Below are 57,671 nucleotides of genomic sequence, written 5' to 3'. Positions count from 1 at the left end.
AAAATCAAAAAGGAAGTCCCACTTCTGTGTATAAAACGGGAGGAAGTCGTCGGCATAATACTCAAAGAAAGGGCTGTTGCGGTAAGCCGTCTCCAAAGCATTCCAATGCAAATGCCGCCAATTGCCATGGTCGGAAATACGGATGTCTTTCATAAGGCACTTATCCGTGCCTGGCTTCACCACCGGAACGGTCAACGCTTGCACACCGGAAGGAGAAGCGATGAGGCAACGGTTACGGTAGGTCTGCTTCACATAATGTTCATGGGCCTCCATCCACACTTCGGGATAGGCATACAGCTTGGCATAGTATTGCACTGGGCCGAAATAAGTCGTAGAAAGTAAACAAACAGTATTCATCATCATGGATTTGGATTCTCCTGAGACACCTTCATCATCGTGCGGTGAGCACGAAACCGGGCATACCAAGGCACTTTGGTATCCCAAGAATAAAGAATACGGCTCAACCTACCGATAATGTATGTATCGGGCACAAAACCGAAAGTTCGTGAATCGGCATGGTTACGCTCATTGGCCGACGACATCCAATAATAGTCGTGGGTAAAACGGAAACTTGACACGAAATGCCCTGACACACAAAGCGAATCATGGATAATGGCTGCATGCACTCCTTCGTGTAGATTAATCATACGGCAATACCATTGCATATTATCGGGCGTGAGCGTGACATAAGCATTCTTCCGGGGAAGCTCAACCACCCTGCATGAGCGACCGACACGCGGACAGGCACGATAGACCTTTCCCAACGAATCAATCCACAAGCTATCGCCAGGAACGGCATAACAGAACCCTATAAAAACATCGCGCTCATCTATAAACCGTTCATCATCCTCACCTGCAGAAGGATCGTTGAAAGCCACCCAATCGCCCCTTGGCACGGGTTCAGCCCACCAACGCACATCCCCCCACCAACGCATAGGCGACAGACGCAACCCGTATGCCATACGGTTCACCGCCACACGGTCACCTGCCATGAAGACGGGACGCTCGCCATCCTCAGGTATCTCGATGAGAGACACCCAACACCCTCTGACCAAGACCACCCCGATGGCAGCGGCCAGCAGCACGGCACACAATCGTCCAACCGTCTTCAACCTATGTCGTCTATTTGATATTGTCTACCCAACGGAACAGGCGATTCCACCGCACATGGCCGTCGAACCATCCACGGTCTTTATCCAACGAAAGCCAAATAAGTATCGGCTTGCCCACAATGTGGTCTTCGGGAACAAAACCCCAATAACGCGAATCGGCCGAATTATGGCGGTTATCACCCTGCATCCAATAGTAATCCATCTTGAACGTATAGCTGTCCGCCTGTTTTCCGTTAATGAAAATCTTCCCGTCCTTCACTTCAAGGTCGTTATGTTCGTATACTCGGATAGGACGTTCATACACGGCGATATTGTCCATGGTCAGTTTGACGGACTCACCTTTGGCAGGAATCCACACGGGACCGTAATTGTCACGCGTCCAACCCGTCCAGGCATTGAGCGGATACAAACCATCAGGCACGGAATTCGTACTGTCGTAAGCAATACTGTCCACAATGTCCGTACAAGTTTTCAGACGTTCGTAAGCACGCTGTGTCAGAGGCATCGTCCCCGTTTCGGACAGCGAGGCCAAATCTTCCTGGCTGATGCCCAATTCACGCACCAACTCGTCCGGAATATCTTGTTTCAGACGTACGAAGTAATCGTACTGCACATTGTCCGGCTCCTTGTTGGGTTTCCCATCCAGATAGACCACATGATTCTTGATTTGAAGTGTCTGTCCGGGCAGTCCCACGCAGCGTTTCACATAATTTTCCCGGCGATCTACCGGCCGCGACATCACTCCTCCGAACATTTGGGAATTCTGGTCGATATACTGACGACCCATAGCATAAAGTTCGGCAAAGAAGTCACGCTGCTGCTGTCGGGTGAGCGAATCCAAAAGCGGATAACCACCATGCAGCTGCATATATTGCTGACCGCCGATACCGTATGCGATGGCATAAAAATCCATGTTCTGGTATTCCGGGTTCACGGTCACCGTATCGCCCGCCGGGTAATTGAACACCACGATATCGTTCAACTGTACCCGTCCGCCCGGAACACGCTCGTAATCCCACTGCGGCCATTCGATATACGACTTGCACCCCACAAGAGGCATTGTGTGCTGCGTAAGCGGCATGGACAAAGGTGTCTGCGGCTTGCGCGGCCCGTAGCTCATCTTGCTCACGAACAGGTAATCGCCCACCAAAAGCGACTTTTCGAGCGAAGACGATGGAATCGTATAATTTTGGAAAAAATAGATATTGACGAAATACACAGCCACTAAAGCAAACACGATGGCATCCACCCAACTCATCACCGTGCGCGTCACGGGACTTTCTGCTTCTTTCCACCATGTCCAAGGAATGCGTTTCGTGATGTAAGCGTCATAGATGAACGGCACAACCAACAATCCCCACCAACTCTTGATCCATACAAGAAAAGCCAAATAGAGGGCCATTACGACGCCCATCTTTATCCATTGTGCCCGTGTGGGCTTCTGCCTGAGTTTCTTCATGTCTTTCTTTCAAATGTCGTTTAAAATTGGAATAAATCATCCATCGTAAGCAACCCCTCATGTGTGGCCGTATATTCGGCAGCCAGTACGGCACCCAACGCAAACCCTTTCCGGTTGTGCGCATCATGGGTAATCGTAATGCAGTCCGCCTCGCTGTCATAAACCACAGAATGTATGCCCGGCACCTCGCCACGGCGTATGCTGTCCACCCGCAATTCGTTGGCTGCACACGCCTCCGTACCGCTCACCGTACCATCCGGTGCCGTAAACGTACCCTTCACCCATTTGTCTTTACGACCGATGGCATGGATCAGGTCTTCGGCCAACGTAATGGCCGTCCCGCTCGGCGCATCCAACTTATGCACATGGTGCACTTCCTCCATCCTCACATCGTAGGCCGGAAAACCGGACATGATGTGCGCCAGATAACGGTTTACAGCCCCGAAGATAGCCACGCCGAGGCTGAAGTTGCTGCTCCAGAAAAGCGTATGTCCCTCTTCGCGACACAAGCGGCGTACTTCTTCGCCATGTTCGGGTATCCATCCCGTACTGCCCGACACCACTTTTACCCCGGCGGCAAAAGCCTGCAGATAATTGTCGTATGCCGTCTGGGGCGTAGTAAACTCGATAGCCACATCTGCACTCCGGAAAGCTTCCGAAGCGAAGTCTTCGCGGTTGTCGATGTCGATGATACTCACTATTTCATGGCCACGTTCCAAAGCGATTTGCTCTATCATGTGACCCATCTTGCCATAGCCAATTAATGCGATTTTCATATTTTTCAAGTAATATGCTGATATTTTCTCTCGCAAAGATAGGGATTTGACTTGAATTTCATTACTTTTGTTAGTAAAAATAAACTTTTCAGCCCTTGCACCATGGAAAAGCTGCTGCACTACATCTGGAAATACAAACTCTTTCCACTCAAACCGTTGCAAACCACAGACGGCCAAACGGTAGAGGTCATCGACCCGGGAACACTCAACAGAAACGCCGGCCCTGACTTTTTCAACGCCAAAATCAAACTGGACGGGACGACATGGGTGGGCAACATCGAGATTCACGGACGATCCACCGACTGGTACGTCCACGGTCATCACGAAGACATACATTATAACAACGTCATCCTGCATGTGACGGAAACAGCCGACCGCCCCGTCACCACACAAGACGGAAAGACACTTCCACAGATGAAACTGGAAGTTCCGGGCTACCTGCGCGAGAACTACGAGGAACTGTGCCGAACAACGGATTATCCGCGATGCCACCGCATCATTCCTCAAATCGACCCGTTCACAGTGCACAGTTGGATGAACGCCCTGCTTTACGAACGGTTGGAACAACGTGCTCAAGCTGTAGCCGCCCGTGTGGAAAAACTGCAAGGCGATTGGGAACGGGCTTATTTCATCACCCTGTCCCGCAATTTCGGTTTCGGCATCAACGGGGACGCTTTCGAAACGTGGGCACAACATATCCCGTTGCAAGCTGTGGCACACCACCGCGACAACCTGTTCCAGATAGAAGCCGTATTCATGGGCCAGGCCGGATTGTTGGACTTCGATACAATTCCGAAAAAATACCGCGACGAAGCCATCGACGATGATTATTATCCCCGGTTGAAACGGGAATATGACTATCTGGCACATAAGTTTGCCCTTACGGCCATGGACGCGGCAGCATGGAAATTCCTGCGCCTGAGACCGCAGAACTTTCCCCATGTGCGCATCGCGCAGCTCACCCAACTGTATTATAACCAAACGGCAGGATTTTCCCGGTTACTGGAAGCCCGGACATTGGAAGAACTGCACGACATGCTCTCCACACACGCCACACCCTATTGGGAGTCGCACTATACTTTCGGATGCCCAAGCCACAAAAACGCCAAAGCCCTGACGGCAGGCTCATTGAACCTTATCACCATCAACACCGTCGTCCCGCTGCTGTATGCCTACGGACAAACCCATGGTAATGACAAATATTGCGAACGGGCTTTGCAATTCTTAGAACCAATCAAGGCGGAAAACAACTATATCACGCGCCAATGGGCCGAATGCGGCATCAAAGTGGACAGCGCGTCGGATTCGCAAGCGCTCATCCAACTGAAAAAAGAGTATTGCGACCGGAAATACTGCCTGCATTGCCGCTTTGGCTATGAATTCCTGAAACGAAAAAATACTTCTGAATAAAATGAAAACGGATTATATCTTTGAACTGGAGATGAAGGTACGCGACTATGAATGCGACCTGCAAGGCATCGTAAACAATGCCAACTACCAACATTATATCGAACACACCCGGCACGAGTTCCTGCTCGCACAAGGCATCAGTTTTGCCGACTTGCACGCACAGGGCATAGACGCAGTGGTGGCACGGCTGAACATGGCCTTCAAAACACCCCTGAAAAGCGGAGACCGTTTCGTCAGCAAACTGCGCGTAGAGAAAGAAGGTATCAAATATGTATTCTATCAGGACATTTTCCGCCTGCCGGACATGAAATGTTGCCTGAAGAGCCAGGTAGACACCGTATGCCTGATAGAAGGCCGTTTGGGAACTTGCCGCGAACTGGACGACATCGTGCCGAAACCGGAAGATTAAGCTTATGACCGAACAGGAAATTATCTACACCATGGCCTTGACGCGGGTGCCACGTGTCAACACTGCCGCCCAACACCGCCTGATGGAAGAATTGGGCAGTGCCTCGGCTGTGTTCGACCACCGCCATCACATCCGTGACTTTTATCCCGAAGCTTCGGACAAACTGGCTGCCGCACTACAAGAAATGGAAGCCCAAGTGCCCCGTGCGGAAGAAGAACTAGAATTTGCCCGCCTGCATCACATCCGCTGCCTGTGTTACCACGATGCAGATTATCCCTCACGCCTTCGGGAATGCGACGACGCTCCTTTGCTTCTCTATTATAAAGGCAATACAGACCTGAACCGGACACATGTCATCAACATGGTGGGTACGCGCCACTGCACGGAATACGGGAAAGACATTTGCCGCCGCTTCGTGGACGAATTGGCCACCCTTTGTCCTGACGTGTTGGTGGTAAGCGGGTTGGCCTACGGGATAGACATCCACAGCCATCGTGCGGCATTGGACAACGGACTGGATACCGTAGGCGTACTGGCACACGGATTGGACCAGATATATCCCCGCCTGCACCGCGACACAGCCATACAAATGATGTCGCAAGGCGGACTGCTCACGGAATTCATGAGCCGTACGAACGCCGACAAGGTAAACTTCGTACGCCGAAACCGCATCGTGGCAGGCATGGCGGATGCCACCATCGTGGTGGAATCGGCCGAAAAGGGCGGCGCACTGATTACGGCAGACATCGCCACGAGCTACCATCGCGATGTGTTCGCCTTTCCGGGCCGCGTGGGCGACCCTTACTCACAAGGCTGCAACCGCCTGATACGGGACAGCAAAGCTGCCCTGCTGCAAAACGCGCAAGATTTCGTGGAAGCCATGGGATGGCAATCTCGTTCATCGGAAAAGCAAAAAGCCGACGGCATACAAGGCGAACTATTCCCCGACTTGTGCGAAGAGGAACAGCGTATTGTGGACTGCCTGCGCCAGTCGGAATGCCTGCAAATCAACGCACTGGCCGTGGCGACGAACCTTCCGGTACATAAGCTCAGTGCTTTTCTCTTCAATCTGGAAATGAAAGGCGTGGTCAGGCTCTTAAGTGGAGGAATGTACCGGTTGGCATGAAGAAGGAATCAAGAATAGACATCTTGTTACATTCTCTTTTTCCCCCGTAACACACTCATCAAAATGATACAAATTCAAACAAACCTGCAACATGGGAGAAAATGCCTTTTAAGAAATTGGTATACTTTTGCAACGGGGTTGGATGTTCCAATCTCATAATCATTAAATACACGAAAAAGATGAAGACATTAACAAAAGGTATTTTGGGAGTTGCTATTACCGCAGCATGCGCGTATTGTGGGTATACCACCTATGATTCTTACATTTACCAACAAGAAAACGCCTTGTTGCTCGCCAACGTGGAAGCGTTGGGACAGAATGAATCAGGACCATTAGGACCATCAGAATGCCCCGGCCCTGAAATTTATTCCATATCTGGTGTAATCGATGCACAACTGAGTTCTAAAACACATAAAAACGACTCAACAGATGTAGTCACAGTATATGCATGTAAGAAATGTGTTGCAACAGGAAGCGGAAGCTTACAAGGCACCAACAATTTGTATTTTGATTTTAGATATGAAAATGAAAGAGAGGAACCGTGTGACGGTAAACATTATAATTTGCCATCATTTTAATAAAGATGAAAATGAATTTAAGCAAAATATTGGCAACCATTATCATGGGACTTATATATGCTTCATGCACACCATCTGAGCATTTAAACAATATAAAAGTCGAACTTTTTGATAGTGGACATTCACTTACATTCTCTTCTTTTTTGGAGGGATATAAAATTATATCGCTATCTTCTGATACCTCTGAAGCCATTGTACACTACCCAGACAGGTTATTGTTCTTCGACAATAGAATTTTCGTCATGGATAGAGGAGGAAATAAAATCATCATGTATGATAGGAATGGGAAATTCCTCAAATCCACAGCAAAAATGGAGGGACGAGGACACAATGAATATATTCGGGTAATTGATGCCTCTATAGATGAAAAAGACAAAAAACTCTACGTACATTGTGACGCACCTTACCAAATGATGATATTCGACCTCGACCTCAATTTGGAAAAAATAATTCCTATGGATTATTATATGGGAGAAATAGCCATAGAAGGGAATCAACTTTATGGAATTTGTTACAATGAACCGAAAGATGGAGGCGGCTATAGATTTGTTACAGTAGACAAAAAGGACTTAAAAAAAGAACCCACAACACTCTTATCGTTTGAAAATGCAATAATAGGAAGATGGACATTGGGAAAATCCCTCATGCCTTGCCATGACGGAGTCTATGTTTGCCTACCATTCGATACTCGAATCTACAAATTCAAAGATGCAACTGTCACGGAAGAATATAACATGGATTTCGGAGAGAAGGGCCTCATTGAACATCCCGTGACCAAAGATATGAACCCAAGATGGTTTGATAAAAACTATCGCGACATCAATTGGTCTATTGTGAACATGACCGAATCTGATTCCATATTATTATTCAATACCAATAAAGCACACGCATTCATCATGAACAAGAACCAATACAAATGTAGTGGGTACTTGAATTTCGACAATGATATATTCCCTATCGCATGTGCAAGAATAATTCCATCACAAGGGCTGTCAAATGGAGTGGTTTACTTCACAATACCTAGTTCCATAGAAAACATGTTGGAACAAGTCAAGAAAGGCAATGAGCCATTGACACCTGCCATAAAAGAAATTAAGCAAAAGTTCGACCCTGACGGCAATCCTATGCTCATTGTTTGGGATATCAAATAATAAATCTCCGGCAGAAGTACTCCCTGCCGGAGATTTTCTCCTTAAAAACATGTCAAACCCAAAGAACAATCAAATGAAACACAATATTTTTTTATACACCGCCTTTCTGGCCTGCCTTTCATGCAGCACGAAACAAAAAGTGACGGTAGAATACAAGGACTACCGCCCCCTCAACATGTCGTCGTTCATCACCCTCCAAAAGAACATCCTGTTGGACACTCCGACAGAAGAAAGCCGCATCCAAGATTTCCATATCGGACGGCTGCTTTTCGCCCAAGACAAACTGTACGTAATGGATGACATGGGAAACAAAATCCTGATGTTCGACGGTGAGGGAAAGTTCCTCAAATCCATAGGCGGTGCAGCAGGAGAAGTTTCCGGAAACCGCCTCAAAATACAGGATGCCGCCCTTGACGCACAATCACAAAAGCTCTATGCCTATTGCAGCACAACTTGCCAAATCATGGTGTTCGATCTCGACCTGAATGTGGAAAAGACCATCCCAATGGTTACTCCCTTGCTCGAAATCGGCTTGGACGGAAACTGCCTGTATGCCATCCGGACATCCCTGAAAAGAGACGGTTGTGAGCTTGTGGTGTTCGACAAGAACCGGTTGGAGGACGCGCCTTCCGTCTTGTGGAAACAAACAGGTATCCCCTCTGGGAAACAAACTCCCGGAGAAACATTCATCCTGCCCGGAAAATCGCTTTCACCGTCTGAAGACGGCACCTATGCAAGCTTGCCGCAAAGTAACCGGATTTGCCAAATACGGAATGGGAAAATCACGGCAACCTACAACTTGGATTTTGACGGGCAAGCCCCTCAATCCGCGTCCTATAACATCTACAACATCTGTGCCTCGGACTCCTTCCTGATTTTCAACACGGACAGCTCTAAGTCATGGTTCATCCTGAACCGAAAGACCGGAAAATGCATCGTAGATGAAAACCTGCGCAACGACGTGTGCCTTGGGCACAATTCCCGGCTTATCCCCGTGCAGGGAACAGACAACGGAATGGCATACGGCATGCCGGCCGCATTCGTGTCACAAACGCTGCAGCACCTCAAAAAGCACAAGGAGGAATTCGAGCAATTCGACCAAATGAAATTATATCGTCCTTACCTGCCTTTCCTCGAAAAGGACATCGCTCCACAGGACAACCCGATGCTATATCTTTGGGAAATCAGGTAAACCGATATAAACTAACTTTCTGACCATTGGCATAAAGATACTCCACTTTTTTCTATTTCACCTTCAAAGGGTGTCAGACTTACAACCACAAAAAGCCATATATTTACTTTCAAAAAGACAACATCACAAAACCAGAATGATAAATACATGAACATTTCGCTATAAAAACATAAAATAAGGCCACAAAACGGTAAATCAGCGACAGGCCAACACTGCGATATTTGCAAACAGACGTACTTCCGCCCGCAAATTCCGCAAGGATTTCAAGGTTCCGTCCGAGTTCCGCAAAGCTGTCAGACAGAAAGTATGTTAAAAACATAAGCCATTTCGCAATACATATCCCAACGTAGTATTAAGCCGTTTTTGGGAACGAACAAAGCAATACCGTACCTTTGGAAAGAAATACAAAAAGGCGATGGAGCAAAGTATCTGGCAAGAGATAGGACAGCTATACCATTTCATGGCATCCCAATTAAAGAAATCGCTTTCTTTGGAGATTGAGAAGTTCAATGCTTCACAGAAGAAAGGTTTTGGCTTTCTATTCTAAAATATATCAGGAGCAGCTTTTGTTTTTTCGGCAGACGCCCCCAAAAACGCCCCCTCCAAGGGATTTCCCAAAAACACATTCCAGACGACCATAGACCAAAATAAAACGCGTCCACCCTGAACGGGGGACGCGCTTCATATTCCATGCAAACGTGCTTAGGAAAAGCCTAAGCGCTCGCCTTTTAGTCGTTCAACTTTGCCTTGATGAACTCACGGTTCAGACGGGCGATATTGGCGATACTTTCACACTTCGGACATACGGCCTCACAAGCGCGGGTGTTCGTACAGTTACCGAATCCAAGTTCGTCCATCTTGGCAATCATGGCCTTGGCACGACGAGCAGCTTCAGGACGGCCCTGCGGCAACAAAGCCAACTGGCTCACCTTGGAAGAGACGAACAACATGGCAGAACCGTTCTTGCAAGCTGCCACGCAGGCACCGCAACCGATACAGCTAGCGCAATCCATAGCTTCGTCGGCATTCTGCTTCGGAATCAAAATGGCATTGGCATCCTGAGGCTGTCCCGTACGCACGGTCACATAACCGCCGGCTTGCATGATTTTATCGAAAGCCGTACGGTCTACCATGCAGTCTTTGATAACCGGGAAACCGGCGGAACGCCACGGCTCCACGGTAATCGTATCACCGTCCTTGAATTTACGCATATAAAGCTGGCATGTAGTGGCACCGCGTTCGGTCTTGCCGTGGGGCGTACCGTTGATATACAAAGAACACATACCGCAGATGCCTTCCCGGCAATCGTGGTCGAATACGAACGGCTCTTTGCCTTCTTCTACCAGTTGTTCATTCAAAATGTCCAACATCTCCAGGAATGAGGTATCGCCCGGTATGTCTTTCATCTCACGCTCGTCAAAATGGCCCTTGTCTTTCGGTCCGTTCTGGCGCCAATATCTAAGCTTAAATGATATATTTTTCTCCATTGTTGTTTTTCTTTATAATCGTTGAACAAACCGTTTATTAGCTCTTGTAGTTACGTGTCTGAACCTTGATGGCTTCGTAAACGAGAGGTTCCTTGTACAATACGGGAGCCACGTCGTCGGAGCCTTGGTACTCCCAGCAAGACACGTAGAAGTAGTTCTCGTCGTCACGCTTGGCTTCGCCTTCTTCCGTCTGGTATTCTTCGCGGAAATGACCGCCGCAAGACTCGTTACGGTTCAGGGCATCGTAAGCGATGAGTTCGCCCATAGTGATGAAATCGTTCAGGCGCAAAGCCTTCTCCAATTCGATGTTCACGCCTTCCGTAGAACCCGGGATGAACAAGTTAGTCTCGAACTCCTGACGAATCTCCTTCAACAGTTTCAACGCTGTCTTCAGACCTTCTTCCGTACGGCCCATGCCGACATATTCCCACATGATATGACCCAGTTTCTTGTGGATGGAATCCACTGATTCCTTACCCTTGATGCCCATCAAATGGTCGATGCGCGCCTGCACGGCCTTCTCTGCCTCCGCGAATTCAGGCAGCTCGGTAGAGAAACGCGGAACGGTAATCTGATCGGCCAGATAGTTCTGGATGGTGTAAGGCAGGACGAAGTAACCGTCGGCCAAGCCTTGCATCAAAGCGGAAGCACCCAAACGGTTGGCACCGTGGTCGGAGAAGTTACATTCACCGATGGCGAACAAGCCCTTGATGGAAGTCTGAAGCTCGTAATCTACCCAGATACCGCCCATCGTGTAGTGGATAGCCGGATAAATCATCATCGGGTTATAGTATTTCACGCCATTGATTTCGTTGGCCAACTTGCCAGGATTCACGTCGGTGATTTCTTCGTACATGTCGAAGAGGTTGCCGTAACGCTGGAGCACCACGTCGATACCCAAACGCTCGATACTCTCTGAGAAGTCGAGGAATACGGCCAAACCGGTATTGTTCACACCAAACCCCTTGTCACAACGCTCCTTGGCTGCACGTGAAGCCACGTCGCGAGGTACCAAGTTTCCGAAAGCAGGATAACGGCGTTCCAGATAATAGTCACGGTCTTCCTCCGGAATATCGCTGCCCTTTTTGGTTCCGGCCTGCAATGCCTTGGCATCTTCCAACTTCTTCGGCACCCAGATACGGCCGTCGTTACGCAGAGACTCTGACATCAAAGTCAGTTTGGACTGCTTGTCGCCGTGGACGGGAATACATGTCGGATGAATTTGTACGTAAGCGGGGTTTGCGAAATAAGCTCCCTTGCGGTAACACTGCATGGCAGCCGAACAGTTGCAGCCCATGGCGTTGGTAGAAAGGAAATACGTATTACCGTAACCTCCGGTAGCGATAACTACGGCATGGGCGGCAAAACGCTCCAATTTACCGGTCACCAGGTTGCGGGCGATAATACCGCGTGCACGGCCGTCCACCATCACCAAATCCATCATCTCGTAACGGGTGAACAATTTCACCGTACCGGCATTCACCTGACAGCTCAAAGCCGAATAAGCACCGAGCAACAACTGCTGTCCGGTCTGTCCTTTGGCGTAGAACGTACGGGATACCTGTGCGCCACCGAACGAACGGTTGGCCAACATGCCTCCGTATTCGCGGGCAAAAGGAACACCTTGTGCCACACACTGGTCGATGATGTTGTTGGAAACCTCGGCCAAGCGGTACACATTGGCTTCACGGGCACGGTAGTCGCCACCCTTCACCGTATCGTAGAACAAACGGTAAACGGAGTCACCGTCGTTCTGGTAATTCTTGGCCGCATTGATACCTCCCTGTGCGGCGATGGAGTGTGCGCGGCGCGGAGAATCCTGAATACAGAAATTAAATACTTTGAATCCCATCTCGCCGAGAGAAGCTGCGGCAGAGGCACCGGCCAGACCGGTACCGACCACGATGATGTCCAAACGGCGCTTGTTGGCCGGATTCACCAATTTCTGATGTGCCTTATAATTGGTCCATTTCTCAGCTACCGGTCCTTCCGGAATCTTGGAATCGATTATCTTTGTCATAGTTCGTTTCAATTTAATGATTCATTAATTAATATTAGTAGCACACGCTTCCGCTGCAACCGCCGCAGAAAGAGAAATACAATGCCACTACCAAGAACATCAGGATGACGATAGTGGTGTAGATGTTGCCGATGCACTTCCAACGGTTGAACCACACCTTACCGTTCCAACCCAGTGTCTGGATGGCACTCCAGAAGCCGTGCGTCAAATGGAACCACAGGGCAGCAAGCCAGATGATGTACAATACGGTATAAACCGGACAACTGAACGTTTTCACGATGTAACCGTAACCATCCGTTGCATGCAGGCCGCCCATGTAGGGATCGCCCATCAACTCGGCGAACATCATGTTATACCAGAAATTGTACAGGTGCAGAACCATGCCCAACACAACGATGATGCCCAACACCAACATGTTCTGTGAAGCCCACTCCACCTTGTCAGGCTTGCTCGTCACGTCGTAACGGTTGTTACCGCGCGCCTTACGGTTTTGCATCGTCAGCCAGAAAGCATAGATGATGTGAATAACCACCAAAGCCGCTAATGCCAACGTTGCCGCTACGGCGTACCAGTTGGAGCCCAGAAATTCACAAATCATGTTATAGCCTTCTGCCGAGAACAGAGCCACAACGTTCATCGACGCATGGAACGTCAAGAACAGGACAAGCGCGATACCGGTAACCGACATCACCACTTTCCTACCAATAGATGAATCACATAACCACATAAATGATTGAATTTAAAATATTTAATAAATAATATAAAGGAATTCCTACATCTTCATCCTCCTGATAAGGTTCTGCAAAATTACTCTAAATCCTGAATAACACAAAGAAATAGCCGAATTATATTCCTAAAAATCACTACTTTTGTAACCGTAAAAACAAGTTAAAAATGAAGTTCGACTACGATGTGATAGTGATAGGCGGCGGCCATGCAGGCTGCGAAGCAGCAGCAGCCTCTGCCAACATGGGAGCGCAAACCTGCCTTGTCACCATGGACATGAACAAGATAGGACAAATGAGCTGCAATCCAGCCGTGGGGGGCATTGCCAAAGGACAAATCGTCCGGGAAATAGACGCTTTGGGCGGCTACATGGGTATAGTGACCGACCGCACTGCCATACAATTCCGTATGCTCAACCGTTCAAAAGGACCGGCCATGTGGAGCCCCCGCGCCCAGTGCGACCGTGGAAAATTCATCTGGGCATGGCGGGAAATCCTGGAAAATACACCCAATTTGCATATCTGGCAAGACCAAGTGAAGGAACTCCTCGTAGAGCACGGAGAAGTGACAGGTGTGAAAACCTATTTCGACGTGACGATTCGGGCACGGTGCGTCATCCTGACGGCCGGCACATTCCTGAACGGCTTGATGCACATCGGACACACGCAGTTGCCCGGAGGCCGTGTGGCCGAACCGGCATCATACCATTTGACCGAATCCATCGCCTGCCATGGTATAAACTACGGGCGGATGAAAACAGGGACACCGGTACGCATCGACGGAAGAAGCGTACATTTCGAGGAAATGGAAATACAGGAGGGAGAACACGACTACCATAAATTTTCATTCATGGGGCGCGACCGCCAACTGAAACAACTTCCGTGTTGGACTTGTTTTACCAATCCGGAAGTCCACGAAGTACTGAGAAGCGGCTTACCGGATTCCCCCCTTTACAACGGACAAATCCAAAGCATAGGACCGCGCTACTGCCCGAGCATCGAGACTAAACTGGTCACCTTTCCCGAACGCGGCCAACACCAACTTTTCTTAGAGCCGGAAGGCGAAAGCACGCAAGAATATTATCTAAACGGATTTTCATCGAGCCTGCCACTCCACATCCAAATCGAAGCCTTGAAAAAAATCCCGGCTTTCCGCGATTTGGCCATATACCGTCCGGGCTATGCCATAGAATACGATTATTTTGACCCCACCCAACTGTACCATACGTTGGAATCGAAAATACTGCCGGGCTTGTTCATGGCCGGACAAGTCAACGGGACCACAGGTTACGAAGAAGCAGGCGGGCAAGGCATCGTAGCCGGCATCAACGCCGCCTTGAAATGTTCCGGAGGAGAACCTTTCATCATGCATCGCGACGAATCCTATATCGGCGTACTCATCGACGATTTAGTCACTAAAGGAGTAGACGAGCCTTATCGCATGTTCACGTCGCGGGCAGAATATCGTATCTTGCTTCGCCAGGATGATGCAGACGCACGCCTCACGGAACGTTCTTACCAGATAGGACTGGCTACACGTGAACGCTATGACCATTGGCTTTCTAAAAAGGAAGCTGTCGAGCATATCGTAAGTTTCTGCAAAGACTTCTCGTTGAAACCGGCCCTGATCAATCCCGGACTGGAAGCTTTAGGCACGACACCGCTCAAATACGGATGCAAACTTTTCGAATTAATCAACCGTCCGCAAATCACGGTGAAAAACATTGCCGAACATATCACACCGTTAAAGGCCCTGCTCGACACATTGACCGACCGACGGGATGAAATCATCGAAGCCGCCGAAGTATTGATAAAGTATGATGGGTATATTGCCCGCGAAAGAATCATCGCCGACAAGATGCAGCGCTTGGAAAGCATTAAGATAAAAGGCCGCTTCGATTACAAAAGCATGATTTCCCTGTCTACTGAGGCCCGCCAGAAATTAGAGAAAATCAACCCGGAAACATTGGCACAAGCCGGACGCATCCCTGGCGTTTCTCCTAGCGACATCAACGTGCTGCTCGTGCTTTTGGGACGGTAGCCAAAAGCTCTACGTTTCACGTGAAACAAAACTTAAATTATCAACAGATAAAATACTGGTTATGAACAATCCAACATTACTGAAGAATCTGCGAAACATTCCGGACTTCCCTATACCCGGAGTTCAGTTCAAGGACGTAACGACACTCTTCAAAAACGCGAAGTGCATGAAGATCATGCTGAATGAATTGTATGAAATCTATAAGGACAAAGGCATCACAAAGGTGGTCGGCATAGAGTCGCGCGGCTTCGTCCTCGGTGCCGCCCTTGCGGTGAAACTGGGTGCTGGTTTCGTCATGTGCCGGAAACCCGGAAAGCTTCCGGCCGAAACCTTACAGGAAAGTTATATGAAAGAATACGGCAAGGATACGATAGAAATACATAAAGATGCCATTGACGAAAAAGACGTGGTGCTCATTCATGACGATTTGCTTGCCACAGGCGGTTCCATGAAAGCGGCCTACAACTTGGTGAAGAAGTTTAATCCGGCACACGTCTACATCAATTTCATTATCGAACTGACGGGCGAAGGATTGAACGGACGCGAGGTTTTCGACGAAGGCATTGAAATCAGCACCCTCCTACGTGTCTAAAAATTGCTTTTTCAACGGGGACATGCAGCACGCTGTATTGTCCCCTTTCCATATCCAATTCCAAACGCCATGACGACCGAAGAAAAAGAAAAGCTAGACGCTTATTTGAAAGGTATCGTCCTAAACCTGCCGGACAGCCCGGGATGCTACCAATATTTGAACGACGATGGGGAAATCATTTATGTGGGCAAAGCCAAAAACCTGAAACGGCGCGTCTATTCCTATTTCAGCAAAGACCACCAAAGCCGGAAAACAGCCATGTTGGTCAGTAAAATCAGGGATATCAAGTATATAGTAGTAAACAGCGAAGAAGACGCGCTTTTATTGGAAAACAACCTTATCAAACGCTATAAACCGCATTACAACGTGTTGCTGAAGGATGACAAGACCTATCCGTCCATTTGTGTGACCAACGAATACTTTCCCCGCATTTTCAAGACACGGCACATCGTACGCAACGGATCCACATACTTCGGCCCTTACAGCCACATCCCCACGCTGAATGCCTTACTCGAACTCATCAAGAACCTCTATCCGTTGCGCACGTGCCACCTCGCGCTCACACCTGAAAACATCCGTTGCGGAAAGTTCAACGTCTGTCTGGAATACCACATCAAGAACTGCAAAGGCCCCTGCATCGGAGCGCAAAGCCGCGAAGAATACCTCCAATCCATCCAAGAAGCCAAGGAAATCCTGAAAGGAAACACAGCCGAAATCAGCCGGAACATGCTCGCCGAAATGCAAGCGTTGGCGGCAGAAATGCGTTTCGAAGAGGCGCAGACCATCAAAAGGAAGTACAACCTTTTGGAAAGTTACCGGAGCAAGAGCGAAGTGGTGAGCAACGTCCTTCACAACATCGACGTTTTCTCCATTGAGGACGATGAAAACGCAGCTTACATCAACTACTTGCACGTGACGAACGGGAGTATCAACCAGGCCTTCACCTTTGAATATAAAAAACGGATGAACGAATCTCCCGAAGAACTGTTGACACTGGGCATCGCAGAAATGCGGGAACGCTACAAGAGCCGTTCCAAGGAAATCATCACCCCCTTTCCCATCGAAGTGGAAATGGAAGGCGTCACCTTCACCGTCCCGCAAAGGGGAGACAAGAAGAAACTGCTGGAACTCTCCGTACTCAACGTAAAACAATACAAACTGGACAGGCTCAAACAGGCCGAAAAGCTCAATCCGGAACAGAAAAGCGTACGGCTGATGAAAGAAATACAGCAAGCCATGCACCTTGAGAAACTCCCCATGCGCATCGAATGTTTCGACAATTCGAATATCTCGGGGATGGATGCCGTGGCAGCCTGCGTAGTCTTCAAAAAGTGCAAACCTAGCAAACAAGACTACCGCAAATACAACATCAAAACCGTGGTCGGGCCGGACGATTATGCCTCGATGAAAGAGGTGGTACGCCGCCGGTATTCACGCGCCATGGCTGAACAAGGCGAATTGCCCGACCTCATCATCACGGACGGCGGACGGGGACAGATGGAGGTGGTACGCGAAGTGGTAGAAGACGAACTCGGACTGCGCATCCCCATCGCCGGACTGGCCAAAGACGACCGCCACCGCACCAACGAACTGTTGTTCGGCTTCCCGCCAATCGTCATCGGCATGAAGACAGACAGCCCAGTGTTCCGGCTCATGACCCAGATACAGGATGAAGTGCACCGTTTTGCCATCACTTTCCATCGCGACAAACGCAGCAAACACCAGACCGTTTCGGCACTGGACACCATCAAAGGCATCGGCGAGAAGACCAAAACCCAGTTGCTCAAACGGTTTAAAAGCGTAAAACGCATCCGCGAAGCGTCGTTCGACGAACTGGCCGCGGAAATCGGGCAGGCCAAAGCGAAAATAATACAAGAAAACCTGCCTGCGGAAGCATGACATGCAGGCTTTTTCCGTATCTTTGCAAAGAACCAAACGCACGCTAAACACATGAGAACCGTGATACAACGCGTCAGCCATGCGTCGGTGAGCATCGGCTGTCACTGCAAATCAGCCATACAAGGCGGACTTTTAATCCTGTTAGGCATAGAAGAAGCTGACAATGAAGAGGATATAGATTGGTTGTGCCGTAAGATTACAGGACTTCGCATCTTCGACGACGAAAACGGCGTAATGAACCGGAGCATCCTCGAAACAGGAGGTGACATATTGGTTATCAGTCAATTCACCCTGATGGCTTCGTACAAGAAAGGCAACCGTCCCTCGTATATCCGTGCTGCCGGGCATGCCACGGCTATCCCCCTCTATGAAAGCTTCTGCCGGAAATTGGGCGAAGCGCTTGGCAAACCCGTGCAGACGGGAGAATTCGGAGCGGAAATGAAAGTGGACCTGTTGAACCACGGCCCCGTCACCATCTGCATGGACACTAAAAACAAAGAATAAAAAAGGAAAATATGACTATAGACGAAGCACAGAAACAGGTAGACGAATGGATTAAAACGGTCGGTGTACGTTACTTCAGCGAACTGACCAACATGGCTTGCCTGACCGAAGAAGTGGGCGAACTGGCCCGTGTCATGGCCCGCCGCTACGGCGACCAGTCTTTCAAGGAAGGAGAAAGCTGCAACCTGGAAGAAGAGATGGCCGACGTGCTCTGGGTACTGATTTGCCTGGCCAACCAGACGGGCGTGAACCTGACGGAAGCACTCCGCAAAAGTATCGAAAAGAAAACCCGAAGAGACAAAGAACGACATATTAACAATCCCAAATTACATTGAATCATGAGCGAGCACACACATCATCACGAGCCTGAAACCAGTAAGTACGAACAGGCATTGAAGAAGTACGACCTCAACCTCAGCGACGAGGCCGTGAAAGAAGCCGTGGCGAAAATCATCGCCGAAAAAGTGCCGGAAAACAACACGACGGAAGTCAAAAGATTCCTGATGGGCAGTGTGGAACTGACCTCATTGAGCACCACGGACAGCGAAGAAAGCATCCTCCGTTTCACGGAACGCGTGAACGCATTCGAGGACACCTACCCCGACCTGCCGCACGTGGCCACCATCTGTGTCTATCCCTGCTTCGCACAAATCGTCAGCCAATCGCTCGAAGTAGAGGGCGTGGAAGTAGCCTGCGTGTCGGGCAGTTTCCCCTCCTCGCAAGCCCTGATTGAAGTCAAAGTGGCCGAAACGGCCCTAGCCATCAAGGACGGCGCCACGGAGATAGACATCGTCATGTCCGTCGGCAAATTCCTGAGCGGCGACTACGAGACGCTCTGCGACGAAATCAGCGAGCTGAAAGCGGCCTGCGGAGACCATAAGATGAAAGTCATCCTCGAAACGGGCTGCCTGAAGACTGCCGCGAACATCAAGAAAGCCTCCCTGTTGGCCATGTATGCCGGAGCGGACTACATCAAAACGTCCACCGGGAAACTCGAACCGGCCGCTACGCCGGAAGCCGCTTACGTCATGTGCCAAGCCATCAAGGAATACTATGACGAAACGGGCATACAGATAGGTTTTAAGCCCGCAGGAGGCATGCACACGGTACATGACGCCCTTGTGTACTACACCATCGTCAAAGAGGTCTTAGGCGAAAAATGGCTTACCAACCAGTGGCTGCGCCTCGGCACAAGCCGGTTGGCCAACCTGCTATTGGGCGAAGTGACGGGAGAAGAGGTGAAATTCTTCTAATCCCTCCCCTTTTGACAGTTTGACAAAACGACAAACATGTCCCCACGAGAACGGCGCATTTGCATACCGGTGAAGCACACGTCGGTTCTACGCGATTCTCGCGCATCGTGAAAATGACATTCTGACACCCATGCGGATGGTTTGCTGACACCCAAAAGGCAGCACAACGCCACCGTCAGTACAAAACCCAATGCCTGCCACAAAAAAGCCGGAAACGGTGACAAATGTGGCAGGTATTTTTGTATGCTTTTCCGTCCCAAATAAAAGAAAAACCTTTCATTTCCGGAGGCCTTATCCCCCACTCCATCCCGTTCTCACGCCATTTTTCGGAGATTCCCATCCCAATCTGCTGAGAAACATTTTCCGCTTTCAGCCAAACGATTTTTCGTTCGGCTGAAAGAAATCCGGATTTTGGCAGAGAAATGCGCGATAAGAGCAATAATCCTATCTTAAATATTAAAACAAGAACATCTTTTTCCTCTATTTTATCTATCCTTTACCATAGCCCAACATGAAAAAAATAGCAAAATGTCATTGTTTCTAACAAGCACAAAGATATTTATTAAAAAAAACAGCTTTTACCATAATGCAGTAAGAACAAGATAAAAAAAATACTTTCTCATTGAATCATTTGACGAAAACTATCTTATGACAGTGAACGACAAAACATGCAACGCGGACAGCAACTGTTCTTCAAGGAAAGGAGCTTGTACTACGCTTCCTTCCCCATACAGCAGCAGGGAAAGCGCGGCGATTGGGATTACCAACTCAAGGCCGTGTACGTCATCGCCATACTGAATTTCGTGTTCGACCACACCCACGACGGGTACTTCCACCACGAAGTGCAGTTGACCGACAGCAAGACCCGGGAGGTGTTCTACGACAAGCTGACGTTCATCTATTTGGAAATGCCCAAGTTCAACAAGAAAGAAGAAGAACTTGACAGTATGTTCGACAAATGGCTCTTCGTGCTACGCAACCTCACGCGGCTGATGGAAAAGCCCGCTACGCTACAGGAACGCGTCTTTACCCGGTTCTTCGAGGCAGCAGAAATCGCGAAGTTCACCGTAGAGGAATACCACCACTACGAAACGAGCCTGAAAGTATACCGCGACTGGAGAAACACCATTGACTTCGCCGTTCAAAAAGCCACAAAGGAAGGAGAACAAAAAGGGATGCAAATAGGGATGCAAAAAGGTATTGAAAAGGGTTTTGAAAAGGGAATTGAAAAAGGTATTGAAAAAGGAATGCAAGAAGAAAAGCTAAACATAGCCAGACAGATGAAAGCCAATGGCATACCAACCCATACGATAGCAGCCTGTACAGGATTGGATACGGAAGAAATCAATCGTCTATAATCGGACTGGAGGAAACAAATCATCCTCCCACCCTATTAAGACACTCGTTTCAATACGAAATCCAAGTACAAACGTAAGGCTTCACCTACGGCCTCGTTCCCGTCAGCACCTATCAAACCGACCGCTTGTTCACGAATTTCATCCATCTTACGACGGGCATACTCTATACCGCCCGACTGCTTGGTAAAGTTCACTAAAGCCGAGATTTCTTCTTCTGTGGCTCTGCCCGCACGTACTTTCAACGCCGTCTCATGCCACGTCTCTGCGCCAGGCTGAAGTACGGCATGCACCACCGGAAGAGTAAGCTTACCTTCTTTCATGTCATTTCCCGTAGGTTTACCTACTTCAGCATCATAATAGTCGAAGACATCGTCACGAATCTGAAAGCAGATACCTACGTAAGTGCCGAACTCACCCAAACGAAGGATTTCATTTTCCGATGCTCCTGACAACAAAGCACCGACTTCGGCACATACGGCAAACAAAGAAGCTGTTTTACGCCGAATCACTTCGAAATACTGATTTTCGCTGATTTCATCGGACTTCACGTTAGACAACTGCTGCAATTCCCCATCGGAAAGCGTCTGCCCCAAACGAGCGACCAAATCTACTACCCTCAGGTCACCGGCCATGGCCGCATGCTTCAAAGCCGTAGACAAGAGATAATCGCCCACCAAGACGGCTGCCTTATTATCCAAAAGGGCATTCACAGAGGACTGTCCCCTACGTACGCCACTCTCGTCTACCACATCATCATGCACCAGACTGGCCGTATGCAACATCTCCAAACTCACGGCGGCATGCAATACGGAATCATTGATTTCACCGTACTTTTTTGCAGCCAACAAAGTCAAAATCGGACGCATCAACTTCCCCTTACGGCTCAACACATGCCGCAAGGCTATCATGAGAAGAGGATTCTGGTGCTGCAGAGTAATACCGAAAAGCGACTCGAAATCTTTCATTTCACGCTCCACCGGTTTCCGGATTTGAGTTAATACGTCCATATAATCAGCTGATTTCGGAATACAAAATTACATAAAAATCAAAAGCCACTCATATTTTTTACGTAAATTTACGGAGAAAATCATCATAACGTATGGACAGACTTTTTTTACTCGATGCCTACGCGCTCATTTACAGGGCCTACTACGCATTCATCAAAAGCCCCCGCATCAATTCGAAAGGGCTTAATACATCAGCTATCTTAGGTTTTGTCAACACATTGGAGGAGGTGCTCAACAAAGAGCATCCTTCGCATATCGGTGTGGCTTTTGACCCTGCAGGTCCCACTTTCCGCCACGAAGCCTATCCCGAATATAAGGCACAACGGGAAGAAACACCGGAAGCCATCCGCACCGCCGTACCTATTATAAAAGATATCATACGGGCTTACCGTATCCCCATCCTCGAAGTCGCCGGATTTGAAGCTGACGACGTCATCGGCACTTTGGCCACACAGGCTGCCGCACACGGGAATTTGGAAACTTACATGATGACACCCGACAAAGACTACGGCCAATTAGTCAACGAGAGGGTCAAGATGTACCGTCCGAAATTCGGAGACAAGGATTTTGAAATCATGGGGGTAAAAGAGGTCACCGAAAAATTCGACATCTCTTCTCCGACCCAGGTCATTGATATTCTCGGACTGATGGGAGACTCGTCCGACAATATTCCGGGTTGTCCCGGTGTGGGCGGAAAAACCGCATCCAAACTCGTCAACCAATTCGGCAGCATCGAAAATCTGTTGGAACATACGGACGAACTAAAAGGCAGTATAAAAACCAAAGTGGAAACCCACCGCGACATGATTGCCTTCTCTAAGTTTCTAGCCACCATCAAGACGGACGTGCCCATTACGCTCGACTTGGAAGCACTCACCACAAAAGAGCCGGACGCAGAAGCCTTGCAACGTTTATTCGAAGATTTAGAGTTCCGGACTTTACTGGAACGAAAGTTCTCCAAAAAGCAACCTAGCGCAGAACCGGGCTTTTTCCAAGGCTCTCTCTTTGCAGAATTTGCAGACGAATCCCCGGAAGCAAGCAAATATTCAAATCTCAGCAAGTACAAAAAGGAGGATTTCGACTACCAACTCATTGAAACGAAAGAAGATAGGAGTCGAATTATTGACTTATTCGTTACAAAAGATTTTCTCAGTCTAGACACGGAGACCACCGGAACCGACCCCATCAGTGCCAAATTGGTGGGATTGAGCTTTAGTGTCAAGGAAAATCAGGCTTTTTACGTACCGATTCCGCAAGACCCTGAAGAAGCGCAAAAGATAGTTAATGAATTTAAATCAGTCTATGAAGACGAACGAATACTCAAAATCGGGCAAAACATCAAATATGATTTGATGGTATTACAAAACTACGGCATCACGTTGAAAGGCGAAATCTTTGACACGATGATTGCCCATTATCTTTTGCAACCGGAATTACGTCATGGCATGGACTATCTGGCCGAAGTCTATCTGAACTACCAGACCATCCATATCGAAGAACTTATCGGACCGAAAGGAAAGAACCAGAAGAACATGGCAGACCTTCCTCCGTCGCAAGTATATGAATACGCATGCGAAGATGCCGACATTACCTTGAAACTGAAAAACGTGTTTGAACCGAAGTTAAAGGAGGAAGGATGTTATGACCTGTTCCGCGAAGTAGAAATGCCGCTCATGCCGGTATTGGCTTGGATGGAACGCAACGGAGTGTGCATCGACACCGAAGCGTTGAAGGAAACTTCTACGCTCTACACCAAAGAAATGAACTGTTTGGAAGAAGAGATACACGCCTTGGCCGGTGAACCGTTCAACATAGCCTCTCCCAAACAGGTAGGCGAAGTCTTGTTTGAAAAACTGAAAATAAGCGAAAAGCCCAAGAAAACCAAAACAGGACAATATGTCACCTCGGAAGAAGTATTGGAAACATTACGCACACGCCATCCCATAGTGGAAAAAATCCTGGAACACCGAGGACTGAAAAAACTGTTAGGCACATACATCGATGCCTTGCCTAAGCTTATCAATCCCGAAACCGGACATATCCACACCTCCTTCAATCAAACCATTACCACGACCGGACGGTTGAGCAGCAGTAACCCGAACCTGCAAAACATCCCTGTACGCAACGAGGAAGGCAAAGAAATCCGTAAGGCTTTTATCCCGGAACCAGGTTGTGAATTCTTCTCGGCCGACTACTCCCAAATCGAACTGCGTATCATGGCTCACTTGAGTGGCGACCCACACATGATAGAGGCTTTCCGCGAAGGGCACGACATCCATGCCGCTACCGCCGCAAAGGTTTACAAAAAACCTTTGGAAGAAGTTACCCGCGAAGAACGAAGCAAGGCCAAAACAGCCAATTTCGGCATCATATACGGTATCACCGTATTCGGATTGGCCGAACGGATGAACGTCAGCCGTGCGGAAGCCAAAGAATTGATTGACGGCTATTTCACCACGTATCCCAAAGTGAAGGAATACATGCAGAAGAGCATTGAAACAGCGCGTGAAAAGGGATATACCGAAACCATTTACCATCGTAAATGCTATCTGCGCGACATCAACAGCCACAACGCAGTGGTGCGCGGTTATGCCGAACGCAACGCCATCAATGCCCCGATACAGGGCAGCGCGGCAGACATCATCAAAATTGCCATGATAGCCATTTACCGCCGCTTCCAGAAAGAGCACATACGTTCTAAAATGATTTTACAAGTACACGACGAATTGAACTTCAGCGTCTATCCGGAAGAAAAAGAACGCGTGCAGCAAATCGTCATCGAAGAAATGGAACGCGCCTACACCATGCAAGTCCCGCTCGAAGCCGATTACGGTTGGGGAAAGAACTGGTTGGAAGCACATTGATACTCCGGAAAACGTTACCGGAAAGTTCCAAAACCGTCCGCTCCAAAACGGGAAACCACCGCGCAGAGAATGGAAAATCACTTGGCGCAGAACGAAAAAAGATTTCCCACATAGCGGATTTATTCTTAATTTTGCACCTAATTAAATAAGGTAATTGATAAAAACAAAATAAACTATGGCTTTAAAAGCAGGTATAGTAGGTTTGCCCAACGTGGGCAAGTCTACCCTTTTCAACTGTCTGTCGAGCGCCAAGGCACAGGCTGCAAACTTTCCGTTCTGCACCATCGACGCACAAATGGGACAAATCACCGTACCGGACGAACGTCTGAACAAACTGGCGGAATTGGTCCACCCCGGGCGCATCGTTCCGGCCACCTGTGACATCGTGGACATTGCCGGACTGGTAAAAGGAGCCAGTAAGGGAGAAGGCTTAGGCAACCAGTTCCTCGGTAATATCCGTGAGACCGATGCCATCATCCACGTATTGCGTTGTTTCGACAACGACAACATCGTGCACGTGGACGGGTCGGTAGATCCCGTACGCGACAAGGAAATCATCGACACGGAACTACAGCTCAAAGACTTGGAAACCATCGAAAACCGCATCAAACGCGTGGAAAAAGTGGCCAAAGTGGGCGGTGACAAACAAGCCAAAATAGAGTATGACGTGCTATTGCAATACAAAGAGGCTTTGGAACAAGGCAAATCGGCCCGTACCGTCACCTTTGAAAACGAGGACGAACAGCAGGCAGCCAAAAACCTCTTCCTGCTCACAGCCAAACCGGTGCTCTACGTCTGCAACGTGGATGACACCTCTGCCGCTCACGGTAATCCATACGTGGATGCCGTACGCGAAGCCATCAAGGACGAAAATGCCGAACTGCTCATCATCTCCGCCCAAACGGAGGCCGACATTGCCGAACTGGAAAGCTACGAGGAAAAACAGATGTTCCTGGAAGACATGGGGCTGAAGGAATCGGGATGCGACCGACTCATCAAAGCCATCTACCACTTGCTGAACTTGCAGACGTTCATCACAGCCGGAGAGATGGAAGTGAAAGCCTGGACCTTCCGCAAGGGATGGAAAGCCCCGCAGTGTGCCGGCGTCATCCACACGGACTTTGAAAAAGGCTTTATCCGCGCGGAAGTCATCAAATACGAAGACTACATCCGTTACGGTTCGGAAGCAGCCGTGCGCGAAGCCGGCAAGATGGGAGTGGAAGGAAAAGACTATGTGGTGCAGGACGGTGACATCATGCACTTCCGTTTCAACGTATGACCGCCATGGACAGCCTGTTATTTATCACGTGGAATCCCGACCTGTTCGCTTTCCACCTCGGTTCGTTCGGTGTGCGTTGGTATTCGCTGTGTTGGTGCTTTGCCCTGTTGGCAGCCTACGTATTGGTGCAACGCCTGTACCGCAGGCAGCACATCGCCGACAAACTGTTCGACCCGTTGTTTTTCTATTGTTTCGTGGGCATCCTCGTAGGTGCCCGTCTGGGGCACTGCCTGTTCTACGAACCGGACTATTTCCTTGCCCACCCCTTGGAAATGATTCTACCTATGCGACAGACGGCCAACGGTTGGGTGTTCACCGGTTACGCAGGACTAGCCAGCCACGGCGGCACGATAGGACTGATGCTCGCCCTATGGCTTTACGTCAGGAAAACGAAACTGAACATCATGCGCGTGTTGGACAACATCGCCATCGCTACTCCGGCCAGTGCCATGTTTATCCGTTTGGGCAACCTGATGAACTCGGAAATCATCGGCAAGCCAACCGATGTGCCTTGGGCATTCGTTTTCGAGCGCGTCGACATGCTGCCACGCCATCCCGGCCAACTCTATGAAGCCATCTGCTATTTCGTATTTCTCATCGTCGGATACGTACTTTATCATAAATATCCGCAGAAAGTCGGCACGGGATTCTTTTTCGGTTTCTGCCTGACTACCATCTTCACGGCCCGTTTCTTCATCGAATATACCAAAGAAGTGCAGGAAGCCTGGGAAGCCTCCATGCTCATCAATATGGGCCAAATACTGAGTATACCCTTCATTCTTTTGGGAATCTATTGCATGGCGGGCGGCAAATTCTGTAAAAAGCTAGCCGAAAAGCATTAATCCGTCAGAACGAATGCCTACCCTTTCCTCAGGAATAAAAGTCGCTGCATTCTGCATGGCATATGGGCTGACAGCCTCATGTGGTCAGGAAACCAAGTCATTCACCTACGAGTGTAAGGACGGGCAAAAAGGAGTGATACGCATGGAGCGTATCCACGACAGCCTGTACATCCTGCATCACCTCATAGACGGGGTAGGGCAATCCTCATGGGAACTGCCCTACCCCGTCTACCGTTTCGATTGCGGTGACCTGACCGGTGACAGTTGTCCCGAAATAGCTGTAGGGGTCATCAAGGCCACGCGCTATAGCCCTACCCGGGACAAACGCCTGTTTCTTTTCAAACTCTACCGAAGACGGCTGATACGTCCGTTATGGTTAGGCTCCAGAATGCCCCACCCTCTTGAAGACTTCCGCCTCGTAGGCGATTCAGTCCCCATGCGGATATGTACTTCCGAACGCAAACCCGACGGCACGCCGTGCAGGGCGTTATACCGTTTGGGAAACTTCGGGCCAGTATTCGAACGTTACCTCCAAGAATAAAACCTTAAAAACGAAATATCATGAAACGCTTTATTTTCCCCATTATTAGCCTCTTTGGCCTCATGGCCTTCCTGTGCATCGCTTGCAAGTCCCCGGCTAAAAAGCCAACAAAAGAAAAAGATGTGCAATCCGAAGAAAATGTGGGCTTCGACATTCCGCCCGTTCATCTGTTGACGGACAGCCTGCTCCCACAATATGTAGATTACAAGCAAGACATCAGCCATTTGAGTTACGAGGAACTGCGCATCCTCAGAAGTTATCCCTACGCCCTCCATGGCTATTGGTTCATGGAAGCCGACCTGAACAGCTTTTTCATCAACAAGACGGATTGGTATTTCAAACTCTGCGACACCCTATACTATGAATACGAATATGCGGTAAATTCGCGCCCATACGCCGACACGTATGACAAGGTCAAGCTCACCCCTACCGAAAAGGCTTTCATCGAAAGAATAGACCGGCGAATGGAAGAACTCGCCACACAGAAATACGTCACCGTTGATGGCTACAAGTTGCTCAACCCGTCGCTTTGCATCAACCTGTTCCAGATAGACCGTCCGGAACCAAAATTTATGGAAATGTTGAGCCTGTATAATTTCGTCATCGCCCCGACGGATTACGAGCAACTTTTCAATGTCTACGAAAGCAACGATTATCACCAAATGCCCAATTTCATCACTACCGACCTTTACCTGCAAGCCTTCCACATGTACTTCAGTTACGTGCTCAAAAGCCTGGAGAAAAACCATTTTACACCAACCCTTCGACGTGTCCTGCATGCCCTATACACCGAAAGCCTGAACTTGAGCCGCCAAAAAGCCATACAGGACGAAGCGGAATACGCCGCCACGTTCTTCGCCATAGCATATCAACTGCTCACCGGCAGCCATCTGCCCGTACCCCACGCTTACCAAGAAGCCTACAAAGACGAACTGCGGCACATCGCAGCTTGCGAAGACGGCTCTTCGGCCTTCCTTGGTTATACAGACATCATATTCCCGTACAGCCTGTTCAAACCGCGAGGACACTACAACCGTGACGAATCTACCCAAAGGTATTTCTGCACCATGATGTGGTTGCAATCTGCCGCTTTCTGCCGGGAAAAAACAGAAGCTCTGTGGCGCACCATCATCATGGCCGCAGCTTTCAACCGAATGGCCGACAATACACGAAAAGCCTGCCTCGGCATGTACGATGCCCTCACGTTCCTGATGGGAGAACCGGACAACGCCTCCATCATCGAAATAGCCGACTTCTTGGACAAACACAACCTCACAGCATCCGTTGCAGAAAAGGACGAAAACGTGGCCGCCCACGTGAACAGCCTGCTCACGGAAGTTTTCAAGACCCGTAACCGTATCACGCCCAAGATACAACTGAGTTGCAACGAAAAAATCAACTTCATGCCCCAACGTTACATGGCCGACAACGAAATATTAGGAACCATGGCTGATGCCACTCCCGGAAGCAACCGGGCCTATCCCAAGGGACTCGACGTGTTTGCCGCCTTCGGCGTGGAAAGCGCAGCCGCCCTGCTCGATACATGCTACCATGAGGACAAGAACTGGAAAGACTTCCGGAAAACAGCCGATAAAATGAAAGAGAAATTCAACCAAAAGGTAGACTGGAACCGCACGATGTACGATAAATGGATAGAATCTCTCATTGTCCTGCAACGCCCCGGGAAAAACTACCCCGGTTTCATGTGTACACCGGCTTGGAAATGCAAGAACTTACAGACGGCACTGGCCTCTTGGAGCGAGTTGAAACACGATGCCTTGCTCTACGGAGAACACCCTTTGGCTGCTGAATGCGGAGGAGCCGGGCTCCCCAACCCCATCGTTGTAGGATATGTAGAACCTAACTTGCCGTTTTGGAGGAAGCTGAAAGAACTACTCGTTCTGAACCGGAAAATATTGGAGAAAACGGGATTTGCCGACCAAGATCTCATGGAAAAGACAAGCACGCTGGAAGAAAAAGTAGACTTTTGCATCCACACGGCCGAAAAGGAACTGCGTAGAGAAACACTCACAGAAGAAGAATACGAAACCATACGCGTGATGGGCAGTTCGATAGAATGGTTCACACTCAGTGTCATCGAGCCAGGAGAACCCTACGATTCTTGGAACCACTTGAAAGGTACGGAACGTTCCGTGGCACTCGTTTCGGACGTGTACACCCGCAACATATCCGGATGCCCGAAAAACGGTATCCTTTACGAAGCCACGGGAAACGCCAATACCATCTATGTACTGCTCGACATCGGCGGACAAACTTATATCACCTGCGGAGCCATATTCGGTTACTATGAATTTACCCGCCCCTTGGGTGACCGGCTCACCGACGAGGCTTGGCAACAGATGTTAAAAGAAGGCAAGACACCGCCTGCTCCAGAATGGATACGTCCTTACTTTCTGGACCGGCAACCCGAAGCCAACGAATGGATTTTTTATAGTACGGGATGTTAAGGTGGCTATCTGGCATATTATGTGTCTTGTGCCTCTTCCCGGCCTGCCGCCGCACACAGGAAGAAGCCTCACTGGCCATTCTGTTCACAGGAGACGTGCTGTTGGACCGCAGCATACGGCCTATGGCCGAACGGCGAGGTACGGCATGGCTTTTCAACAACGTAACTCCGGTTTTCCGCCAAGCCGATGCCGTGGTCATCAACCTGGAATGCCCACTGACCACCCGTACCACTCCTCTCAACAAACGGTTCATCTTCAGGGGAGAACCCGAATGGGCAAAAGACCTCCGGCAAGTCGGCATCACTCACGCCGCCATAGCCAACAACCATACCAATGACCAAGGGCGGCAAGGATTGGCTGACACCTACCAAGCCCTTCATACATCCGGCATTACCCCTTTGGGCTACGGATATTCCATGGAAGAGCAACTCACCCCCACCGTCATCCGGAAAAAGGGAATCAAGGTGGCCGTCTTCAATGCCGTACTCTTCCCTCTTGAAAACTGGCAGTACGCAGAGGGTCAGCCGGATGTATGCCGTCCCTCCATCGACCGACTTACAAGCCGAATCCGACAATACAAGGCAGAGCATCCTTCGTCGTTCATCGTGGCCGTACTGCACTGGGGCACAGAATTCCAACCCCATCCCCACGTACAGCAACGTCATTACGCCCATAAACTGATGCAAGCCGGTACGGATGCCATCATAGGACACCATCCACACGTCGTGCAACCCATGGAATACATCAACTCCCGCCCCGTATTCTACAGCCTCGGCAACTTCGTGTTCGACCAAAGCCACCCCGACTGCCGGAAAGCCGTGATGGCTCTCCTGCGCTTCAAGGCTTCCGGAGTGCAAGCAAAGGCCATTCCTATAGAAATCCGGCAATGCAAGCCTCAAATCATCCGGAAACAGCATGAAAACCGATAAAAAACACTATCTTTGTCCACAAAGAAAACCCATTAACCCTTTTCATCATGAAAAAGCTATTGACTTCTTTAGTGTGCCTGCTTGCCGTATGCAGCGGCATGTGCCAATCCCGTGCCAAAAACCATGTGCCCTTGGACTCCATCGTCCTGAGCGACCCTTGCATCCTGCCCGACCGTGCCACCATGACTTATTACATGACCGGCACAGGCGGTAAATTATGGAAAAGCAAAGACCTGCGGTATTGGGACGGCCCTTATACCGTGGCGGAAACCGACCCGGCTTCCTGGATGGGGCCGGAACCGATGATTTGGGCGGCCGAGCTGCATCCATACAAAGGCAAGTACTATTACTTTGCCACGTTCACCAACCCGGATGTGAAGATAGGCTCTTTCCGAGGCAACGAAATCGAACGCCGTGCCTGCCATGTATTGGTAAGCGACAAGGCCGAAGGACCTTACCGCCCCATGGAAGACAAGACTTACCTGCCTGCCGAAAAACCTACGCTCGACGGTACGCTATGGGTGGACACCGACGGTAAACCCTACATGGTCTACTGTTACGAATGGCTGCAAACATGGGACGGCACAATAGAAAAAATAGAACTGAAACCAGACTTAAGCGGCAGCATGGGCGAAGGCCAATTGCTGTTCCGCGCCAGCGACTCCCCCTGGAGCCGCGAAGTCATCGATGGTGATACGGTGGCTAGCAAAGTGACCGACGGTCCTTACCTTTTCCGCACGCAGACCGGACGGTTGGGCATGATATGGACCAGTTGGATTTACGATGTTTATACCCAAGGAGTAGCCTATTCGGAAAGCGGCACATTGGACGGCCCGTGGGTGCAGGAAGAACAGCCCATCACCCCGCCCAACTTCGGCCATGGCATGTTGTTCCGTACGTTCGACGGCCAGTTGCTCATGTCCGTCCACAGCCACAAGGACATCAACAGCCATTTCCATCGCGTACCCCACCTCTTCAAGGTGGACGATTCCGGAGACAAGATTGTCGTGGAGGAAGAATATAGATAAACTTAAAACTTTCCTTTTCAAGGACAATAATCAACCTCCGCAGAACGGAAAATCAATCTCAGCCGAACTATTTTTCAATCTCAGCCAAATGATTTTTCATTCTGCGGAAGAATTTTTCACATACACAAAACACAATAAAACAGATATTTATCTATTTTCTAAAAAACATACAACTATCAAAAAACGGAAAGATGGCAGATATACCAGAATTCAGCCATAAAAACCGATAAATGCTACCCAAACGGCAACTCCGCCACCGAATATCAGCTTGGCTATGTCAAGCAGAAAATCTCCTAATTTTCCTAATAACCATTTTGAAATTAAATCATTCCTATGTTTTTTTAAATTAATAAGTGGTTTTATTTGTAAATCTCATATATTTTTTATTTATTTGCAAGGTGCATTCTAAATTAGAATAGAATGCATAAAACCTTAATCTAAATAAGAATATCTATGCAGAAGATGAGACATTATATAAGAATCTTGAATAAAAGATTTCATTATACCAGTAAGTATGGGCTATTAATACTGTACTTATTGTTATGTTTATCATATATATTGCTTTCTTGTGGAAAACCTAAAGAAAGTAATAGAAATATGGTTAAGCTATCATTTGATAAAATGCGCTTGTTATCTGATGAAATATATTCAGACTCAATCTTGGCTGTAATTTTATACTATGATTCCCTATCATGTACAAGTTGTGTATTTAAAGACTTATACTTATGGAAAAAACTACTTAAAAAACATAAAAACATTCAGATTTGTACTATTTGGAAGTATCCTATATCACGAATTAAAGAACTAGAGATGGCATATAAAGTAGATAACATTAGTATACCACTATATGTAGATACTGCAAACGTTTTTTGTAGTCAGAACAAAGGTTGTTTTGAGGCATTAAAAGCAGGTAAGGCACTTTTGATTGATAAAGATAAAAAAACAATTCTGTTTGAGGGCAATCCTTTGAAAAATAAAAATGACAAAAAAGTTTTTTTATCAACAGTAAAAGAATTCATTAACCTATAATGGATTCATAGAGTTAAATATATCTTTTTGTTAAATTATTAAATTTATTAGGATGAAAAAGAAAGTAAAACTATTAGCTGTATTAACAGTCGTGGGTGCATCCGTTTGGGGGATGTATAAAACTTACGTACAGAAAGTTGATACTTCAAATCTTCTTTTGACGGACATTGAAGTATTTGCTGGTGGTGGAGAAAGTGATGATGGACGAATTGACAATGCAATGGAACACACATTTCAATGTGGTGCTCCAATAAATGGTTCAGCGTGTACGACTACTGTTATAAGCTGCCCCGGAGGAGGGGTTGGTTGTACTCCGAGAAAATGTCCGTATCATGGTTAACATGAAAGGTTGAATCACAAGAATGTAAATGTATGTAGGAAAACGAATCGTTTTTCTACGTACATTTTATATCTTTGACTGTAAAACATTAATGAATATGAATATAAAGCATTTAGGGATTTGTGGTTTTATGGTATCATGCCTGATTCTATCCTGTACGGAGAAGAAAAAAGAGATGCCAATACCGGATAAAGTCATTGAAATGGATAGGGTTGATGGGGATATGAACGAGATAATAGACACGGTGATGTATTTACCCTTGGAAAAGACGGAACAGTCGGTTCTGTCAAGGGTAAACAAGCTTTTGTCGTATGATAGTTTGTATTTCCTGGCCGATTTCAATTATTCGAAAATTGCAGTGTACACACATACAGGAAAACTGAAATACGTTTTGAACAAACGTGGACATGGACGAGGAGAGTACTTGGAAATAAGAAACTTTACAGTCCATGGTGACAAGCTTTATACCATTGACAATTTCCAAAGTAAAATTAATATATATAATAAGGAGACTGGGGAATACATAGAAAGCATAGCTACGGATATTGTAGCATCGGATATTGCAGCATTCGGGGAAAATGAATTTCTACTGACTTCGATTCCGAACGGACAGCCCCAAGCCAAAGAGCAGCCTGAAAATCTGGTATTCCTTACGGATGAAGACTTTCAGGTGAAAGATGCCTATTTCCCTTATGAAAAAGATTACTGTGAGCCTTTAAGCCGGTATTCCTATTTCTCTACAACGGACAGTAGTGTCATTTTTAGTTCCTTCCTATACGATGGTTGCGCTGAAATGATGAAATCAAACGGACACGGTATTCATACAATCCAGATGAGTTTGAAGTATCCCATACCGGAAGGGCAAAGGACAAAAAAGGAGAGTTATGACGGTTCAACCGCTTACGCTTTTGTGTCTCAAACCCCAATAGCCTGCAAGCATTATTGGTATGTAGATGTGACGAAAGACAGGAAACTCGAAAGTTTTGTATATGACACGCATGAGGATAAACTGTACGGAAATGATGAATCTTCAATGAACAAGATGGCATTCATTGTGGGTAGCGACGACCGCCATTTTATCAGTTATGTGCCGGACAAGGCGTATTATGACGAGTTGGTAAAATACGGACTCCATCGGGCGGACAGCCTGACGGAAACATCTTTGGCACAAGGAGGAAGTGCGCTGGTATTATATGCCGTTCGATAAAAATGTGGCAAACGGACATTAAATAAGGGCTAACTTCATTTACGAGGTTAGCCCGTTTTCGTTAAAATACTGTCCTGTACCTCAGGGCAGGAAAGTATCGGGTACATGAATCTCTTATTTCTTGCGGTAAGCTATCGTGCCTGTGGCCTGGTTGGTAGGCATGACCAACACTTCGGCTATCTGGATATGCTCGGGCAAGGAAGCGGCGAAGTAAACCACCTCGGCCACATCGTCGCCCGTGAGCGGACGAAGCCCTTCATACACGTTGTCGGCCGCAGCCTTATCGCCACGGAAACGCACCACGGAGAAGTTCGTCTCCACCAATCCGGGCTTGACGTTCGTCACACGTACGGGAGTATCCACCAAATCTATACGCAAACCGTCCGACAGGGCCTTCACCGCCGCCTTGCAGGCACAGTACACGCTCCCGCCGGGATAAGCATAGTCTCCGGCAATGGACCCCATGTTGATGACGTGCCCCCTGCCCCGCTCCACCATGCCGGGCACCACGAGGCGCGTCATGGCCAAAAGGGCTTTCACGTCGGTGTCTATCACCACGTCCCACTCATTGAGGCTTCCTTCGTGTTCCTTATCCACCCCGATGACCAGACCGGCGTTGTTCACCAACACGTCTATGGCCTTCCACTCTTCGGGAAGAGAATCCAAGGCAGCACGGGCAGCGGCACGGTCGCGCACATCGAACGGCAACAGCCATACTTCGGCCCCATACTTCTCCTCCAATTCCGCCTTCACGGCATTCAGTTTCTCCACGTTACGGCCGTTCAGAACCAACCGATGCCCGTTCATGGCGAACTTGCGGGCGCATCCCTCTCCTATTCCCGAGGAAGCGCCGGTTATCAATACAGTTTTCTTTTCCATTGTCCTATTTTCCTGTTACGATACGTTTAATGTCATTCAATTTGTTCAGAGCCTCCACAGGCGTCAGGTTATTGATGTCGAGATGCAATATCTCGTCCCGGATTTGACACAGCACCGGGTCGTCCAGTTGGAAGAAGCTAAGCTGCACACCGTTGTCCGCCTGCATGACCTGCTTTGCCCCACGGCTGTTTTTCATCACATCCTTGCTGTTGGCAGATTCCAGTTCCTTCAATATGGTATTCGCCCGCGACACGATGCTCTTCGGCATGCCTGCCAACTTGGCCACGTGGATACCGAAGGAGTGCTCGCTTCCACCCCGTTCCAACTTACGCAGAAAGATGACTTTCTGGTCCACTTCGCGCACCGACACGTTGTAGTTCTTCACGCGGGAATACAGCTTCTCCATCTCGTTCAGCTCATGGTAATGCGTGGCGAAGAGTGTCCTTGCCTTCCCTTTTTTATTTTCATGGATGTATTCCACGATAGCCCACGCGATGCTGATGCCGTCGTACGTAGACGTGCCACGCCCCAACTCGTCGAAAAGCACCAAGCTGCGCGAGGATATGTTATTCAGGATATTGGCCGCCTCGTTCATTTCCACCATGAACGTACTCTCGCCCATGGAAATATTGTCGCTTGCCCCCACGCGGGTGAATATCTTGTCCACCAATCCGATATGGGCAGATTCGGCCGGAACGAAGCAACCTATCTGGGCCATAAGCGTAATCAAGGCAGTCTGGCGCAACAGAGCTGACTTACCGGCCATATTCGGACCCGTAATGATAATGATTTGCTGTTTCTCCGTGTCCAGATAGACATCGTTGGCAATATATTGCTCCCCTACCGGCAACTCCTTTTCAATCACCGGATGACGCCCTTGCTTGATGTCCAACACATCGTCATCTTGAATCACCGGACGGATATAACGGTTGTCTTGTGCCACTTGGGCAAAAGACAGCAGGCAGTCCAACCGTGCCAACAAATTGGCATTAATCTGGATGGCCGGCGTGAATTCGGCCAAGGCCAACACCAGTTCATTATACAACTTCGTTTCGAGCACAAGGATTTTATCCTGTGCGCCCATAATCTTTTCTTCGTATTCCTTAAGTTCCTGGGTAATGTAACGCTCGGCATTCACCAACGTCTGCTTGCGTATCCAATCGGCAGGCACTTTGTCCTTATGGGTATTCCGCACTTCCAGATAATACCCGAAGACATTGTTATAAGAAATCTTCAGGCTCGGGATTCCGGTGAGTTCCGTTTCTCTTTGCTGTATCTTCAGCAGATAATCCTTACCTTCAAAGGCGATATGGCGAAGCTCGTCCAATTCACGGTCTACTCCTTCGGCTATCACTCCCCCCTTGTTGACCAACAAAGGCGGGTCGTTCTGTATTTCGCGGGCTATGCGGTCGCGGATGGAAGCACAGAGGTTCAACTGTTCCCCTATCCTCTTCAAAGTCTCGTCCGAAGCATGCTCGCAAGCTATCTTAATCGGTTCGATGGCTTGTAAGGCCACTTTCAGTTGCACCACATCGCGTGGCGACACCCGTCCTACGGAAACTTTGGAAATGATGCGTTCCAAATCGCCCATCAGATGCAACTGGTCGCTAACCAGTTCCTTAAACTCCGGTTCGCGGAAAAAGTAATCCACCACATCCAAACGCTCGTTGACCGGCTTCTCGTCTTTCAACGGAAACAATATCCAACGGCGCATCAAGCGGGCACCCATCGGGGTAATCGTACGGTCTATCACGCCCAACAGCGAATTACCACCGTCTACCATGGAATTCAACAATTCCAGATTGCGCACGGTGAATTTATCCAAACGGACGTAACGCTCCTCTTCGATGCGCGAAATGGACGTGATATGCCCGATCTGGCTGTGTTGGGTCATCTCTAAATATTGCAGGATAACACCCGATGCCACGATGCCGCATTTCAAATGGTCGATGCCGAAGCCTTTCAGATTTTTCACTTCGAAATGCTTCAGCAGCTTTTCCGTGGCCGAACGTTCGGAAAAGACCCAGTCATCCAACTCGAACGTAAAAAACTTTGTTCCGAAATTACCCTCAAACAGATTCCGTTTTCCCCGCTCGAAAAGCACTTCTTTCGGCGAAAAATTCCCCAAGAGTTTGTCTACATATTCAGCCGTACCCTCTGCCGTGAGAAACTCTCCCGTGCTGATATCCAAAAAGGCTACGCCACAAACATTCTTATTGAAATGCACAGCGGCAAGGAAATTGTTTTCCTTGTAACTCAATACATTGTCATTCATTGAAACTCCGGGAGTCACCAATTCCGTAATTCCACGCTTCACCAATGTCTTGGTCAGCTTAGGGTCTTCCAACTGGTCGCAAATGGCCACACGCCGCCCTGCCCGGATGAGTTTAGGCAAATACGTATCCAAAGCATGGTAAGGAAATCCGGCCATTTCCACAGGCTCTCCATTCCTTCCGCCATTACTACGTTTTGTCAAGGTAATACCCAATATTTCAGAAGCAACGACGGCATCTTCACAATAAGTTTCATAGAAATCCCCACAGCGGAACAACATAATCGCATCGGGGTGTTTTGCTTTCAAATCATAAAATTGCTTCATCATCGGGGTCAACCCTTCTTTTGCCATAATCGCTAACTTTTTAGAATGAACCACAAAAATACGATTATTTTTTTTGATTTGAAATGGATTATTCTGTTTTTCTACAAGATACGAAAAACGGGACAACCCTCAAATCACAAGAGGAAAGCCCCGACAAACAAATCTTTAATCTCTCAAAATTTTTCTCATAAACACTCAACGAACTATTCGTTTGCTTTTCCTATTAAACCACTGCCTCACGCAGTCCTATGCTCAACATTATACTGTAACAATCTTTTTTACCTCAATCTAATACCTAACCTATCTGCATCTCACGATGCTTTCAATATCGTCTCTTGTTTTAAGACAATGCAAAGTTACGCGATATTCCTGAAAGCCGCATGCTTTCGGACGTAATATTCCCATTATGCCTCTTTTTCTTGATTTACGTCAAGGAATATCCTGAAAAAATTCGCTGCGACATGTAAAATCCGTATATTTGTTTCCACGAAAATAGGAGGCGGCTCGGCAAAGACAAATCAGAAAACTGCGTTTTCATTTGTCTCTGCACTCGCCTTTCACTATCTTTGTACCTTATTATAAAGAGAAAAGAGATGAAAAAGGTAGAAGTCTCTGAACTTACGGAGAATTTTTTCGAAACGATCAGCAAAGAATGGATGTTGGTCTGTGCCGGTGATGCCAACCGATATAACATGATGACCGCATCATGGGGCGGAGTAGGGTGGTTATGGAACAAACCTGTAGCTTTCGTATTCATTCGTCCCGAACGCTATACTTTTGAGTTTACGGAAAACAACGACTTCATGACGCTCTCTTTCTTTGGGAAATCACCCAAGGCGCGTGAAGTATATAACTTGTGCGGTTCAAAATCCGGACGGGATATAGACAAGACACTCGAAAGCGGACTTACGCCATATCCCCTTGAAGAAGGCAAATGCGTAACTTTTGAACAGGCACGGCTTGCTTTGGCCGGCAGGAAGTTGTATGCCGGCAACTTGGCTCCCGAAGCTTTCCTCGACCCATCGCTCAACGGAAGATGGTACGGCAAACAAGGCGGTTACCATAAAATGTATATTGTGGAAATCACCGGCGCGTGGATAAACGACATCATTCTATAAACAGATTAAAATAAAAATATCAATATATAACATGGAATACAATTTTAGGGAAATAGAGCCGAAATGGCAGAAATATTGGGTGGAGCACCAGACTTACAAAGTTGTGGAAAACAATAGCAAAGAGAAGTTCTACGTGCTCAACATGTTTCCTTACCCCAGTGGTGCAGGGCTTCATGTAGGACACCCGTTAGGTTACATCGCTTCGGATATTTACGCACGTTACAAACGCTTGCAAGGATTCAACGTATTGAATCCCATGGGATACGATGCTTACGGACTTCCGGCCGAGCAATATGCCATACAGACCGGGCAACATCCGGCCGTTACCACGGCAGCCAATATCAACCGCTACCGTGAACAGTTGGACAAGATTGGTTTCTGCTTCGACTGGGATAGGGAAGTACGTACTTGTGACCCGGCCTATTACCACTGGACGCAATGGGCTTTCCAAAAGATGTTCGACAGTTATTATTGCAATGACAGGCAGCAAGCACGCCCTATTGAAGAACTGATAAAGGCATTTGATAAAAAGGGTACGGAAAGCTTGAACGTGGCTTGTAGCGAGGAACTGCGGTTCACTGCCGAAGAATGGAAAGCCATGGACGAAAAGAAACGGCAGGAGACGCTCATGAATTACCGCATCGCCTATTTGGGCGAAACGATGGTGAACTGGTGTCCGAAACTCGGTACGGTGTTGGCCAACGACGAGGTAGTGGACGGCGTGAGCGAACGCGGAGGTTATCCCGTCGTTCAGAAAAAGATGCGCCAATGGTGCCTACGTGTCAGTGCATACGCCCAACGCTTATTGGATGGGTTGGATACGGTGGATTGGACGGATTCATTGAAAGAGACACAACGCAACTGGATAGGACGCTCTGAAGGCACGGAAGTGCAATTTAAAATAAAAGACAGCGATAAGGAATTCACAATCTTTACCACACGGGCCGACACCATGTTCGGTGTCACGTTTATGGTATTGGCTCCCGAAAGCGAATGGGTACCAGAAGTTACCACCGAAGGCCAGAAGACGGAAGTGGAAGCTTATCTTGATGCCACCAAAAAACGTACGGAACGTGAACGTATCGCCGACCGCCGCGTAACCGGTGTGTTCTCGGGTTCGTACGCCATCAACCCTTTCACGGGCGAAAACATCCCTATCTGGATAAGTGATTATGTGTTGGCCGGATACGGGACGGGAGCCATCATGGCCGTACCGGCGCACGACAGCCGTGACTATGCCTTTGCCAAACATTTCAACTTGCCTATCATCCCGTTGGTGGAAGGCTGTGACGTGAGTGAGGAAAGCTTCGATGCCAAAGAAGGAATCGTAACCAATTCGCCACGCACCGGAGTGACTCCCTATATTGATTTCTCGCTCAACGGATTGACCATCAAGGAAGCCATTGCAGCCACAAAAGAGTATGTCAAAACGCATGGATTGGGTAGGGTAAAGGTTAACTACCGCTTGCGCGATGCCATTTTCAGCCGCCAACGCTACTGGGGCGAACCGTTCCCTGTATATTACAAAGACCAAATGCCTTACATGATTCCCGAAGATTGCCTGCCGTTGGAATTACCGGAAGTCAGCAAATTCCTCCCCACGGAAAGCGGGGAACCGCCATTGGGACATGCCACGAAATGGGCATGGGATACCGTGAACCGTTGCGTGACGGAAAACTCACACATCGACCACCAAACGGTTTTCCCGTTGGAATTGAACACCATGCCGGGATTTGCAGGCAGTTCTGCCTATTATCTCCGATACATGGACCCGAAAAACGACCATGCACTGGTAGACAAGGACGTGGATGCTTACTGGCAAAACGTAGACCTATACGTAGGCGGTACGGAACACGCTACCGGCCATCTGATTTACAGTCGTTTTTGGAACAAATTCCTGCATGACTTGGGTTACAGTTGCAAAGAAGAACCGTTCCAAAAGCTCATTAACCAAGGAATGATACAGGGACGGAGTAACTTTGTGTATCGTATCAAGGATACCAACACGTTCGTTTCGCTAAACCTGAAAGACCAATACGATACTACGCCCCTGCATGTGGATGTCAATATCGTATCGGGCGACGTGCTAGACATCGAAGCTTTCCGTAACTGGCGGCCGGAGTATCACGATGCGGAATTTATCCTGGAAGACGGCAAATACATCTGCGGATGGGCCATTGAAAAAATGAGCAAGAGTATGTTCAATGTGGTCAATCCGGATATGATAGTAGAGAAGTTCGGAGCCGACACGCTCCGCCTGTATGAAATGTTCCTCGGGCCAGTGGAACAAAGCAAACCTTGGGATACCAACGGCATCGACGGTTGCCATCGTTTCCTGAAAAAGTTCTGGGCCTTGTTCTACGACCGGACAGGTAATTTCCTGCCCACGGAAGGAGAAGCCGACAAGGAGTCATTGAAATCGCTGCATAAGCTTATCAAAAAAGTCACGGCGGACATCGAAGCCTTCTCTTATAACACTTCTATCAGTGCATTCATGATTTGCGTGAATGAACTTTCCCAACAAAAATGCCATAACCTGGGCATTCTTCGTACGTTGGTCACCCTTATGGCTCCCTTTGCTCCGCATATCGCAGAAGAATTGTGGCACGCCTTGGGAGAGGCAAAGAGCGTATGCGATGCCCTATGGCCTGAATGGAAGGAAGAGTACCTGACAGAAGACAGCATGAAACTGAGCATTTCCTTCAACGGAAAAACTCGTTTCACATTGGATTTCCCTGCAGATGCAGACAATGCTTCCATTGAAAAGACGGTACTGAACGACGAACAAACCCAAAAATATACAGAAGGTAAGCAAATAGTTAAGGTCATTATCGTACCGAAACGTATCGTAAATATAGTATTAAAATAGTGTCAAACCTTTTAGGAGACTACTTGTTTGTCAAGTAGTCTCCTATATAAAAATCTTTGTATTCAATAAATATGAAATACTCAAAAGAAGATATTTGGCAAGAAACCAAAGATTACATTAGTCTTTTTATAGGACTTACTATTTACGCGTTAGGATTCACCGCTTTTATCTTACCTTACCAAATTACAACCGGTGGATTATCCGGTGTATCCGCTATCATATATTACGCCACAGGTTTTCCTGTACAATATACTTATTTCTTGGTTAACGCAGCCTTACTTATCGCTGCCATCAAAATATTAGGCTTCCGTTTCTGTTTAAAAACGATTGTAGGTACATTAGCCCTGACATTTGAATTTGACCTTTTCCAAAAACTTTTGTCTGACGAAAGCGGACAACTTCCTACGATTTTAGGCGACCAGACTTTTATGGCCTGTGTGCTTGGAGCATGCTGCGAAGGAGTAGGGCTTGCCATTGTCTTTTTAAGTAACGGTAGTACAGGAGGAACTGATATCATAGCTGCCATTGTCAACAAATACCGCGACATCAGTTTAGGACGCGCATTAATGTTTTGCGATATTGCCATCGTATCTTCCAGCTACTTTGTGTTTCACGAATCGCAAAAAGTCGTATTCGGATTTTGCGTACTCATCATTTCCATGATTATGTTGGATTATTATATGAACAGTGCACGGCAATCCGTACAGTTCCTTATTTTTTCCAATAAACATGAAGAAATAGCCGAAGCCATTTGTAAACAACTTGACCGAGGAGTCACCATTCTTAACGGCGAAGGATGGTACAGCAAAGAGCCGAGGAAGGTACTGGTCGTTATGGCCAAACGAAGGGAAGGCATAGAAATATTCCGTCTCATTCACCGTATCGACCCCAGAGCCTTCGTTTCGCAAAGCAATGTGGTAGGCGTTTATGGTGAAGGATTCGATAAAATAAAAGTAAGATAATGGAAATGGATTATCATGCTATAACATCTACCCATGCTGATCAAAGAAAAAAAAGATTAGCATGGATAGATTATGCCAAATGTTTTTCTATTATTCTTGTTATTTCTTACCACATACCCCAACATCCAGAAGGATATTGGGGAAATATTCTTCAATTATTAAGAATGCCTGCCTTCTTTATGATTGCAGGATACCTTTTCAAAATAGAAAAATTCCCTTCTCTTTCATATTTCATAAAGCACAGAAGCATACAACTATTGGTTCCGTATACCTTTTTCTTCATTATCTTCTATGTCCTATGGCTTACATTCGGACGCGAGATTGCCCAAGGGGAAGACATGGAGGTCCCACTATGGTATCCGTTATTTGAATTCGTCTACGGTACTCCTTATCTGGTCGTAGCCCCTTACTGGTTCATCTGTTGCTTGTTCAGCATACAGATTATTTACTTTCTCCTCATGAAATATCTTCCCAAACCATTGGCTATTACCATCATCCTGCTCTGCCCTTTGCTGCATAGCATACTCGGTATATATAATCTGCCGTGGAACCTTGCATTGGCAACGCTTTACCTACCTTTCTATGCGTTTTCCAACCTGTGCAAGGACTTCATCTCCAGACTTTCTGTCCGACAACTACCACTTGTCGTTTCCTGCCTGATGATAGCACTTATCGGCATATATTACTTCAACTATTTTTCGGGTATGGCCAAAGACATCCTAACCATCATATATGGCGTCCTTATCCTCCCAACTTATATCCTATTGATAAAAGGAATAGCCTGCGTCAAGACAAGCCAGACAATAGAACGGATTGGTAAGAACACCATTGTCATACTTGCCCTACAGAACTATATTATCGGGGCTTTTAAAATTCTGCTGCCACATGCCATAAACAATGGAGGATATGCCATCAACCTGATATTTACACTACTGATTATCGCCCTCTGTTACATTCCAATAATGTTCATTAATAAATATACACCTTTCCTCATAGGACGAGGAACATACTTTGAAAAGAAACTAAAGATAAAGCAACCATGAGAAAAAGACTTGTATTCGTTACCAACAATGCCCACAAACTGGAAGAAATAAGAACCATATTGGGTGAAAGAATCGAAATCCTGAGTCTCTCGGACATCGGCTGTCATGCCGACATCCCTGAAACAGCCGACACTCTTGAAGGCAATGCCCGACAAAAGTCACGGTACGTATACGAACATTACGGGTTAGATTGTTTTGCCGACGATACCGGACTGGAAGTAGAAAGCCTTGGAGGAGCACCGGGCGTGTATTCCGCACGTTATGCCGGTAGACAAGGACATGATTCGCAAGCCAACATGAACAAACTCCTGAAAGAAATGGAAGAAAAAAATAATAGAAAAGCACAATTTCGCACCATTATCTCGTTAATAGAAAAAGGAGAAGAAAGGCAGTTCGAGGGAATCGTGAAAGGACAAATTACCAAAGAGAAACGCGGAGAATCCGGATTCGGCTACGATCCTATCTTTCAACCTGACGGTTATGATACCACATTCGCCGAACTGGGTAGCGACATCAAGAACCGCATCAGCCACCGCGCACGTGCGGTAGCTGCCCTCTGTGATTATCTTACAAAAGAATCTTAAACTTAAAAATCGGATTTTATGAAGAAATATATTTTATGGCTTATCGTCTTTATAGGTTGTACGGCCATTTCGTTCGGACAGGCTATCGGTTCGTGGAAAGCTTATCCGGCATTGCAAATATCTACTTATAATATACCGGTAGGCCATAAAGTATATTCTCTTTGTAATGGAAATCTTTTCAGTTACAACACCGAAGATACGGAAGTCTACGTATTCGACAGACTTAACGGGTTGCACGACACTAAAATACAATTCATAAGATATAGCAGTGCAAGCCAAAAGCTTATTCTTGTATATGAAAACGGAAACATTGACCTAATCTATCCGGACAACGAGGTGGTCAACATGAAACAGTTAAAAGACAAAAACTATCCCAACCTCGTCATCAACAATGTTTCCGTAGTAAACGAAAAAGCATATATATGCACGAACTTCGGAATAGTCGTGGTGAATATGGATAAAGAAGAGTTCGAAGCTACATACGATTTAAAATTGAACGTACATAGTTGTACGGCAGATACACATTACATCTACCTTTGTTGTTCAGAAAACGGTTTCCACATTGGCAATCTGAAACTCAATTTGTTGGACAAGAACAATTGGAAACATATCAGCGGTAACTTTTTCCACGAACTAATATTCTTCAAAGATGAGCTAATCGGATTCAACAAGACTACAGGGTTGTTCATCGTTGACCAACAACACTATACAGCCACAGCTTTGATAAAAGGGGCAAACTCTTTTTTTTCTTGCTCTGAAGATGTTATGCTCACTGGAAACTCTTCCCGTATTTATCTGTTCAACAACATCACAGACAAACAGGAAGTCAGACAAGACAATTTATTCAATTATTTAGTTTATAGCAACGGTACATATTGGGCAAGCCAAGGCATAAAAGGCTTGCAACCTTATGTCCTTTCAGGCAAGGCACTCTCTGCCACACAGTCTGCCATCCTGCCAAACAGTCCCGTCCGCGACTATTTTTGTAACATGCACTACAATGGCAATCGTTTGCTCATTGCCGGTGGAGATTTGAACTATAATAGTATAAATAGAAAAGGGACATTAATGTACTACGAAAATGGAACCTGGTACAATTTCAGTGAAGACAATATAGCGGAACAAACAGGATTATCTTATAACAACATATCCAGCATAGCCCAAAATCCCAATGACCCCACACATCATTTTGCAACTTCGGCTGGCCATGGACTTTATGAATTTAAAGACATGAAATTCGTAAAGAGGTTCGACTATACAAATAGCATACTAAGAACACTTCAACCCGTACAATCCGATCCAGAAAATTACGTACGCTGCGATGCCTTGCAATACGACCCTGAAGGTAACCTTTGGATGGTAAATTGCCAAGTAGACACCATCTTGACCATATTGAAAAAAGACAATACTTGGACAAAACTGTATTATGAAGAGCTTAAAAAAGCCCCCAACCTTCCTGCTATGTTTTTCGATGACAAAGGAAGGCTATGGGTTCTCTCCAAAAGGAATTCCACCAATAAAGCTGGCGTTTTCGTATTGGATTACCACGGAACTTTGGAAGACACATCGGACGATATACATATAATAAGAAAAGATATCACCAACCAGGACGGAGTACAATATGATCCCTACTATTTCAACAGCTTTGCCCAAGACCTCAACAAGCAAATATGGGTGGGCACAAACGAGGGACTCTTCGTCATAGAAGACCCGGATGAATTTATCCAAAACGACGACTTCAGGTTCACTCAAATCAAAATAGCCCGTAACGACGGGACAGACTATGCCGACTACTTGCTCAATGGAGTTAATATCAGCAGCATAGCCATTGACGCAGCCAACAGGAAATGGATTGGAACGGGTGCAGACGGTGTTTACCTGATAAGCGAAGACGGGCAGAAAATATTACAACATTTCACTACGGAAAACTCTCCGCTCATATCTGATGAAATACAGAGCATAGCTGTCAATCCGCAAACAGGAGAAGTCATGATAGGTACCTTTTTAGGGCTTGTATCGTATATGAGTGATGCCAATACTCCTGCCGCAGAATTGGATAAAAGCAACGTGCGTGTGTATCCCAATCCCGTAAAACCGGACTACAACGGAGTCATCGCAGTAGACGGGCTGACCTTCAATGCTGAAGTCAAAATCACTACCGTCACAGGACAGTTGGTATATTCCGGCCATGCCAATGGCGGTCTGTTCACCTGGGACGGCCGGAACCAAAGCGGAAAGAGAGTCTCTTCGGGAGTCTACAATATCATCTCCACCAATGCAGAAGGGAAAAAAGCCATCGTGAACCGCGTCACTTTTATCCATTAAAAGTATTTACGGCGGTTACCACCGAATTGATTTCCTCGTCTGTCAATAAAGGGGACATCGGCAGGCTCAATTCCTCACGATGAATACGCTCCGTCACCGGCAATGACAGCGAAGCGTACGCTGATAATGCACCTTGCCGGTGAGGTGGGATAGGGTAGTGTACCAGAGACTGCACGCCACAATGCTCCAAATGCTCACGTAGTCTGTCACGTTCAGGAGTGAATATCGTAAAAATATGGAATACATGCGCATCCGCATCGGTTGACATTTGTGGCAAGACCACTTTCGGATTCGTGATTTCCTTCATGTACCTGCAAGCCACTTTGCGACGGTGTTCATTATCTTCGTCCAACCGTCCGAGCTTCACATTCAAAACCGCCGCCTGCAACTCATCCAGACGGCTGTTGATACCCACGTATGGATGCACATATTTGGCTGAAGAACCGTAATTGGCCAACATGCGTACCCACTCAGCCAAATCCTTATCACCGGTCGTGACAGCCCCGGCATCTCCTAAAGCTCCCAGATTCTTGCCAGGATAGAAACTGAATCCTGCGGCATCCCCCAAAGCACCGGCTTTCACACCTCGATACACCGCTCCATGAGCCTGCGCACAGTCCTCTACCACCAACAAACCGTTTTTACGGGCCGTACGGCTTATCTCATCCATCCGGCACACCCTGCCATAGAGATGCACCACCATGACCGCTTTTGTGCGCACAGAAATCAAATTTTCCACTTTCGAGGGGTCTATGTTGCAAGTATCCCATTCAGGCTCACAAAATACCGGTTTGAGTCCGGCGCGCATGACCGCCAATATGGAAGCTATGTAGGTATTTGCCGGCACGATGACTTCGTCTCCCGCCTTCATCCGCCCCATGCTAACGTAAGCCATGAAGATAAGCGTAAGGGCATCCAGTCCGTTCCCTGCCCCCACGCAATACCCGACCCCGCAATAACGGGCAAACCGCTGCTCGAAAGTCTCCACCTCTTTCCCGAACAGATACCATCCGGAACGCACTACCCGTGCTACAGCTTCCGACAATTCCGGTTCGAAAGAATCATTGATTTTCTTTAAATCCAAATATTTTACCATTACTTTACTTCAAACTTTTCAGGAAGCTAAATTACAACTATTTTTCTTTCAGGGAAATTTTTCAAGCTTTTTATTTCCCTACTTACAAACCTCTACCACTTCTGGAACCACAAGGATTTTATCATTCACGGAACCTTCATACTCCCTATATGACAAACGGTTAAAGTGAATGCTTAACACTTTTTATATCATTCAGGCACTGCATTTCCGGTGAAAGCCGGTGAAGGCACGGTGAACCCTTCCACCCCACAAAGTTCACCTTAACCGCTTGTCATCCAAACAGTATGAATGGGTGAAGCCTTTTTCAAGCAAAAAACCTATTAGGAGAGGAGTTCATAAAGCCCTCGGCACATCGTAAAATCATTCTCAGCAGATCTGAAAATCATTCACAGGAGATTGAAAAATCGTTTGCCGCACAAAATTACACGACTTTTCATACCTCCATCTCGTACGTATCATACACGACAGCCCGGCCGCCGAAACCCTCTTTTTGGAATATCAGCCCCTCATTCAACACACGGCCGCCTTCCTCTACGGAAGTCCCCATGTCAAAGTAAGAAACATCCTTGTATGTCTCGTGAATCAAATGGTGGAACAACAAATCCACGGCTCCGTACGCCCTTCCTTCGGGAGTGGAACCAATATATTGTACATGAACCACCCTTTCCGTCACGTACAACACGCAACCGGCCACTGTACGCTCCGCCGCACGGCAAACCCTGTACAGCAATATCTGTTGCGGAAACCGACGATGCAACAACATGATTTCTTCCAAGGTATGCACGGGACGCGACTGGTGGCGTTCCATCAGATTCCCTTCCAATACCGCCCAAAAGGACGTAAAATCGTCATCCTGCCTGATGGACAATCCTTCACGCAAAGCACACCTCACTTTACGTTTCCGAAGCGTACTGAATCCCCACGCTGCGGCAGAGGGAATGACCGTGGAAACTTTACGGCCTGATAGGCGTGCCCCAAAGCGGTACAATGCATACAAATCCTCTTCACTGGGATAACGGGCATATATATAAGGTACGGGCGAATAAATCCACTTGACTACCGATGTATACGTCCGTAAATATCGAAAGATTTCCCCAAACAACCCCAACATGAGCGCAGCCGTCATCTTTTCATCCGTCACCACTCCGCCATACGTCAGTCCACGATGACTGCAAAACTCCGTCGCCGTACAGTGTGCGGGTAGCAAAGCATGCAGCCGTCCGTCCCTGTAAGCCATAAGGGAGAAGTCCGCGAAACGGTCGGCATGATAATCCATATAACCGCGCATGAAAAGGAAAGTCCCGTTGCGGGACTCCCGTACGAAACCGTCCCATTCTTCCTTACAGTCATCGCTATACCGCTTTATTTCCCATCTGGTTTCCATCTCCACACCACCTATTCTATTCATGAATGATACGCAGGAACTCTTCGTAAGAGTTTATATACATTTCAGGCCGGTAAGGTTGGGAAGACAAGACCAACAACACGGCGTCTTCTGAGAAATGCAGCAACTCGTTCCACGTGAGCGGCGGGATGAGAAGCCCCTTGTCCGGTGCGTCGAGCACATACGTCCGCCGTCCGTCCTTGTCTTCCAAGGCGATTGTCACGCACCCTTTCACGGCCACTAAGTACTGGTAGGTAATACGGTTGGCATGCTTGCCACGTTCATGTCCTTCGGGTACACCATAAATCCAGTATGCCCGCTTCACTTCAAAAGGCAAATCCTTTCCGGTCTCAGCCACGGTAAGGCTACCACGTTCATCGGTAAAAGTCTTCAAACGCTTCATTACAATCCTAACTTCTCGGAGATTTCCAACATTCTGTGAATCGGTTTGACAGCCTTTTCCGCCACCTCCGCATCCACTACGATTTCCGGCCACTCATATTTCAAGGTATTATAGAGCTTTTCCAACGTAATCAACCTCATGTAATTGCATTCATTGCAGGCACACGTACTGTCGTCCGGAGGAGCCGGAATGAACGTTTTCTCCGGACAAGCCTTCTGCATTTCGTGCAGTATGCCGCTTTCCGTGGCCACGATGAATTCCTTTCCTTCATGGCGGATGGCATATTTCAGCAATGCTGCGGTAGAACCTACCACATCCGCCAGTTTCAACACTGCTCCCTTACATTCCGGATGAGCCAACACCTTGGCCTCGGGATGGGACTCTTTCAATTCCAATATCTTCTCCACGGAGAATTTCTCATGTACGTGGCAAGCTCCGTCCCAAAGTAACATATTACGTCCGGTAACGGAATTGATATAGTTGCCGAGGTTACGGTCCGGACCGAAAATGATCTTTTCGTCCGAAGGGAAACTTTCCACAATCTGACGGGCGTTGCTCGAAGTGACCACCACATCCGTCACCGCCTTGGTGGCAGCCGTGGTATTGACGTACGATATGACCGTATGGCCGGGATGTGCCGAGACAAACCGCGAGAATTCATCTGCCGGACAACTTTCGGCTAGCGAACAGGTGGCATTCAAATCCGGAACCAAGACCTTTTTGCCGGGACAGAGAATCTTATTGGTCTCTCCCATGAAATGCACACCGCACATGACGATGATATCCGCTTCGGTCTTGGCAGCCTTTTGAGCCAGTGCCAAACTGTCTCCCACGAAGTCAGCTAAATCCTGGATGATTCCTTCCGTATAGTAATGCGCCATGATGACGGCATTCTTCTTCCGGCAAAGTTCCCTGATTTCACTTTTCAAATCAAGCTCCTTTGCTATGGGTTCATCCACGAACCCCTTGTCTATCCATTCTTTCTTAACCATATATATATTATTAATTCTTATTTCTATTTTTTGAAAAAATCTAATGTAAATGATGATAGGCTGTTGATAGTGTCGATAAAAAAGAAGCCTGAAACTTGTTTTTTAAGTTATCAAAGCGGAGTATCGAGTAATGTGTCACTTTTCAACACGTGCCTTGGGACTCTTATTCTTTAAACTGAATGCATTATCGTATGTTCTTTATCGTTTTTAACGAGTTGTTCATAACCTACAAAGTTAAAAACTTTAATGGAAAAAGGCTGCATAAATCTGATGAAAATACGGTTTAAAGTTCATTTCTATCTTTTACTAATTTATTTGGTGGTTTGAAATATTCCTGTAACACGGTTGATTTTCTAAATCCAAAGTTTCTTTTCAATAATCTGTTTACGATTTGTGAACGAGTTATCAAGTAGTTTTTATGGGTTTTATTATCTTTGTGAACAAATATGTTGAAAGCAATGAGAAAACTTAAAATAACGGAACTGAATAGAATCTCTGCCGAAGAATTCAAGACGGCTGAAAAACTTCCTTTGATTGTGGTACTGGACCATGTAAGAAGCTTATATAATGTAGGTTCCGTATTCCGTTCGTCCGATGCTTTTAGGGTAGAATCCGTGTATCTGTGCGGAATCACGGCCACTCCGCCACAGGTGGAAATCCATAAGACGGCATTGGGGGCAGAAGATTCCGTGGATTGGGTATATTATGAGCGTACGCAAGATGCCGTGGAACATCTTAAGGCAGAAGGCTACGAAGTTTGGGCTGTGGAACAAGTGGAAGGCAGTGTCATGTTGCAGGATTTCCGGCCGGATAAGGCAAAAAAGTATGCTATCATATTAGGAAATGAAGTGAAAGGCGTGCAACAAGAAGTTGTTGACCAATGCGACGGGTGTATAGAAATACCCCAGTTCGGGACGAAACATTCTTTGAATGTTTCCGTTACAGCCGGAATACTGGTATGGGAGTTTGCCCGTAAGATGAAGTTGTGAACATATAAAGGTATGATGTCATAACGTACCGGCTTCTACCATCCTAACCACCCGTTCCGTCAGCCGGTCATCAGCTTCAGGGTCATAGTCTTTTTTCAGGCTAGCTCCGAATATGCTAGCAAACGCCTGATAAAATCCGGCTTTGAAAGGACCGAAAAAGGCTTTCACTATTTCGAAGGAACTTTGGTTGCATTCGCGGTCCACTAACTTGATGAGCAGTTTCCCCTGTGAATAAGTCAGCTTCTTCATTTGTGGGGTATATTGCTTTTTTATGCCTTTCTCTACAGCTCGGATGTGAGCGTCTTTTTCTTTTTTAGTAGGTAGTTTTTCCAGATATTCGTATGTCTCGGAGATGGTCTGGTTAACCATTTTGGCAATGGGAAGTGTTTTTTTCACGTTATAAACCAATTTGTTATATCGTATGATTTCCCTTTTGTTCTTAAACTTCAGTGGGGGATATACCGGAAGTTCGGGCATGATGATCACGGTGATGGAGTCGCCTTGATAAAATTCCTTTTGTGCTTTCTTGTAAAACACTACTTTTATTCTCGGTTCCCCATCTACAGGAATAAATTCTTCTTGCGCTTTCACTTGTAAAGTAAAGGCACCTAATAAGATTAATATGATAAGCCTGTATATTCCCATATCCGTTGCAAAAATATAAATTAAATACTTTCATCGCGTGTATTTTACAAAGAATAGTTCATTTTTTGTAGTATTTGCAATAGTTGTATGACATGATATAAAATATCTGTAACATTGTGTGGATTTTCAAATACTGTTTTTCCATACCTTTGCCTTCATCTTACCAATAAACTTATTAAAGATGAAAAAAACTGTTTTTTACATCCTTTTGATGGTATTTTTAGGTGGTTTTAGAAGTTATTCAGCTGATTTGCGGGCGACAGGGGACGTAAGTATCCAATATAAGGAGAATGGATTGGAGGGAGACAAGGGGCAAGCCGTGGATTCCACTTTCCATATTTATTTGTGTTTCGGGCAATCTAATATGGAGGGGAATGCGGATATAGAAAGTGTCGACACGGAAGATGTGGACAAACGTTTCCGGGTCATGAGTGTCTGTGACGAGGATCTTAAAATGGGACGTACGCCAGGAAATTGGTACACGGCTGTTCCTCCGTTGTGCCGTTATGGGGCCAAATTGAGTGTGGCGGATTATTTCGGCCGCACTATGGTGGATAATTTGCCGGAATCTTGTAAGGTAGGTGTCGTGATGGTGGCCATAGGAGGAGCCGGTATAGATTGTTTTGACAAGGCTGGTTATGAAAAATATTATGAACAGGCCGATGAATGGCAGAAATATTTGATGGGGTTATATGGTGGGAATCCTTATGCGAAATTAGTGGAATTTGGCAAGAAAGCCAAGGAGCACGGCATTATCAAAGGCATTTTGTTGCATCAGGGGGAAAGCAACAATGGGCAAGCGGACTGGCCGGAGAAAGTGGAGAAAATCTACAGGGATTTGCTTTGTGATTTGGATCTTAAAGAAGAAGAGGTGCCTATGTTTGCGGGGGAAATGCTGAGTGGGGCAGAAGGAGGAGTTTGCGCGGGGCACAATGAATATGTTGGCATGCTGCCGTGGTTGGTAAACGCGCACGTCGTTTCATCGGAAGGCTGTGAAGGGGCGAGTGACGGGCTTCATTTTACCTCTGAAGGTTACCGTGAAATGGGACGGCATTATGCCAGGGTGGTCTTAAATAAAGTGTATGGCATTCCGTTGGACATGCCGGACATGCCCGTGACAAATATAGATATGCCGGACAAGGACTTGGAAGTACAAATAGGGAAAGGGCAGAAATTGGAATTGATGGCTGCTTTTGAAGACGGGCATACGGAGGATGTGTCTTATATGGCCGAGTATGAAATAGAAAATACTGAAGTGGCAGACATCAAGGACGGGGAGGTACGTGGCTTTTCGCAAGGACGTACGGGAGTGAAGGCAACCTATACAGACGCGGCGGGAAAAATGTCCAGTCTGTCATTCACCCTCAATTCCACCTGTTTTCCTTTCGGTGAAGAATTCATTGAAACTGCATTGTTCGGGAACGGCACGTACCGCGAGGCCGTGAGGGCGTTTTTTCCGGGCGAGAATGGGCAGATGGGATGGAAGTATACCTATGGATTGGATATGAGCGGTTACAAGTACTTGGTATTGAAATTGGATAAAGTCCAAAAAGTAGGGGCTTGCATTATGCTTTATACAGAGAACAATATCTGGTCTGATTGTTGCCAATACCCTGTGGGAGGGGAGGTCTTGGTGGCCGTTCCCCTTCATGACATCACTTATACGAGTGGAGAACTTCAAGGCGAACCGGTGGACGTTTCCCGTGTCATGATTGTCGCCCTGTATGCCGGACAAAGTGGAGTTATTGATGTGGCCGACATGTATTTGACCAACAATGACGATTATTCGCCCGATGCAGTTCCTGTGTTTTCTATGGACTCCAAAGCCTCAAAGGCAGATGGAATAGTGTATGGCTTATCCGGCATCCGGATAAATGGAACGGATAATTTACCTAAAGGCATATATATAAGAGATGGAAAGAAGTTTGTAGTGAGGTAAAGCCTTTGTCACGTGGTGAATGCGGATTCTAATGCAGTGATTATTTGTAGGGGATAATTTGTCATACCGGAAATAGTTGCTTATATTTGAAGCATGGCAGAAAAACACTTTACTTGCATTTATCTACAACGCTTGTGGATAAACATGTTAATGTATTGTGTACTACAAATATATCCTGTGGATAAAGTCATTGCACAGCATTATTCCTGGGAAGAATTTGTAGAGAAGATTTCTGTGGATGAGTATGACGACGGGGAAGACATGAGTCCGCTTTTGGAAGAGTTGGCGGGATTGCATGAGCATCCTTTCAACCTGAACACGGCTACGAAAGACGATTTGGAACAGTTGCCTTTTCTGGATGCGGACGAGATAGAGGAAATCTTGGCATACGTGTACCGTTACGGCCCGATGCAATCGTTGGGAGAATTGATGTTGATAGAGGAACTGGACTACCAGACCCGTCAGTTCCTTGCTTTGTTCGTCTACGTGGAAAATCCTGTGGAGGAAAAAGAAAAGTTACGGTTGAAAACCTTGTTGAAAGGAGGGCGGCATGAGGTGACGAGCCGGTTGGATGTGCCTCTGTATAAACGTGATGGATATCAAATACCGGAAGATGAAGTATTGTTGAAAAACCCCAATAAGGTATATCTTGGTAATTCGTTGTACCATAACATACGCTACACTTATCAGTACAGGAACAGGCTGTTTTGGGGATTCACGGCGGAGAAGGACGCAGGAGAACCGTTCGGCAGTTATGGCAATATGGCTTACGATGCCTATTCGTTCCATTTCCTGTTGAAAGATTGTGGAAAACTCAAGGCATTGGCATTGGGAGACTACCGGGTGGGGTTCGGTGAAGGTTTGGTGGTGAACAGTGATTTTTCTTTAGGGAAATCCACTTTGTTTAATATGGGCGACACGAGACCGTCCATCAAGAAATTCTCTTCTACGTCCGAAACTTCCTTTTTCAGGGGAATGGCCGTTACTTTCCGTTTCGGGAAAGTGGACGTGTCGGCTTTCTATTCCTATTTGCCTACAGATGCCACTTTAAGGAAGGACGGGACGGTTTCTTCGTTGAAGACCGATGGTTTGCACCGTACTTTGTTGGAACTGTCCAAAAAGCATAATGTCATGGAGCAGTCTGCCGGGGCAGACGTGACTTGGAATACGGAATATTTTTCTTTGGGTGCGACTGCGTTTTACCAACATTTCAGTCGTTCTTTCTCAAAAGGCACGGAACTTTACCGGCAATATTATCCGGAGGGTAAGGATTTCCTGAATGCCAGTCTGCACTACCGTTGGCATCGTGACAGGTTTTCGTTTTCCGGCGAGACGGCGTTCAGCAACGTATATGGCGGTTGGGCCACGCTGAACAAAGCCATTTACCGTTTCAACCACCGGTACAGTGTGGTAGCTTTGCAGCGGTTGTTCGCTTACCAGTATGTGGGATTGCGTGCCAACACCTTTTCCGAAGGTGGGGCGGTCAGGAACGAAAGCGGATTTTATATGGGAGTGGAGGCAGCCCCGCTGAACGAGTTGAAGTTGTCCGCTTATGTGGATTATTTTTATTTTCCGTGGGTGAAGTTTGGGATACCTCATGCTTCCGAAGGGGTGGAAGGGACGTTTCAGGCCGATTGGGTCGTATCGCGGAAGTGGGAATTGTCCGGACGTTACCAACTGAAGCGGAAAGAACGCTATGGGCAGCCTTACCTGTATCATAAATTGAAGGTGCAGGCGCAGTGCATGCCTTCAAAAGTCTGGGAATGGCGCGGGGTGGCACGATATACAAGGGTGAGGGACGTGTATGGACGGCATGTCGGAGGATACATGGGAGGGAGCATCCTGAAATGGAAGGACCGGAAAAACCGCTTGAATGTGGCCGGGTCGTGCGTGTATTTCGACAGCGAGGACTACAAGGCGCCGATGTCTTTCTATGAGCCTTCGTTGTTGTATGCCTTTTCTTTCATGACGATGTACGGACAAGGAATGAGGGCGGCGGTGAATGCCCGGTGGAACGTGGCAAAACATTGGATGCTGATGTGTAAATACGGGGCTACCGGATATTTCGACCGGGACGAGATAGGGGAGGGGTTGCAACGGATAGGCGGCCGATGGAAAAACGATCTTTCTTTCTTGTTGCGTTACAAGTTTTGAGAAAAGATTGTGTTACCTTTGCAGGTAGTTTTTTAAGCATATAGCCATGTCTACAGTGATTTATCCTTCTCCCATATTCGGGCCGGTGCACAGCCGTCGGTTGGGGGTTTCTTTGGGTATCAACCTGCTTCCGGAAGACGGGAAGTGGTGTACGTTTGATTGTGTGTATTGTGAATGTGGGTTCAACAAGGATTTTCGTCCCAGGAAGCCGTTACCCACGCGCGAGGAAGTACGTGTGGCCTTGGAAGAAAGGCTGAAGGACATGTCCGAGAACGGCCCTGTACCGGACGTGCTGACGTTTGCCGGAAACGGGGAACCCACCCTGCATCCGCATTTTCCGGAAATCATAGAAGACACCCGTGCCTTGCGCGACCGGTATTTCCCGAAAGCTAAAATCAGCGTGTTGAGCAATGCCACCCAAATATTCAGGCCGGAGGTTTTCGAGGCTTTGGGGAAGGTGGACAACAACATCCTGAAACTGGATACGGTGGACGGGGATTACATTAGCCGGGTAGACCGTCCTACGGGGCGTTATGAAGTGGGTCGGGTGGTGGAACGCCTGAAAGATTTCCGAGGCAAAGTCATCATACAGACGATGTTCATGAAAGGCATGTCGGACGGTGTGGACGTGGACAATACTTCCGACCGTTTCGTGGAACCGTGGTTGCGTGCCGTGAAGAAAATAGCTCCATCGCAGGTCATGATTTACACCATCGACCGCGAAACGCCCGACCATGAGTTACGTAAGGCCACGCATGAAGAGTTGGACCGCATTGCCGGACGCATCCGGCAAGAGGGATTGGAAGTTTCCGTGTCTTATTGAGAAGTGTTGCGGTCGGTCTACGAACCGTATGGCCGTATTTTCCATGATATCATCAGCAGGAAAGGCTTTATGAAGATGAATATCTGTAAGGAAGTTTGTTCTTCTTTATATATTTGATATTCAAATGCTTGTAGTTTATAAATCAATCTGCGCCAAACGGAAAATCATTTGGCGCAGATTGAAAAATCGTTTGGCTGAGAACGGAATTTCGTTCTCCGTAGAATGAATTTTGTATAATAAT

Annotated in this window: 48 protein-coding genes and 1 pseudogene (1 of these 49 cut by a window edge); 34 read left to right on the top strand and 15 right to left on the bottom strand. The window is 47.3% G+C overall.

The window, feature by feature from the left end:
* The 4 genes in view from HMPREF9442_RS09875 to dapB are tightly spaced (at most 20 nt apart) and all read right to left on the bottom strand, a layout consistent with a single transcriptional unit that may run on beyond the window.
* A protein-coding gene (locus tag HMPREF9442_RS09875) for a WbqC family protein (protein ID WP_040602932.1) crosses the window boundary here: on the bottom strand, positions 1-360 show its 5' portion. Its footprint begins 315 nt before the window's first position; the window shows 360 of its 675 coding nt (coding positions 1-360); it begins with the start codon at positions 358-360; its stop codon lies off the left edge, out of view.
* Positions 360-1,112, bottom strand: a complete 753-nt coding sequence (gene lepB / locus HMPREF9442_RS09870; RefSeq protein ID WP_253271084.1) for a signal peptidase I — start codon at positions 1,110-1,112, stop codon at positions 360-362. Before lepB ends, HMPREF9442_RS09875 begins: the two co-directional genes overlap by 1 nt.
* 10 nt (positions 1,113-1,122) lie before the next feature.
* The gene (locus HMPREF9442_RS09865; protein ID WP_008628113.1) at positions 1,123-2,571 is read right to left on the bottom strand and encodes a S26 family signal peptidase; all 1,449 of its coding nucleotides are present in this window, start codon (positions 2,569-2,571) and stop codon (positions 1,123-1,125) included.
* Between the two features lie 20 nt (positions 2,572-2,591).
* The gene (gene dapB / locus HMPREF9442_RS09860; RefSeq protein WP_040602906.1) at positions 2,592-3,347 is read right to left on the bottom strand and encodes a 4-hydroxy-tetrahydrodipicolinate reductase; all 756 of its coding nucleotides are present in this window, start codon (positions 3,345-3,347) and stop codon (positions 2,592-2,594) included.
* 102 nt (positions 3,348-3,449) lie between these two features.
* On the opposite strand from dapB, the gene HMPREF9442_RS09855 reads away from it, so the two are divergent.
* From HMPREF9442_RS09855 to HMPREF9442_RS16870, 7 genes are all read left to right on the top strand, one after another.
* Positions 3,450-4,757 carry a DUF2851 family protein gene (locus tag HMPREF9442_RS09855; RefSeq protein ID WP_040602905.1) on the top strand — a complete coding sequence of 436 codons (1,308 nt, stop codon included), beginning with the start codon at positions 3,450-3,452 and terminating at the stop codon, positions 4,755-4,757.
* A 1-nt stretch (position 4,758) separates the two neighbouring features.
* Complete coding sequence (locus HMPREF9442_RS09850; RefSeq protein ID WP_008628108.1) at positions 4,759-5,166, top strand: acyl-CoA thioesterase; 408 nt, start codon at positions 4,759-4,761, stop codon at positions 5,164-5,166.
* 4 nt (positions 5,167-5,170) lie between these two features.
* Positions 5,171-6,292, top strand: coding sequence for a DNA-processing protein DprA (gene dprA, locus HMPREF9442_RS09845; RefSeq protein WP_008628103.1), 1,122 nt, complete (start codon positions 5,171-5,173; stop codon positions 6,290-6,292).
* A 179-nt stretch (positions 6,293-6,471) separates the two neighbouring features.
* Complete coding sequence (locus HMPREF9442_RS09840; RefSeq protein WP_147639903.1) at positions 6,472-6,870, top strand: hypothetical protein; 399 nt, start codon at positions 6,472-6,474, stop codon at positions 6,868-6,870.
* Positions 6,871-6,875: 5 nt separating this feature from the next.
* Entirely contained in the window at positions 6,876-8,021 is a 1,146-nt protein-coding gene (locus tag HMPREF9442_RS09835; RefSeq protein ID WP_008628099.1) for a DUF4934 domain-containing protein, read from the top strand.
* Between the two features lie 73 nt (positions 8,022-8,094).
* Positions 8,095-9,213: a DUF4934 domain-containing protein gene (locus tag HMPREF9442_RS09830; RefSeq protein WP_040602904.1), complete on the top strand. Its 1,119-nt coding sequence runs from the start codon at positions 8,095-8,097 to the stop codon at positions 9,211-9,213.
* A 415-nt stretch (positions 9,214-9,628) separates the two neighbouring features.
* A complete protein-coding gene (locus tag HMPREF9442_RS16870; protein ID WP_008628092.1) occupies positions 9,629-9,760 on the top strand; it encodes a hypothetical protein in 132 nt (43 codons plus the stop codon).
* A 181-nt stretch (positions 9,761-9,941) separates the two neighbouring features.
* Here the strand turns inward: HMPREF9442_RS16870 and HMPREF9442_RS09825 are convergent, their stop codons facing one another.
* From HMPREF9442_RS09825 to HMPREF9442_RS09815, 3 genes are read right to left on the bottom strand one after another with little or no spacing between them, the layout of a single operon-like run.
* Positions 9,942-10,700 carry a succinate dehydrogenase/fumarate reductase iron-sulfur subunit gene (locus tag HMPREF9442_RS09825; protein WP_008619073.1) on the bottom strand — a complete coding sequence of 253 codons (759 nt, stop codon included), beginning with the start codon at positions 10,698-10,700 and terminating at the stop codon, positions 9,942-9,944.
* Between the two features lie 37 nt (positions 10,701-10,737).
* Positions 10,738-12,720, bottom strand: a complete 1,983-nt coding sequence (locus HMPREF9442_RS09820) for a fumarate reductase/succinate dehydrogenase flavoprotein subunit (RefSeq protein ID WP_008628089.1) — start codon at positions 12,718-12,720, stop codon at positions 10,738-10,740.
* Positions 12,721-12,754: 34 nt separating this feature from the next.
* The gene (locus HMPREF9442_RS09815; RefSeq protein WP_040602903.1) at positions 12,755-13,447 is read right to left on the bottom strand and encodes a fumarate reductase; all 693 of its coding nucleotides are present in this window, start codon (positions 13,445-13,447) and stop codon (positions 12,755-12,757) included.
* Between the two features lie 167 nt (positions 13,448-13,614).
* Here HMPREF9442_RS09815 and mnmG point away from each other — a divergent pair, with 167 nt between their 5' ends.
* The 7 genes and pseudogenes from mnmG to HMPREF9442_RS09775 all read left to right on the top strand — a co-directional run.
* Positions 13,615-15,486, top strand: coding sequence for a tRNA uridine-5-carboxymethylaminomethyl(34) synthesis enzyme MnmG (gene mnmG, locus HMPREF9442_RS09810; RefSeq protein ID WP_008628085.1), 1,872 nt, complete (start codon positions 13,615-13,617; stop codon positions 15,484-15,486).
* 61 nt (positions 15,487-15,547) lie between these two features.
* The gene (locus tag HMPREF9442_RS09805; RefSeq protein WP_008619069.1) at positions 15,548-16,078 is read left to right on the top strand and encodes an adenine phosphoribosyltransferase; all 531 of its coding nucleotides are present in this window, start codon (positions 15,548-15,550) and stop codon (positions 16,076-16,078) included.
* 69 nt (positions 16,079-16,147) lie between these two features.
* Positions 16,148-17,977, top strand: coding sequence for an excinuclease ABC subunit UvrC (gene uvrC, locus HMPREF9442_RS09800; RefSeq protein WP_008628083.1), 1,830 nt, complete (start codon positions 16,148-16,150; stop codon positions 17,975-17,977).
* Between the two features lie 51 nt (positions 17,978-18,028).
* Positions 18,029-18,481, top strand: a complete 453-nt coding sequence (gene dtd / locus HMPREF9442_RS09795) for a D-aminoacyl-tRNA deacylase (RefSeq protein ID WP_008628081.1) — start codon at positions 18,029-18,031, stop codon at positions 18,479-18,481.
* 11 nt (positions 18,482-18,492) lie between these two features.
* Positions 18,493-18,816, top strand: coding sequence for a nucleotide pyrophosphohydrolase (locus HMPREF9442_RS09790; protein WP_008628079.1), 324 nt, complete (start codon positions 18,493-18,495; stop codon positions 18,814-18,816).
* Positions 18,817-18,819: 3 nt separating this feature from the next.
* On the top strand, positions 18,820-19,734 hold the full coding sequence (deoC, locus tag HMPREF9442_RS09785; protein WP_008628078.1) for a deoxyribose-phosphate aldolase: 915 nt from the start codon (positions 18,820-18,822) through the stop codon (positions 19,732-19,734).
* A gap of 668 nt (positions 19,735-20,402) precedes the next feature.
* Positions 20,403-21,092, top strand: a pseudogene (locus tag HMPREF9442_RS09775) (Rpn family recombination-promoting nuclease/putative transposase); the annotation flags it as partial.
* 35 nt (positions 21,093-21,127) lie between these two features.
* Here the strand turns inward: HMPREF9442_RS09775 and HMPREF9442_RS09770 are convergent.
* Entirely contained in the window at positions 21,128-22,099 is a 972-nt protein-coding gene (locus tag HMPREF9442_RS09770; protein WP_008628075.1) for a polyprenyl synthetase family protein, read from the bottom strand.
* Between the two features lie 92 nt (positions 22,100-22,191).
* Here HMPREF9442_RS09770 and polA point away from each other — a divergent pair, with 92 nt between their 5' ends.
* From polA to HMPREF9442_RS09725, 10 genes are all read left to right on the top strand, one after another.
* Positions 22,192-24,963 (top strand): DNA polymerase I, encoded by a 2,772-nt coding sequence (gene polA, locus HMPREF9442_RS09765; protein ID WP_008628074.1) that lies wholly within the window; start codon positions 22,192-22,194, stop codon positions 24,961-24,963.
* Positions 24,964-25,138: 175 nt separating this feature from the next.
* Entirely contained in the window at positions 25,139-26,242 is a 1,104-nt protein-coding gene (gene ychF, locus HMPREF9442_RS09760; protein WP_008628072.1) for a redox-regulated ATPase YchF, read from the top strand.
* Entirely contained in the window at positions 26,239-27,084 is an 846-nt protein-coding gene (gene lgt / locus HMPREF9442_RS09755; protein WP_008628070.1) for a prolipoprotein diacylglyceryl transferase, read from the top strand. Before ychF ends, lgt begins: the two co-directional genes overlap by 4 nt.
* A 55-nt stretch (positions 27,085-27,139) precedes the next feature.
* Positions 27,140-27,625: a nuclear receptor-binding factor 2 gene (locus HMPREF9442_RS09750; RefSeq protein ID WP_130893806.1), complete on the top strand. Its 486-nt coding sequence runs from the start codon at positions 27,140-27,142 to the stop codon at positions 27,623-27,625.
* A gap of 20 nt (positions 27,626-27,645) precedes the next feature.
* Complete coding sequence (locus tag HMPREF9442_RS09745; protein ID WP_008628068.1) at positions 27,646-30,093, top strand: DUF3160 domain-containing protein; 2,448 nt, start codon at positions 27,646-27,648, stop codon at positions 30,091-30,093.
* Positions 30,087-31,022, top strand: a complete 936-nt coding sequence (locus HMPREF9442_RS09740) for a CapA family protein (RefSeq protein WP_040602901.1) — start codon at positions 30,087-30,089, stop codon at positions 31,020-31,022. The genes HMPREF9442_RS09745 and HMPREF9442_RS09740 overlap by 7 nt, the downstream gene beginning before the upstream one ends.
* Before the next feature lie 47 nt (positions 31,023-31,069).
* Positions 31,070-32,050 carry a glycoside hydrolase family 43 protein gene (locus HMPREF9442_RS09735; protein ID WP_040602900.1) on the top strand — a complete coding sequence of 327 codons (981 nt, stop codon included), beginning with the start codon at positions 31,070-31,072 and terminating at the stop codon, positions 32,048-32,050.
* A gap of 597 nt (positions 32,051-32,647) precedes the next feature.
* Complete coding sequence (locus tag HMPREF9442_RS09730) at positions 32,648-33,079, top strand: hypothetical protein (protein ID WP_008628061.1); 432 nt, start codon at positions 32,648-32,650, stop codon at positions 33,077-33,079.
* Positions 33,080-33,131: 52 nt separating this feature from the next.
* Entirely contained in the window at positions 33,132-33,419 is a 288-nt protein-coding gene (locus HMPREF9442_RS16245) for a hypothetical protein (RefSeq protein WP_147639902.1), read from the top strand.
* A 97-nt stretch (positions 33,420-33,516) separates the two neighbouring features.
* Positions 33,517-34,626, top strand: coding sequence for a DUF4934 domain-containing protein (locus tag HMPREF9442_RS09725; protein ID WP_253271083.1), 1,110 nt, complete (start codon positions 33,517-33,519; stop codon positions 34,624-34,626).
* Between the two features lie 114 nt (positions 34,627-34,740).
* Here the strand turns inward: HMPREF9442_RS09725 and HMPREF9442_RS09720 are convergent, their stop codons facing one another.
* Together HMPREF9442_RS09720 and mutS are read right to left on the bottom strand one after the other, a co-directional pair.
* Positions 34,741-35,505: an SDR family oxidoreductase gene (locus tag HMPREF9442_RS09720; protein WP_008628058.1), complete on the bottom strand. Its 765-nt coding sequence runs from the start codon at positions 35,503-35,505 to the stop codon at positions 34,741-34,743.
* Between the two features lie 4 nt (positions 35,506-35,509).
* Complete coding sequence (gene mutS, locus HMPREF9442_RS09715; RefSeq protein WP_008628056.1) at positions 35,510-38,131, bottom strand: DNA mismatch repair protein MutS; 2,622 nt, start codon at positions 38,129-38,131, stop codon at positions 35,510-35,512.
* Between the two features lie 566 nt (positions 38,132-38,697).
* On the opposite strand from mutS, the gene HMPREF9442_RS09710 reads away from it, so the two are divergent.
* The 6 genes from HMPREF9442_RS09710 to porZ all read left to right on the top strand — a co-directional run bounded on the left by HMPREF9442_RS09710 (position 38,698) and on the right by porZ (position 47,005).
* Positions 38,698-39,222: a flavin reductase family protein gene (locus tag HMPREF9442_RS09710; protein WP_008628054.1), complete on the top strand. Its 525-nt coding sequence runs from the start codon at positions 38,698-38,700 to the stop codon at positions 39,220-39,222.
* A 31-nt stretch (positions 39,223-39,253) separates the two neighbouring features.
* Entirely contained in the window at positions 39,254-42,091 is a 2,838-nt protein-coding gene (leuS, locus tag HMPREF9442_RS09705) for a leucine--tRNA ligase (RefSeq protein ID WP_008628052.1), read from the top strand.
* Between the two features lie 71 nt (positions 42,092-42,162).
* Positions 42,163-43,053: a YitT family protein gene (locus tag HMPREF9442_RS09700; protein WP_008628050.1), complete on the top strand. Its 891-nt coding sequence runs from the start codon at positions 42,163-42,165 to the stop codon at positions 43,051-43,053.
* Positions 43,053-44,096, top strand: coding sequence for an acyltransferase family protein (locus HMPREF9442_RS09695; protein WP_008628048.1), 1,044 nt, complete (start codon positions 43,053-43,055; stop codon positions 44,094-44,096). Before HMPREF9442_RS09700 ends, HMPREF9442_RS09695 begins: the two co-directional genes overlap by 1 nt.
* A complete protein-coding gene (locus tag HMPREF9442_RS09690) occupies positions 44,093-44,680 on the top strand; it encodes a non-canonical purine NTP diphosphatase (RefSeq protein ID WP_008628045.1) in 588 nt (195 codons plus the stop codon). The genes HMPREF9442_RS09695 and HMPREF9442_RS09690 overlap by 4 nt, the downstream gene beginning before the upstream one ends.
* Before the next feature lie 18 nt (positions 44,681-44,698).
* Positions 44,699-47,005, top strand: coding sequence for a type IX secretion system anionic LPS delivery protein PorZ (porZ, locus tag HMPREF9442_RS09685; RefSeq protein WP_008628044.1), 2,307 nt, complete (start codon positions 44,699-44,701; stop codon positions 47,003-47,005).
* Here porZ and HMPREF9442_RS09680 read toward each other — a convergent pair.
* The 4 genes from HMPREF9442_RS09680 to nadA form a co-directional block, all read right to left on the bottom strand.
* A complete protein-coding gene (locus HMPREF9442_RS09680; protein WP_008628042.1) occupies positions 46,995-48,101 on the bottom strand; it encodes a DegT/DnrJ/EryC1/StrS family aminotransferase in 1,107 nt (368 codons plus the stop codon). The genes porZ and HMPREF9442_RS09680 overlap by 11 nt on opposite strands.
* 433 nt (positions 48,102-48,534) lie before the next feature.
* The gene (locus HMPREF9442_RS09675; RefSeq protein WP_008628041.1) at positions 48,535-49,509 is read right to left on the bottom strand and encodes a GNAT family N-acetyltransferase; all 975 of its coding nucleotides are present in this window, start codon (positions 49,507-49,509) and stop codon (positions 48,535-48,537) included.
* Entirely contained in the window at positions 49,502-49,888 is a 387-nt protein-coding gene (locus HMPREF9442_RS09670) for a sugar 3,4-ketoisomerase (protein WP_008628039.1), read from the bottom strand. Before HMPREF9442_RS09670 ends, HMPREF9442_RS09675 begins: the two co-directional genes overlap by 8 nt.
* On the bottom strand, positions 49,888-50,880 hold the full coding sequence (gene nadA, locus HMPREF9442_RS09665; RefSeq protein ID WP_008628038.1) for a quinolinate synthase NadA: 993 nt from the start codon (positions 50,878-50,880) through the stop codon (positions 49,888-49,890). Before nadA ends, HMPREF9442_RS09670 begins: the two co-directional genes overlap by 1 nt.
* 458 nt (positions 50,881-51,338) lie before the next feature.
* Between nadA and HMPREF9442_RS09660 the strand changes: the two genes are divergently transcribed.
* Entirely contained in the window at positions 51,339-51,869 is a 531-nt protein-coding gene (locus HMPREF9442_RS09660; protein WP_040602922.1) for an RNA methyltransferase, read from the top strand.
* Between the two features lie 18 nt (positions 51,870-51,887).
* On the opposite strand, the gene HMPREF9442_RS09655 is transcribed toward HMPREF9442_RS09660, so the two are convergent.
* Positions 51,888-52,514, bottom strand: coding sequence for a DUF4294 domain-containing protein (locus HMPREF9442_RS09655; RefSeq protein WP_008628035.1), 627 nt, complete (start codon positions 52,512-52,514; stop codon positions 51,888-51,890).
* A gap of 181 nt (positions 52,515-52,695) precedes the next feature.
* On the opposite strand from HMPREF9442_RS09655, the gene HMPREF9442_RS09650 reads away from it, so the two are divergent.
* The 3 genes from HMPREF9442_RS09650 (at position 52,696) to HMPREF9442_RS09640 (ending at position 57,430) form a co-directional block, all read left to right on the top strand.
* Positions 52,696-54,453 carry a sialate O-acetylesterase gene (locus HMPREF9442_RS09650; RefSeq protein WP_040602899.1) on the top strand — a complete coding sequence of 586 codons (1,758 nt, stop codon included), beginning with the start codon at positions 52,696-52,698 and terminating at the stop codon, positions 54,451-54,453.
* A 177-nt stretch (positions 54,454-54,630) separates the two neighbouring features.
* Positions 54,631-56,607 (top strand): helix-hairpin-helix domain-containing protein, encoded by a 1,977-nt coding sequence (locus tag HMPREF9442_RS09645; RefSeq protein WP_253271082.1) that lies wholly within the window; start codon positions 54,631-54,633, stop codon positions 56,605-56,607.
* Positions 56,608-56,653: 46 nt separating this feature from the next.
* The gene (locus HMPREF9442_RS09640) at positions 56,654-57,430 is read left to right on the top strand and encodes a radical SAM protein (protein ID WP_008628032.1); all 777 of its coding nucleotides are present in this window, start codon (positions 56,654-56,656) and stop codon (positions 57,428-57,430) included.
* Positions 57,431-57,671 lie beyond the last annotated feature (241 nt).

The organism is Paraprevotella xylaniphila YIT 11841 (assembly GCF_000205165.1).
GTDB classification, from domain to species: Bacteria; Bacteroidota; Bacteroidia; order Bacteroidales; family Bacteroidaceae; genus Paraprevotella; species Paraprevotella xylaniphila.
The sequence above is the reverse complement of the archived record's forward strand: the minus strand, read 5'-3'. Positions and strand labels throughout refer to the sequence as shown.

Bases quoted from the DNA above. Each gene is read 5' to 3' on its own strand.
- dtd (WP_008628081.1), top strand. From the start codon at position 18,029: ATGAGAACCGTGATACAACGCGTCAGCCATGCGTCGGTGAGCATCGGC.
- HMPREF9442_RS09725 (WP_253271083.1), top strand. From the start codon at position 33,517: ATGAATATAAAGCATTTAGGGATTTGTGGTTTTATGGTATCATGCCTG.
- HMPREF9442_RS09695 (WP_008628048.1), top strand. From the start codon at position 43,053: ATGGAAATGGATTATCATGCTATAACATCTACCCATGCTGATCAAAGA.
- leuS (WP_008628052.1), top strand. From the start codon at position 39,254: ATGGAATACAATTTTAGGGAAATAGAGCCGAAATGGCAGAAATATTGG.
- HMPREF9442_RS09750 (WP_130893806.1), top strand. From the start codon at position 27,140: ATGGCATATGGGCTGACAGCCTCATGTGGTCAGGAAACCAAGTCATTC.
- HMPREF9442_RS09850 (WP_008628108.1), top strand. From the start codon at position 4,759: ATGAAAACGGATTATATCTTTGAACTGGAGATGAAGGTACGCGACTAT.
- ychF (WP_008628072.1), top strand. From the start codon at position 25,139: ATGGCTTTAAAAGCAGGTATAGTAGGTTTGCCCAACGTGGGCAAGTCT.
- mnmG (WP_008628085.1), top strand. From the start codon at position 13,615: ATGAAGTTCGACTACGATGTGATAGTGATAGGCGGCGGCCATGCAGGC.
- HMPREF9442_RS09745 (WP_008628068.1), top strand. From the start codon at position 27,646: ATGAAACGCTTTATTTTCCCCATTATTAGCCTCTTTGGCCTCATGGCC.
- HMPREF9442_RS09640 (WP_008628032.1), top strand. From the start codon at position 56,654: ATGTCTACAGTGATTTATCCTTCTCCCATATTCGGGCCGGTGCACAGC.
- HMPREF9442_RS09660 (WP_040602922.1), top strand. From the start codon at position 51,339: ATGAGAAAACTTAAAATAACGGAACTGAATAGAATCTCTGCCGAAGAA.
- HMPREF9442_RS16870 (WP_008628092.1), top strand. From the start codon at position 9,629: ATGGAGCAAAGTATCTGGCAAGAGATAGGACAGCTATACCATTTCATG.
- HMPREF9442_RS09720 (WP_008628058.1), bottom strand. From the start codon at position 35,505: ATGGAAAAGAAAACTGTATTGATAACCGGCGCTTCCTCGGGAATAGGA.
- HMPREF9442_RS09650 (WP_040602899.1), top strand. From the start codon at position 52,696: ATGAAAAAAACTGTTTTTTACATCCTTTTGATGGTATTTTTAGGTGGT.
- HMPREF9442_RS09790 (WP_008628079.1), top strand. From the start codon at position 18,493: ATGACTATAGACGAAGCACAGAAACAGGTAGACGAATGGATTAAAACG.
- dapB (WP_040602906.1), bottom strand. From the start codon at position 3,347: ATGAAAATCGCATTAATTGGCTATGGCAAGATGGGTCACATGATAGAG.
- lgt (WP_008628070.1), top strand. From the start codon at position 26,239: ATGACCGCCATGGACAGCCTGTTATTTATCACGTGGAATCCCGACCTG.
- nadA (WP_008628038.1), bottom strand. From the start codon at position 50,880: ATGGTTAAGAAAGAATGGATAGACAAGGGGTTCGTGGATGAACCCATA.
- HMPREF9442_RS09670 (WP_008628039.1), bottom strand. From the start codon at position 49,888: ATGAAGCGTTTGAAGACTTTTACCGATGAACGTGGTAGCCTTACCGTG.
- deoC (WP_008628078.1), top strand. From the start codon at position 18,820: ATGAGCGAGCACACACATCATCACGAGCCTGAAACCAGTAAGTACGAA.
- mutS (WP_008628056.1), bottom strand. From the start codon at position 38,131: ATGGCAAAAGAAGGGTTGACCCCGATGATGAAGCAATTTTATGATTTG.
- HMPREF9442_RS09815 (WP_040602903.1), bottom strand. From the start codon at position 13,447: ATGTGGTTATGTGATTCATCTATTGGTAGGAAAGTGGTGATGTCGGTT.
- uvrC (WP_008628083.1), top strand. From the start codon at position 16,148: ATGACGACCGAAGAAAAAGAAAAGCTAGACGCTTATTTGAAAGGTATC.
- HMPREF9442_RS09730 (WP_008628061.1), top strand. From the start codon at position 32,648: ATGGTTAAGCTATCATTTGATAAAATGCGCTTGTTATCTGATGAAATA.
- HMPREF9442_RS09690 (WP_008628045.1), top strand. From the start codon at position 44,093: ATGAGAAAAAGACTTGTATTCGTTACCAACAATGCCCACAAACTGGAA.
- HMPREF9442_RS09820 (WP_008628089.1), bottom strand. From the start codon at position 12,720: ATGACAAAGATAATCGATTCCAAGATTCCGGAAGGACCGGTAGCTGAG.
- HMPREF9442_RS09825 (WP_008619073.1), bottom strand. From the start codon at position 10,700: ATGGAGAAAAATATATCATTTAAGCTTAGATATTGGCGCCAGAACGGA.
- HMPREF9442_RS09840 (WP_147639903.1), top strand. From the start codon at position 6,472: ATGAAGACATTAACAAAAGGTATTTTGGGAGTTGCTATTACCGCAGCA.
- HMPREF9442_RS09740 (WP_040602901.1), top strand. From the start codon at position 30,087: ATGTTAAGGTGGCTATCTGGCATATTATGTGTCTTGTGCCTCTTCCCG.
- HMPREF9442_RS09835 (WP_008628099.1), top strand. From the start codon at position 6,876: ATGAAAATGAATTTAAGCAAAATATTGGCAACCATTATCATGGGACTT.
- HMPREF9442_RS09865 (WP_008628113.1), bottom strand. From the start codon at position 2,571: ATGAAGAAACTCAGGCAGAAGCCCACACGGGCACAATGGATAAAGATG.
- HMPREF9442_RS09770 (WP_008628075.1), bottom strand. From the start codon at position 22,099: ATGGACGTATTAACTCAAATCCGGAAACCGGTGGAGCGTGAAATGAAA.
- HMPREF9442_RS09700 (WP_008628050.1), top strand. From the start codon at position 42,163: ATGAAATACTCAAAAGAAGATATTTGGCAAGAAACCAAAGATTACATT.
- HMPREF9442_RS09805 (WP_008619069.1), top strand. From the start codon at position 15,548: ATGAACAATCCAACATTACTGAAGAATCTGCGAAACATTCCGGACTTC.
- HMPREF9442_RS09655 (WP_008628035.1), bottom strand. From the start codon at position 52,514: ATGGGAATATACAGGCTTATCATATTAATCTTATTAGGTGCCTTTACT.
- HMPREF9442_RS09855 (WP_040602905.1), top strand. From the start codon at position 3,450: ATGGAAAAGCTGCTGCACTACATCTGGAAATACAAACTCTTTCCACTC.
- HMPREF9442_RS09675 (WP_008628041.1), bottom strand. From the start codon at position 49,509: ATGAATAGAATAGGTGGTGTGGAGATGGAAACCAGATGGGAAATAAAG.
- HMPREF9442_RS09680 (WP_008628042.1), bottom strand. From the start codon at position 48,101: ATGGTAAAATATTTGGATTTAAAGAAAATCAATGATTCTTTCGAACCG.
- HMPREF9442_RS09710 (WP_008628054.1), top strand. From the start codon at position 38,698: ATGAAAAAGGTAGAAGTCTCTGAACTTACGGAGAATTTTTTCGAAACG.
- polA (WP_008628074.1), top strand. From the start codon at position 22,192: ATGGACAGACTTTTTTTACTCGATGCCTACGCGCTCATTTACAGGGCC.
- porZ (WP_008628044.1), top strand. From the start codon at position 44,699: ATGAAGAAATATATTTTATGGCTTATCGTCTTTATAGGTTGTACGGCC.
- HMPREF9442_RS16245 (WP_147639902.1), top strand. From the start codon at position 33,132: ATGAAAAAGAAAGTAAAACTATTAGCTGTATTAACAGTCGTGGGTGCA.
- HMPREF9442_RS09735 (WP_040602900.1), top strand. From the start codon at position 31,070: ATGAAAAAGCTATTGACTTCTTTAGTGTGCCTGCTTGCCGTATGCAGC.
- dprA (WP_008628103.1), top strand. From the start codon at position 5,171: ATGACCGAACAGGAAATTATCTACACCATGGCCTTGACGCGGGTGCCA.
- HMPREF9442_RS09830 (WP_040602904.1), top strand. From the start codon at position 8,095: ATGAAACACAATATTTTTTTATACACCGCCTTTCTGGCCTGCCTTTCA.